At 63.1% G+C, this 46,035-nt stretch carries 43 protein-coding genes, 1 tRNA gene and 2 pseudogenes; 24 read left to right on the top strand and 22 right to left on the bottom strand.

Annotated elements, in window-relative coordinates:
• Positions 1-4,613 (bottom strand): beta strand repeat-containing protein (locus MJ601_RS18770; protein WP_491572933.1); only part of this gene is annotated, 4,613 nt, incomplete at its 3' end.
• Between the two features lie 50 nt (positions 4,614-4,663).
• On the opposite strand from MJ601_RS18770, the gene MJ601_RS18765 reads away from it, so the two are divergent.
• Together MJ601_RS18765 and MJ601_RS18760 are read left to right on the top strand one after the other, a co-directional pair.
• On the top strand, positions 4,664-5,575 hold the full coding sequence (locus MJ601_RS18765; RefSeq protein ID WP_242129244.1) for a TraB/TrbI/VirB10 family type IV secretion system protein: 912 nt from the start codon (positions 4,664-4,666) through the stop codon (positions 5,573-5,575).
• 52 nt (positions 5,576-5,627) lie between these two features.
• Complete coding sequence (locus MJ601_RS18760; protein ID WP_491572932.1) at positions 5,628-5,813, top strand: DUF2274 domain-containing protein; 186 nt, start codon at positions 5,628-5,630, stop codon at positions 5,811-5,813.
• Here MJ601_RS18760 and MJ601_RS18755 read toward each other — a convergent pair.
• Positions 5,759-6,058 carry a hypothetical protein gene (locus MJ601_RS18755; RefSeq protein WP_242129253.1) on the bottom strand — a complete coding sequence of 100 codons (300 nt, stop codon included), beginning with the start codon at positions 6,056-6,058 and terminating at the stop codon, positions 5,759-5,761. The two genes, MJ601_RS18760 and MJ601_RS18755, sit on opposite strands and share 55 nt — an antisense overlap.
• 21 nt (positions 6,059-6,079) lie before the next feature.
• Here MJ601_RS18755 and MJ601_RS18750 point away from each other — a divergent pair, with 21 nt between their 5' ends.
• The 5 genes from MJ601_RS18750 (at position 6,080) to MJ601_RS18730 (ending at position 12,861) form a co-directional block, all read left to right on the top strand.
• A complete protein-coding gene (locus MJ601_RS18750; protein WP_242129243.1) occupies positions 6,080-6,448 on the top strand; it encodes a hypothetical protein in 369 nt (122 codons plus the stop codon).
• A 25-nt stretch (positions 6,449-6,473) separates the two neighbouring features.
• Complete coding sequence (locus tag MJ601_RS18745; RefSeq protein ID WP_242129241.1) at positions 6,474-8,021, top strand: hypothetical protein; 1,548 nt, start codon at positions 6,474-6,476, stop codon at positions 8,019-8,021.
• Positions 8,018-9,493 (top strand): glycosyltransferase family protein, encoded by a 1,476-nt coding sequence (locus MJ601_RS18740; RefSeq protein ID WP_242129239.1) that lies wholly within the window; start codon positions 8,018-8,020, stop codon positions 9,491-9,493. Before MJ601_RS18745 ends, MJ601_RS18740 begins: the two co-directional genes overlap by 4 nt.
• A gap of 74 nt (positions 9,494-9,567) precedes the next feature.
• Positions 9,568-10,695 (top strand): glycosyltransferase, encoded by a 1,128-nt coding sequence (locus MJ601_RS18735; RefSeq protein ID WP_242129238.1) that lies wholly within the window; start codon positions 9,568-9,570, stop codon positions 10,693-10,695.
• Positions 10,696-10,782: 87 nt separating this feature from the next.
• The gene (locus MJ601_RS18730) at positions 10,783-12,861 is read left to right on the top strand and encodes a spermine/spermidine synthase domain-containing protein (protein ID WP_242129235.1); all 2,079 of its coding nucleotides are present in this window, start codon (positions 10,783-10,785) and stop codon (positions 12,859-12,861) included.
• A 68-nt stretch (positions 12,862-12,929) separates the two neighbouring features.
• On the opposite strand, the pseudogene MJ601_RS18725 reads toward MJ601_RS18730, so the two are convergent.
• Together MJ601_RS18725 and MJ601_RS18720 are read right to left on the bottom strand one after the other, a co-directional pair.
• A pseudogene (locus tag MJ601_RS18725) lies at positions 12,930-13,614 on the bottom strand (IS3 family transposase); the annotation flags it as partial.
• A 336-nt stretch (positions 13,615-13,950) separates the two neighbouring features.
• Positions 13,951-14,025: transfer RNA gene (locus tag MJ601_RS18720), tRNA-Val, on the bottom strand.
• A gap of 128 nt (positions 14,026-14,153) precedes the next feature.
• On the opposite strand from MJ601_RS18720, the gene MJ601_RS18715 reads away from it, so the two are divergent.
• Both MJ601_RS18715 and MJ601_RS18710 read left to right on the top strand, forming a co-directional pair.
• Positions 14,154-15,488, top strand: coding sequence for a dicarboxylate/amino acid:cation symporter (locus MJ601_RS18715; RefSeq protein WP_242129234.1), 1,335 nt, complete (start codon positions 14,154-14,156; stop codon positions 15,486-15,488).
• Between the two features lie 90 nt (positions 15,489-15,578).
• Positions 15,579-15,956, top strand: a complete 378-nt coding sequence (locus MJ601_RS18710; protein ID WP_242129251.1) for a MerC domain-containing protein — start codon at positions 15,579-15,581, stop codon at positions 15,954-15,956.
• A 64-nt stretch (positions 15,957-16,020) separates the two neighbouring features.
• Here MJ601_RS18710 and glpX read toward each other — a convergent pair whose 3' ends face one another.
• The 3 genes from glpX to MJ601_RS18695 form a co-directional block, all read right to left on the bottom strand.
• Positions 16,021-17,004: a class II fructose-bisphosphatase gene (glpX, locus tag MJ601_RS18705; protein ID WP_242129248.1), complete on the bottom strand. Its 984-nt coding sequence runs from the start codon at positions 17,002-17,004 to the stop codon at positions 16,021-16,023.
• A gap of 120 nt (positions 17,005-17,124) precedes the next feature.
• On the bottom strand, positions 17,125-18,429 hold the full coding sequence (locus MJ601_RS18700; protein ID WP_242129232.1) for a homoserine dehydrogenase: 1,305 nt from the start codon (positions 18,427-18,429) through the stop codon (positions 17,125-17,127).
• A gap of 77 nt (positions 18,430-18,506) precedes the next feature.
• On the bottom strand, positions 18,507-19,367 hold the full coding sequence (locus tag MJ601_RS18695; protein ID WP_242129230.1) for a hypothetical protein: 861 nt from the start codon (positions 19,365-19,367) through the stop codon (positions 18,507-18,509).
• Between the two features lie 266 nt (positions 19,368-19,633).
• Between MJ601_RS18695 and MJ601_RS18690 the strand changes: the two genes are divergently transcribed.
• From MJ601_RS18690 to MJ601_RS18670, 5 genes are all read left to right on the top strand, one after another.
• Entirely contained in the window at positions 19,634-20,290 is a 657-nt protein-coding gene (locus tag MJ601_RS18690; RefSeq protein WP_242129228.1) for an energy transducer TonB, read from the top strand.
• Positions 20,291-20,373: 83 nt separating this feature from the next.
• Positions 20,374-21,132 (top strand): MotA/TolQ/ExbB proton channel family protein, encoded by a 759-nt coding sequence (locus MJ601_RS18685; RefSeq protein WP_242129226.1) that lies wholly within the window; start codon positions 20,374-20,376, stop codon positions 21,130-21,132.
• 112 nt (positions 21,133-21,244) lie between these two features.
• Positions 21,245-21,733 carry an ExbD/TolR family protein gene (locus MJ601_RS18680; RefSeq protein ID WP_242129224.1) on the top strand — a complete coding sequence of 163 codons (489 nt, stop codon included), beginning with the start codon at positions 21,245-21,247 and terminating at the stop codon, positions 21,731-21,733.
• A gap of 16 nt (positions 21,734-21,749) precedes the next feature.
• Positions 21,750-22,172, top strand: a complete 423-nt coding sequence (locus MJ601_RS18675) for an ExbD/TolR family protein (protein WP_242129223.1) — start codon at positions 21,750-21,752, stop codon at positions 22,170-22,172.
• Positions 22,173-22,540: 368 nt separating this feature from the next.
• Entirely contained in the window at positions 22,541-22,858 is a 318-nt protein-coding gene (locus tag MJ601_RS18670; RefSeq protein ID WP_242129221.1) for a PilZ domain-containing protein, read from the top strand.
• Positions 22,859-22,976: 118 nt separating this feature from the next.
• Here the strand turns inward: MJ601_RS18670 and MJ601_RS18665 are convergent, their stop codons facing one another.
• Entirely contained in the window at positions 22,977-24,764 is a 1,788-nt protein-coding gene (locus tag MJ601_RS18665) for an ABC transporter transmembrane domain-containing protein (protein ID WP_242129219.1), read from the bottom strand.
• Positions 24,765-24,812: 48 nt separating this feature from the next.
• Entirely contained in the window at positions 24,813-26,096 is a 1,284-nt protein-coding gene (locus MJ601_RS18660; protein ID WP_242129217.1) for a class I SAM-dependent methyltransferase, read from the bottom strand.
• Positions 26,097-26,191: 95 nt separating this feature from the next.
• Here MJ601_RS18660 and dgcA point away from each other — a divergent pair, with 95 nt between their 5' ends.
• Positions 26,192-27,166, top strand: a complete 975-nt coding sequence (gene dgcA, locus MJ601_RS18655) for an N-acetyl-D-Glu racemase DgcA (RefSeq protein WP_242129215.1) — start codon at positions 26,192-26,194, stop codon at positions 27,164-27,166.
• A gap of 84 nt (positions 27,167-27,250) precedes the next feature.
• On the opposite strand, the gene MJ601_RS18650 is transcribed toward dgcA, so the two are convergent.
• From MJ601_RS18650 to MJ601_RS21980, 6 genes are all read right to left on the bottom strand, one after another.
• Positions 27,251-27,637, bottom strand: coding sequence for a hypothetical protein (locus tag MJ601_RS18650; protein WP_242129213.1), 387 nt, complete (start codon positions 27,635-27,637; stop codon positions 27,251-27,253).
• A gap of 95 nt (positions 27,638-27,732) precedes the next feature.
• Entirely contained in the window at positions 27,733-28,899 is a 1,167-nt protein-coding gene (locus MJ601_RS18645) for a mechanosensitive ion channel family protein (RefSeq protein WP_242129211.1), read from the bottom strand.
• A 26-nt stretch (positions 28,900-28,925) separates the two neighbouring features.
• On the bottom strand, positions 28,926-29,933 hold the full coding sequence (locus MJ601_RS18640) for a DNA topoisomerase IB (RefSeq protein WP_242129209.1): 1,008 nt from the start codon (positions 29,931-29,933) through the stop codon (positions 28,926-28,928).
• Positions 29,934-29,978: 45 nt separating this feature from the next.
• Entirely contained in the window at positions 29,979-30,689 is a 711-nt protein-coding gene (locus tag MJ601_RS18635) for a hypothetical protein (RefSeq protein ID WP_242129207.1), read from the bottom strand.
• Entirely contained in the window at positions 30,686-32,044 is a 1,359-nt protein-coding gene (locus MJ601_RS18630; RefSeq protein ID WP_242129206.1) for a putative O-glycosylation ligase, exosortase A system-associated, read from the bottom strand. The genes MJ601_RS18635 and MJ601_RS18630 overlap by 4 nt, the downstream gene beginning before the upstream one ends.
• The gene (locus MJ601_RS21980) at positions 32,037-32,165 is read right to left on the bottom strand and encodes a hypothetical protein (RefSeq protein WP_281061367.1); all 129 of its coding nucleotides are present in this window, start codon (positions 32,163-32,165) and stop codon (positions 32,037-32,039) included. The genes MJ601_RS18630 and MJ601_RS21980 overlap by 8 nt, the downstream gene beginning before the upstream one ends.
• A gap of 89 nt (positions 32,166-32,254) precedes the next feature.
• Here MJ601_RS21980 and MJ601_RS18625 point away from each other — a divergent pair, with 89 nt between their 5' ends.
• Positions 32,255-33,496 (top strand): TIGR04063 family PEP-CTERM/XrtA system glycosyltransferase, encoded by a 1,242-nt coding sequence (locus MJ601_RS18625; protein ID WP_242129204.1) that lies wholly within the window; start codon positions 32,255-32,257, stop codon positions 33,494-33,496.
• 5 nt (positions 33,497-33,501) lie between these two features.
• Positions 33,502-34,374, top strand: a complete 873-nt coding sequence (locus tag MJ601_RS18620; protein WP_242129246.1) for a hypothetical protein — start codon at positions 33,502-33,504, stop codon at positions 34,372-34,374.
• A gap of 99 nt (positions 34,375-34,473) precedes the next feature.
• On the opposite strand, the gene MJ601_RS18615 is transcribed toward MJ601_RS18620, so the two are convergent.
• On the bottom strand, positions 34,474-34,833 hold the full coding sequence (locus MJ601_RS18615; protein WP_242129202.1) for a hypothetical protein: 360 nt from the start codon (positions 34,831-34,833) through the stop codon (positions 34,474-34,476).
• Positions 34,830-35,015: a hypothetical protein gene (locus tag MJ601_RS18610; RefSeq protein WP_242129201.1), complete on the bottom strand. Its 186-nt coding sequence runs from the start codon at positions 35,013-35,015 to the stop codon at positions 34,830-34,832. The genes MJ601_RS18615 and MJ601_RS18610 overlap by 4 nt, the downstream gene beginning before the upstream one ends.
• A 115-nt stretch (positions 35,016-35,130) precedes the next feature.
• Here MJ601_RS18610 and MJ601_RS18605 point away from each other — a divergent pair, with 115 nt between their 5' ends.
• Positions 35,131-35,802, top strand: coding sequence for a S24 family peptidase (locus MJ601_RS18605; protein ID WP_242129199.1), 672 nt, complete (start codon positions 35,131-35,133; stop codon positions 35,800-35,802).
• An 81-nt stretch (positions 35,803-35,883) separates the two neighbouring features.
• Positions 35,884-36,801, top strand: coding sequence for an XdhC family protein (locus tag MJ601_RS18600; protein WP_242129197.1), 918 nt, complete (start codon positions 35,884-35,886; stop codon positions 36,799-36,801).
• On the opposite strand, the gene MJ601_RS18595 is transcribed toward MJ601_RS18600, so the two are convergent.
• The 3 genes from MJ601_RS18595 to MJ601_RS18585 all read right to left on the bottom strand — a co-directional run bounded on the left by MJ601_RS18595 (position 36,802) and on the right by MJ601_RS18585 (position 39,537).
• Positions 36,802-36,987, bottom strand: a complete 186-nt coding sequence (locus MJ601_RS18595) for a YbdD/YjiX family protein (RefSeq protein WP_242129194.1) — start codon at positions 36,985-36,987, stop codon at positions 36,802-36,804.
• Positions 36,984-39,032, bottom strand: coding sequence for a carbon starvation CstA family protein (locus tag MJ601_RS18590; protein ID WP_242129193.1), 2,049 nt, complete (start codon positions 39,030-39,032; stop codon positions 36,984-36,986). Before MJ601_RS18590 ends, MJ601_RS18595 begins: the two co-directional genes overlap by 4 nt.
• A gap of 70 nt (positions 39,033-39,102) precedes the next feature.
• Positions 39,103-39,537, bottom strand: coding sequence for a DoxX family protein (locus MJ601_RS18585; protein WP_242129191.1), 435 nt, complete (start codon positions 39,535-39,537; stop codon positions 39,103-39,105).
• Between the two features lie 379 nt (positions 39,538-39,916).
• Here MJ601_RS18585 and tnpA point away from each other — a divergent pair, with 379 nt between their 5' ends.
• The 5 genes and pseudogenes from tnpA (at position 39,917) to MJ601_RS18560 (ending at position 43,604) form a co-directional block, all read left to right on the top strand.
• Complete coding sequence (gene tnpA, locus MJ601_RS18580; protein ID WP_242129189.1) at positions 39,917-40,363, top strand: IS66-like element accessory protein TnpA; 447 nt, start codon at positions 39,917-39,919, stop codon at positions 40,361-40,363.
• Positions 40,360-40,713 (top strand): IS66 family insertion sequence element accessory protein TnpB, encoded by a 354-nt coding sequence (tnpB, locus tag MJ601_RS18575; RefSeq protein WP_242129187.1) that lies wholly within the window; start codon positions 40,360-40,362, stop codon positions 40,711-40,713. The genes tnpA and tnpB overlap by 4 nt, the downstream gene beginning before the upstream one ends.
• A 65-nt stretch (positions 40,714-40,778) precedes the next feature.
• Positions 40,779-42,391: pseudogene (gene tnpC, locus MJ601_RS18570) on the top strand (IS66 family transposase).
• A gap of 47 nt (positions 42,392-42,438) precedes the next feature.
• Entirely contained in the window at positions 42,439-42,999 is a 561-nt protein-coding gene (locus MJ601_RS18565) for a hypothetical protein (RefSeq protein ID WP_242129186.1), read from the top strand.
• Between the two features lie 173 nt (positions 43,000-43,172).
• The gene (locus MJ601_RS18560; protein WP_242129184.1) at positions 43,173-43,604 is read left to right on the top strand and encodes a 2'-5' RNA ligase family protein; all 432 of its coding nucleotides are present in this window, start codon (positions 43,173-43,175) and stop codon (positions 43,602-43,604) included.
• Between the two features lie 27 nt (positions 43,605-43,631).
• Here MJ601_RS18560 and MJ601_RS18555 read toward each other — a convergent pair whose 3' ends face one another.
• Complete coding sequence (locus MJ601_RS18555; RefSeq protein ID WP_242129182.1) at positions 43,632-44,417, bottom strand: DsbA family protein; 786 nt, start codon at positions 44,415-44,417, stop codon at positions 43,632-43,634.
• Positions 44,414-45,766, bottom strand: coding sequence for a M48 family metalloprotease (locus MJ601_RS18550; RefSeq protein ID WP_242129180.1), 1,353 nt, complete (start codon positions 45,764-45,766; stop codon positions 44,414-44,416). The genes MJ601_RS18555 and MJ601_RS18550 overlap by 4 nt, the downstream gene beginning before the upstream one ends.
• Between the last annotated feature and the right edge of the window lie 269 nt (positions 45,767-46,035).

The raw sequence follows: 46,035 nt of genomic DNA, 5'->3' as shown, positions 1-46,035 counted from the left end.
TTGAGTGTCGCGCCCAGGCCATGGGTGAAACGGTCATTGCCTTCGCCCAGAGTCACATTGCCGTTGATGGTGCCGTAATTGGCCATGCTGTCGTCCAGCGCACCCAGGTCGACCGAGCCGGTGATAACACCCGTGGCGAGGTTGGTGACGCTGTCGGCGGAGTTGATCGTCTGGATCGCGCCGGCGAGGAACTGGCCTGCAAAATTCTGGTCGCTGGCGGTCGCATCGACCAGCAGGTTTGCGGGTATGATCCCGCCTTCAAGACCACGGATCGTCCCGGCATTGACCAGCGTGATCAGGTTTGCGCTGCCAACAAAAGCGGTCGAACCGACATTCTCCAGGCCCGCGAGCACAGGATTTTGTACATTGGCGGCATTGCGGGTCGCACCGGTGGCGGAGATGACCCCGCCTGCCTCATTGGTCACGGTGATGCTGGACTGGCCGCCGCTCGAGGCATCGATGCTGAGTGCGGCGGCGAGGGTGAGGCTTTCCGGAAATGAAGGATACCAAGGGTAGGGCGGCGTGGTCGCAGGACGATAACTGGCACCGCCGTCGGCGCTCAGCGTGCCGCTGTTGGTGACGTTGATCGTCGTGGTGGGTTCGCCGACGATCGGGCCCTCGGCCGGGTCAAAGCCGTTCATTTGCTGCTCGGCCGATCGCGCATCGCTCTCGATGGAAACGGCCGAAGCGCCCAGACGGCTGGTGCTGATCTGCCCGCTATTGCTGAAGGCGACGGTCTGGCTGGCCTGGCTGCTGCCTTCGATTCTGAGAGCCGGGTCATCCAGCTGGACAAGGCTGCTGATTGGAGCCTCGATTGTCCCGCTATTGGCGACGACAATGGCGGTCGCGCTCGAATAGAGATAGGCGCTGCCGTTCACCGTGCCACTATTGGCGAAGGACAGGCTTTCCTGATCGATCGCCCCATAGAGGCCTTCCGTTGTGTCGCGGGTCTGGTGCGCCGTCTGGATCAGCGATACGGCCGTGCCGTAAAGGCCCGAACCGATGGTGCCGCTATTGCTGAAATTCAGCGCCCGGGCGGCGATGGCGGCGTCGATACCCTTCGCCAGGCTTCCGCTATTGCTGATGGCTGCGCTATCGGCATTGGTGTCGATAGCGCTATAATAATAGCTCTGACCGAGGGAGAGCGAGACCGAAGAAGCATAGCCGTTGACGCCCTGTTCGATCGTGCCGTCATTGCTGAAGCTGAAGTCCAAGGCCTGAAGCGCGGCCGACAGGCCGCCTTGGATGGTGCCGCTATTGTCGATCTCGACGCCGCTGACGATCTGGCCGTCCGACGCGCCAGAGATGGTGACGCCCGTGGCGCCGTAAACAAAGAAGGCGCCATCGGGCGAGGCGATGGTGCCGCTATTGCGGAAGCTGAAGCCTTCTTCGCTATTGGCAATCAGCGCGACGGCGGTCATGCCGTTGACGCTGCTGCTGATCGTGCCTTCATTGTCGAAGCTGGCGGCATAGCCTCCGACCGCGCCGCTGATCTGGCCCTGATTGACGAAATTCAGGGTCGATCCGGCACCTGATAGATTGAGCGGGTCGATCGAGGAACCGAGCATCAGCACCGGTTCCCATGCATTGGCCGCGCTGAAATCCGCCTGATTGACGATGGTGCCGTCCCCGGTCAGCGTGAGAGGATTGTTGATCGGCCCATCGGATGCAGTCAGCGTAACGGCCGTCTCCTCGGCCAGGGCGCCGACGCCGAACCGCTCGAAACCGATCGGGAGCGAGGGGAGGGCATTGAGGTCAACGGTCCTGCTGACATCATAGGCACGGATGAAGCTATCGACGCCATCACCTGCGTCGATGCTGCCCAGCACACCCAGCCTGTCGCTGGTGGCCACGAAAATGTCGTTGCCGGCACCGAACAACAGGTCGCCGTTCAATGTGCCGCCGCGATCCACATAGGCGCCGCTCGCATAGCTGGAGCCGCCATAAGGTGAATAGCCAAGGTTCACATCACCATTGATTGTCCCGGCGTTGCTGATCGCGCCGCCGCCGGAAAGGGCAATGGCTTCAAGGCCCCCACCACCGGTAATGGCGCCGCCGGTGATGGTTCCGCTGGCCTGGTTGACGATCACCGTGGGCGAATAGCCACCGATGATCGCCTGCGCGCCGGTGCTTTCTATCGTGCCGCTGTTGCGGATCGTCGAGGCGCTATAATCGCTGGCATAAACCGCACTGCCCGATGTTCGGATCGTCCCGCTGTTGGTGAGATTGCGGAAGCTCGATACGCCGACTGCCGCAGCGCCGCCGCTGGCCTCGATTATTGTGCCGCTGTTGGTCACACTGAGCGCGCCTGCAATGGCGCCGCCGCCGTTGAGCAGAATCTCGCCATTGTTGACGACCTCCTTGCCGCCGTTGATCGCGGATGCGCGGACGCCATAGGGGTTGGCGGCCTGGCTCAGGGTGATGCTGCCCTCATTGGTGAACCGGTCGAGCTGATCCAGCTGGACGGCGCTGCCGCCATAATAGCCGGGACTGAAAGTTGCGTTGAGCGAGCCCCGGCTGACGATCATCGTACCGGTCTGGCCATAGCTGTTGTCGCCGGGGAAGTTGAAGCCGTAGCCCGAGGCGTTGATCAGCGTGATATTCTGGCCGGCGATATCGAGCGACAGGTCGACGCTGCCCTTGCCGTAGAGGCTGATCTGCGCGCCGCCAGTGGCGCCGGTCACGCTGATCTGCTTGCCCTCGGCGATATCCAGCCCCACCGTTTCGAAATTGATATAGTTGCCGAGCGTGATTGCTCCGTCATCCCTGATCCGCGCCAGCAGTTGGTCGGTTCCAGCGCCGCCGTCAAGAACCCCCGAAATGCCGGTTAGCAGGCCGTTGGCGCCCACGTTGCGGTCAAACATATAAATGTCATCGCCAGCGCCTAGACGAATGTCGCCCGTTACTGCGCCGCCCTCCTGCATGATGAAGCGGTCGTTGCTGCCGTCTCCGCTGAGATCGACATGGCCGATGATCGAGCCGGCATTGGTGATGCTGGTAGATCTGTAGAAATAGAGGCTGCTGTCGGGCAGCGTGGCGATGGCGGTGGTATCGCTGCGGATGATCCCGCCGGCCTTGTTTTCCAGTGTCGCACTGCTGGCATAGCTGCCGCCGAAGAGGATCGCCGGGCCGCCGATCGCGCTGATGGTTCCGTTGTTGGTAAGGGCGGTGCCATAGCCCGATTTCAACAGGACGCCCGCACCGCCGGTCGCTTCAATGCTGCTGTTGTTGGTAAAGGCCACGCCGTCGATCGAGACGGCGGCATCGGTCGGACTCGACAAGGTCGCCTTGACGATCCCGTCATTTTGCACGTTGAGCGGCGAAGGATAGCCGAAGCCGAAAGCCTCTATAGCCCGACCTTGTGTATCAAGCATACCCTGGTTGATCAGCGAACCCGCCCCGGAAACATAGAGTCTCGACGTCCCGACGAAATTGGCGTCGAGCGTGAACTGCGCCTGGTTGGAGAGGCTCGCGCGCAGCAGGGAGAAGCCGGTTGGCAGAACTGGCGTGCCGGTCAGCGTGGCATTGGTGCCAATGGACAGGGCAATGGCGTTGACGCCCGCGCCGCCGTCGATCTGGCCGGTGATCCCGGTTTTCAACCGGCTATTCTCATCCAGCGCGGCGATGATGATGTCGTCGCCGTCGCCGAGCAGCACGTCACCCTCGATGGTGCCTGCCGTGCTGTCGATCGTGCTGGCGCCACGGGCCACGATATTGCCCTGGATCGTGCCTGAATTGGTCAGATACAGGTTTGATCCGGCATAGATGGACTGGCCGCCATTGCTGTTGCCGATCAGGCCGCTGTTGGTGACGGACAGCGGGTTCTGCTGGCTGATGATCGTAGCACTTGCAGCAGAGGTGATCGTCCCGCTGTTGCTGATGGTGGAGAGGCTATAGCTGGCGAAGAAACCGTCATAGCGCACGCCAAGGTCGATGGCCGCATTGCCGCGCCCGTCGATCAGGCCGGCATTGCTGATCATCCCGACGGGTGCTGCGATGCCGTGGATCGTGCCGCTTTCCTGATTGGTGATCGATGTATAGCTGACGCCGGAAAGGCCGGAGGGGCCACGGATCGCGCTTCCTGACGTCGCTGTGATCAGACCGCTATTGTCGATCGAGGCCGTGGAACCGCCCAGATAGTTGCTGCTCGACCGTTCGATCCAGATGCCGGTATCGCCACTGATGACGCCCTGTTCTCCGACCAGAATCGTGGCCTGGCCGGTGGGATAGAGATAGGGGTAGGAATAGGAATAGGAATAGGAACCGCTCGGCAATCCCGCCCCGGCATAGGGATCATAGGTGAGGATGCGGTCGCCATTCTGGATGGTAAGCCCAGCAGCGCCAGTAGCGCTGACCGTCCCGTTAACGACGAGATTCGCACGCGCGCTGTTCAGGCGGATCGCGGACAGACCGGACCCGATGACGGTCGCGCCCTGCGCAATGATGGTCTGGGCGTCAGAGGTTATGGTGAATGGCTGGTTGTCGCCCGTGCAGGTGACGAGGCCGTTGATCGTGGTGCAGCCCGCCTGCGCGGACGAAGCGGTAGCGAGCGCGGCGATGAGACTGGCGCCAGCAAGCAGCGCCCATTTGGACGCGCTGTTCTTCAGATTCATATTGTACCCCTGTAAACCCCGCCAATGGGTTACACGGAGAATTCGGAAGGTTGCAAGCCGCTAAATCATTCCAATTTGAAGATAAATTCCGTTCCTTGCTCAATGCTCCGACCTTGGTCCCGAACATGGAGATGGCATCCCATCGCAGTTCGACGTCAAAAGATCGGAAAGGCAAAGCTGCCCGGCAATCTTCCTTGCTGGCGATCACCGCGCAAAAGGCTGGAGAAGCAGCCAGCGCGGAACTCGCGGCAACGTCGCAGGTTGTGCCAGCGGTACACGTGCCAGAGAGGTCGGCGCCCGATCAGGATCTCGATCCAAGCGGGCAGGCAAGGAAGCGGCGTTTCATGATGTCGTCTCAGGCGGAGGGCGACATCAATTCGCACAGTCTGGAGCCGCCCAGGTCGCCGAACATAGTGTCAGCCGGTAGCGTGATTGCCGCCAGCCTGATCACAGGCCTGCGATCCGATCTCCCGGGCCTTGTGACCGCTCAGGTCTCGGAACGTGTTTACGGCAGCCCCAGGTGCCGAACCTTGTTCATTCCCCAGGGAGCGCGGCTGATCGGGCGCTATGATAGCGCCATCAGCTATGGACAGAACCGCGCCCTGGTCATCTGGCAGCGCATCATCATGCCCGATGGCAGTGCAATCCGGCTGGACAATGCGCCGGCGACCGACACATCCGGTTATGCGGGGCTGGCGCACAAGGTCGATTATCATAGCCTGCGATTGCTGCAGGGCGTGGCGATATCGACCTTGCTGGGTATTGGCGCCAATCTCTCCATTTCCGGTGAGAGTGATCTGGTGCGAGCCGTTCGCGAGGCGGCGCAGCAGAATGTGTCCCGGGCAGGTGATCAGATCACGTCGCGCAATCTTCAGGTACAGCCGACGATCATCATTCGTCCGGGAACGCCGATACGATTGCTGGTCCACCGTGATCTCGTTCTTCCGCCATGGAAAGAATAGGAGTAGCATATGGCTGATCTGAAACTGCCGCGCATTCCTGATCGAAACGCCGGTGAAATTCACAATTTCGATTCTTCCTGACCTGCATCAGGCAATTGTCGAATATGCAGCGTTGTACAGCCGGACTTACGGGAGAGAGGAGCCCATCACGGAGTTGATACCGGCAATGCTGGAGGCCTTTCTTCAAGGCGATCGAGTGTTTGCAGCCAAGCGCAGGAACGGGCTCAAGTCTGGCTGAAATGCACAATTGTTGCCAATTTTTCTGGTAGGCGGTCCGCAAGCATGTTGGCGAAACTGCCTCGTAATCTGGCACATGATTCGGTCTCTATCTTTCAGTAGAAGGCCATCGGCCTTCTCGATGGCGACCGCATCCGTTGGACCGACAATGATCGCGAGCGCGGACTGCTCAAGGGCGATATTGCCTGCGTGGTGAGCATCGATCGCCACGCCGTTACGATCGTGACAACGGATGGCCATCGGCATGAACTTGGCCGCGATGATTGAATGTTGGAGCGGCTTGGCGTCGCCTGTGCGATCAACGGCCACATCGCGCAGGGCATGAGGGCTGAAAACGGAATAGTGCTGATGAACGAGCGCGAAAAAGCGCTCAACATGGCCCAGTCGTTCCTCGCGGTCGCCACCCGGATTGTAGATCAGACGGCGCTGAAGGTCGACAACGTCAAGGCGCTCGAACGCGACGTCACCCGCAATCCTGGCGGCAAGACACGGGCAATCGAAGCTGCGCCATCGCCGTCAAAAGACAAGCCGGATCTGCCTGTCCCCGAGATTGGACCTCAGTTCCATCTGGAACAGGCTGGATTTCCGGCCCGTATTTTTTTATGCCCTCAAAACGAATACGGTTCTGCTATTTAATTAAGGGGTGCTGTAGCGTCGAGCCATGACGGAATTGGGATCAAGCGATATTCATTCCGTTGCCAACCGGCATTGGTTCCAAGGGCTGCATTATCGGGTTGGGCATACCCATAAGGTGTGGCTCACCGTCCGTTCATTTGACAAATCACATCTTTTAGCTGCGGCGCTCCTTCTGCTTGGAACTATACTCACGAGAGTAACATTAATAGGTGATCCCGCTGTTCATATGGACGAGGAGTTTTACCTGCTCGTCGCCGACCGCATTTGGCATGGTGCCCTGCCTTATGTTGACATATGGGACCGCAAGCCGGTCGGGCTCTTCCTAATTTATGCCTTGTTGCGTCCGTTAAGTCCAACTGGGATAGTTGCCTATCAGATCGGCGCATTTTTCAGCGCCTTCATGACCGCAATCGTCATTCGCCAAATTTGCTTGCGCTTTTGCAACAATGGCTGCGCTATCCTCGGCGGGCTTCTGTATCTTCTTTTTTTGCCGTTGCTTGGAGGCATGGGGGGACAGGCCCCGGTGTTCTACAATCTGCCGATGGCGGTAGCCGCTTTGCTGGTCCTGCAAGCACAAGGATCCGCCTCCAGTCGATCAGTTCATCGTTACCCATACATAGCAATGGCGCTTTGCGGCATTGCCATACAAATCAAATATTCGGTAGTCTTCGAAGGAATGGTTTTCGGATTATCGTTGTTGCAGATCAAATGGCGCGATGGCGCTTCGATCTTTGATCTGATCCGTTTCGGTTCGATCCTTATTATGATCGCGTTGGCCCCGACTGTCGCAGTCGCACTCGCATATGCGCTAGCCGGGCATTTCAACGAATTCTTCGACGCCAACTTCCTGTCGATCATGAGAGTTGTCCCACCGCAACCTGCAAGGAGATTGGATTTCCTGGCGGGCACGGTGTATTCTATTCTGCCCTTGCTGTTCATGTCCATGGCAGCAACCCCGCTGCTCTTGCGACGTCCGTTCCAGGCCAAAAACCTTTTCCTTGTGTCCTGGGCAGCGGCGGCAATCGGAGGATTTTTTGCTCTAGGGAATAATTACCCGCACTATGCACTCCCGGCCGTCGCGCCACTGAGCATTCTGAGCGCGACCCTATTCCCGCGTATGGGCATCGGCTTGGTGGCCGGAGGAGTATGGTACACGATATTGTTTGCAATGCCGGCTTGGGGCGTACCGACCATCCGCAAGCATTATATCAATTCCATGGTCACCGCCCTGCGTCCCTACGCAGCACACGGATGTATTTATGTGAACGATGGCCCACCCATCCTTTATCTGTTAACGTCATCCTGCCTCCCTACGCCTTATATTTTCCCAGAGCATTTGAACAATGCCGGTGAAAGCAGGGCTGTCGATGCGCCCCGTGAAATGAAGCTTCTGCTGCGAACGCTCCCTTCGGCTATCATGGTAGCGGATAAGGTTTTGGATCACCCGCGCAATCGGAACACGGCCGCCATGATCGATTCCGCAATCGCCGCACATTATCACGAGGTTGCCCGCCTGCCCGATGTGTTTGGAGGCCGGCAGCAAATCATATACGCAAGGAATGATTTTCAGTGAGCAACAGAACGCAAATTATCTTGTTGTTGCTCGTTGCATTTCTTGTGAGAATTTTTGCCGTTTTGCCTTTTTCAATACATCATCCGGATGAAATATTCCAATATTTGGAGCCAGCCCATCGCTTAACATTTGGATACGGAACGATACCTTGGGAATATCGATACGGGATGCGTAGCTGGCTTGTTCCTTTGCTTGCTACACCTTTGATGGCATTAGGTTATTTCATCGCACCGTCGACGGTCCTGTACGCCAAACTACCGATCCTCCTATCAATTGCATCCGGCCTTTCTATCACTTGGTCGGCTTGGACCATCGGTCGGCGCATGGGTCCTATCCACGGTCTAATCGCTGGATTTGTAGCGGCGACCTGGTTTGAACAGATATACTTTTCCCTTCATCTGCTGACCGAAACATTGGCCACCGGCTGCCTGTTACCGGCGGCCGCTCTTTTGACGGGCAGGGATGTGTCGCACCGGAAATGGCTGTGGGCTGGCTTCCTGCTCGGGTTGGCGTTCATACTCCGCTTCCAATATGCGCCTGCAATTATGCTTTTGCTTCTCATAAGCAGCGCCCCCAACATCCGTCGCTGTTGGCTTCCCATTCTTGCCGGCGGCCTCGCCGCTCTGATCCTTTCAACGGTGGTAGATTTGGCGATGGGCCAGGTCCCTTTCAGTTGGATCGTTGAAAATTTCAGGCAAAATCTGATCTTGAACCGCTCGGCCAATTATGGCGTTGACAGCCCGGTCGCATACCTCGCTTTGATTTGGCAATATTGGGGTTGGGCAGCAGCACCGCTATTCCTTCTTATCCTTCCAGCGATAGAGAAAAATAGAGCGATATTTTGGGTCGCCATTCTCAATCTCGCGCTTCACATGTCCATAGGACACAAGGAATATCGCTTCATATTCTTGACTGTCACGATCCTTATTATCCTGGCTGCCATAGGATCGGCCGAGTTGGCGGTACGATTTTCTGCTCGGTTCAACGTCAGGGCATCTTACATGATACCCACTCTGCTGCTCCTTTGGCTCGGCAGTTCAACGAGCCTGGCGGTGGCTGAACCGATGCAATCGCGCTGGACTGCCTTTGGCCCCGGCATGCAACTGGCCAGGGAATATGGCGCCACTCCGGGAAGCTGCGGACTCGCACTGCATCATCTGCGGTTCTGGCAAACGGGGGGATACAGTTATCTCCATCAGGACATTCCGACCTATCTCACCGGATGGAGTGACGCTGATCAAATGAACCGTCAGGATTTCCTGAACGCGGCTGCGGGATTCAATGGAATTATAGCACCCCAAGGCTCGATAACCGCCAGTTTGGGTTATCGTCGCGCGGAATGCGCGGGATTTGAAACCGATGCAAACGCGGCCAATGCTCGCCTGTGCCTATATGTCCGACCGGGCGGTTGCAATCAGCGCGCAGCGGAGCATTGGACAGTACAGAATGTCCTGCTCAGACACGACCAGTAACATCGGCACTCTATGCTTTTTCTTTCGTTAATCAGTTCGATATAAAGGCAGTAAAGCGACCTCTGGGGGATTCCATGCAGCAAGCTTTACATCGGACCGAAATCGGCTCTGCCATGCGCCCATTGGAGCTATGCGTGGTTGTGCCTGTACTCAATGAGCGGGCCAATATCGCCGAACTGATCGACCGTGTCGGCAATGTCCTGAGCGAGATTGAATGGGAAATCATGTTCATCGACGACGGCTCTCGTGATGGCACCCCTGAACTGATCAGCCAACTCGCTGCCACAGATCGTCGTATCCGGCTCATCCGGCGCTTCAATCGGCGCGGGCTTTCTTCTGCGGTGATCGAAGGCATGATGGCGTCCACCGCGCCCGTCGTTGCCGTGATCGACGGCGACTTGCAACATGACGAGACACTGCTACCGACACTCTATCAATCCATTGCCGAAGATCGCAACGATGTTGCCGTTGGCACCCGCTACACAGCCGAAGGCTCGATCGGAGAATGGGACCGCAAACGCGCGCGGATCAGTGCATTTGCGACGCGCCTTGCCGAAGCCATCGCACGGACGCCGCTTAGCGATCCCATGAGCGGATTTTTTGCGGTCCGTCGCGAGACAATTGCGGAACTGGCACCACGCCTTTCCGGTATCGGTTATAAAATTCTTCTCGACATCATGGCATCGGCGCCGCGGCCATTGGAGGTGGCGGAATTTCCATACACGTTCCGCACGCGGAAGCATGGAGAAAGCAAGCTCGACAACATAATTGCGCTTCAATATCTGGAAATGCTGGCTGAGAAGCGGATCGGTCATTTGGTGCCGATCAAATTCCTTAAGTTTAGTTGCGTAGGCGCCTTGGGCCTAGGCGTTCACATGATAGTCTTGTTGACTCTCATCTCAGCTCATGCCGCCTTCGGTACGGCCCAGACGGTGGCTGTATTGACTGCGATGACATTCAACTTCCTGTTAAACAACAGCTTCACCTATCGGGATCGGCGATTGAAGGGGCTGCGAATGCTGACAGGCCTCCTCAGCTTCTATGCGATCTGCGGCCTGGGGGCGATTGCCAACGTCGGGGTAGGCGAAATGCTATTCGGTTCCCATTATGATTGGTGGCTGGCGGGCCTGGCAGGCGCGGCGGTGGGATCGGTCTGGAATTACGTGATGGGCAGCTTATTCACGTGGGGAAAGTCCAGCTGACTGCGCAGAGAAGACTTTTGCGCCTGTCGATAAAGTAAGAGGCGTATAAATTTCGCCGGTCTGGGCGGCATTCGGGGAGGGGGCAAGATGGACCAAGCTGAGACGGTTTCTGCTGACTGGCCTGTTTCGATGGGCGATATGGCGGCCCAGGCCCCGATTGACGCTCGAATGCGAGAGAATGGGAGTGTTGCAGCCCGGCTGGTCGTGGCTAGCTCTCTTATGCTGTTCCTAGAATTGGCATTGATCCGTTGGCTCGGAGCCAACGTGGTGCACCTGTCTTATTTCTCCAATTTCGTGCTGCTCGGATCATTTTTAGGGGTCGGTGCCGGTTTTCTTATCAGCCGCAAAAGCTGGTCGATTATACCCGTATCGCTGCCTCTCCTCACCATTCTGGTGATCGGCGTCTTGAAATTTCCAGTCAGCATTGAGCGTAGCGGATCCGATGTAATTTATTTCACGTCGCTGACCATTAGTGGTCCCCCCGCATGGCTCGCGCTACCCGTTGTGTTCGCGCTGGTTGCGGTGATCCTTGCTGGGCCGGCCGAGGTAGTCGGCCGATGCTTCGGTAGGATACCGCCTCTATGGGCCTATCGCTACGATCTCATTGGATCGCTGATCGGAATTGTTGCCTTTTCCGCATTGAGTTTCATGCAGGCGCCCCCAATATGCTGGGGGTTTATTGTTGTCTCCGTTTATCTGTGGCTGACTGATCGGCGGCGACGGATGGTCGCCTGCGCCTGGTCGTTCGCGCTAATCCTGATGCTTGGGGCAGAGACGTTGTCTCCCGGGGTGAGTTGGTCGCCCTATTACAAGATTGCCACTCAGGAGGTTCCCGATATTGGTGCCGCTGAGAAAGGCTTCCTGTTGATTAAGGCTAATGGCGTTCCTCATCAACTGATGGCTCCAGCCCAATGGAAAATCAGGCAGGGCGAGCGGATTTACGAAACGCCTTATCTGCGCCTTCCCGGCAACAGTCTGGAAAGTCTGTTGATTGTCGGCGCTGGTTCAGGTTCCGATGTGGCGATCGCACTCAAGGAAGGCGCGAAGCATGTCGATGCGGTGGATATCGACCCGCGCATTCTACAGATCGGTGCTGAGAAAAACATCGACCGTCCCTACGCAAGTTCAAGAGTGACCAGACACGTCAATGATGGCCGCGCCTTCTTGGAAAGCACGGACAGGAAATACGATCTGATTCTGTTTGCCTTGCCGGATTCCCTGACACTGGTTAGCGGAGCTTCCCAAATTCGTCTGGAATCCTTTCTATTCACGAAAGAGGCGATGGAATCAGTACGTCGTCATCTCAAGCCGAACGGCGCTTTCGCGATGTACAATTATTATCGCGAGAAATGGCTCATTGATCGGTTGGCCGGTACAGCGGCGTCGACCTTCGGTCACGCTCCATGTGTCGACACCTTTGACGACGCGCAGGCAGTGATCGCCGTCGCGATGAGGCAGACGGACCAGCGTTGTAAGCAGGCATGGGGTGTGAGTGCGGACCAGCGCGTCGCTCCGGCCACTGACAATGCTCCGTTCCTTTATTTCAAGGGCGGCTCATTCCCGCCGCTCTACTCCGTTACTTTGTTTGCTATCCTAGGGGCATCGCTCTTGGCAGTGCGGGGTCTGGGCGGACCTATCCGTCAGATGCGACCTTATGCCGACCTGTTTTTCATGGGCGCGGCGTTCCTGCTCCTGGAAACGAAAAATGTCGCGACCTTCGCCCTGCTGTTCGGAACAACGTGGTTCGTTAATGCCCTGGTCTTCGCCGGCGTTCTGGTCGTCGTGCTCGCTGCGGTCGAAACGACACGCAAGCTGCGCACTCCACCGCTTCCGGTGGTGTTTGCCGGGATTGCTGCGTCATTGGCGATCGCCTGGTATGTACGGCCAGAGTGGCTTCTGCCGTTGCCATTCTACCCGCGGCTGATCACCGCGACTGTTTTGGCGTTTCTGCCGATTTTCCTGGCCAATATCGCGTTCGCAAAGAGATTCCAGGAATCCTCCGACTCGCAATCGGCCTTTGCCATCAATTTGCTTGGGACGATTGTCGGTGGCTGTCTGGAATATGCTGCACTTTTCACAGGTTATTCCAATTTGCTGATCATCACTGGGCTAATCTATCTCGTCGCATTCCTGCTGGTCCCTCGTGCTAGCTCGCGGTTTGCTTGAACATGCGCAAATATGAGCTGCACCCCGATCCGGGACCATCTGGCCGGAGCCGATCCAGCGTCGCGACGTCAGGGCGGCCCATGTGCCACCGACGCGGAGAGCAGCGATATCGGCGGTTTGTTGCCGATCGCGCTGTGCGGTCGTACCTCGTTGTAGTCTCGACGCCAATCCTCGCATTTGCGCACCGCGTCATCGGGGCTCATGAACCGGTGGGCGTTCAAGCCTTCCGACCGGAACTTGCCGTTGAAGCTTTCGATGAACGCATTATCGGTCGGCTTCCCCAGGCCGCGAGAAGCCGAGCGTCACACCCTTCATGTAGGCCTATAGATCGAGCTCGCGGGAAATGAACTCGCTGCCCTGGTCAACCCTGTTCGAGGCCGGATAGCAACCTTCGCGCAGACCTTTTCCAGCACCTCGATCATGTCGGGCGTCCGGAAGCGGAACCGCGGCACGCTCGCCGGTGAGAACCGGCTGAAGGTATCGACCACCGTTAGCATACGCAGCTTTGGCCGCGTCGCGAGCTGGTCATGGACGAAGTTCATGGCCCGGACATCGTTGACTCGGGAGGCCGCGCAGCGGCCTTCCCTCAACTTCGCCTTCACCCTTCGTCCGGGCGCTTTCTTACGCAGTTGCAGGCCTAACTCCTTGTAAAGCCGATACCCGTTTGTCGTTGATTGCCCAGCCTTCGCGCCGAAGCAGGACGTGGATACGCTGGTAGCCGTAGCGCACGCGTGTCTCGGCGATCTCCCGGACCGGAGCAGCATGCCCTGAGACAGGAAGGTCCTCCGTAAGGGGGGGCGGGTTCGTGGCAATGCGCGGATGCGTCTGCGGGCAACTGCCGTGATGGGTGAGCAGCGCTTGGACGGCTCCTGCGTGGCCGCGGGATCGACTCTGCTGGCGACTGGCGCACGCGCATCGCCTGTCGTCCGAGATAGCTTCAGCGGCGTGCGAGACTCGGGATTTCGCTCCCATCGCCCGGCATTTGCATGCCCAGAATTTGCCCGGAATCTGGCGGGCACGGGCCGGCTTCACGGCCTTCGCCAAGCAAACAAAAACCCCGCCAACCCATTTGATTGACGGGGTTTTCGATGGTGGGCGTGGCAAGGATTGAACTTGCGACCCCTGCGATGTCAACACAGTGCTCTACCACTGAGCTACACGCCCACTGTGGAGGGGGCCAATAGCTGCGCCTGTCCGGTCGCGCAAGCGGTAAATTTCGACTTTTCGCTATTCTTCTGGACAGGGGGCGTGCAGCCCATATGCTGCGCCGCGAGAAGGGGACGCCACACATCATGCTGCCAGCGACCATGCCGCCGGATCGGACCGTTCAGCGCTCGCCCGTCTACGGTCAGCTTTATGTCCAGGTGCTCGTCGCCATCGCCCTGGGCGTTGCAATAGGGCATTTCTTCCCGGCAACCGGCATCGCGCTTCAGCCTCTGGGGGAGGCGTTCATCAAGCTGGTCAAGATGATCATCGCGCCGGTCATCTTCCTGACCATCGTCACCGGCGTCGCGGGCATGAAGGAGCTGGGCGCGATCGGACGGGTGGCGGCCAAGGCCTTCGCCTATTTCCTGACCTTTTCCACCATGGCGCTGATCGTCGGGTTGATCGTGGCCAATGTCGTGCATCCGGGCGCGGGCCTCAATATCGATCCGGCCACGTTGGACGCGGGCAGGGTCGCCGAATATCAGCAGCAGGCGCATGCCCGCACGCTGACCGGTTTCCTGCTGGACATCATTCCCGGCACGCTGATCTCCGCAGTGGCGGACGGCCATAACATCCTCCAGGTGCTGTTCGTGGCGATCCTGTTCGGCATTGCGCTCACCATGATCGGGGAGAAGGCGCGGCCGCTGATGACCGTGCTGGAATCGGCCAGCCACGCCATTTTCAAGCTGGTGTCCTTCCTGATGAAAGCCGCACCCATCGGGGCCTTTGGCGCCATGGCCTTCACCATCGGCAAATATGGCGTGGGAACGCTCGCCAACCTGGCGGGGCTGGTCGCGACATTCTATCTTACGTCGCTGCTGTTCGTGCTGGTCGTGCTGGGCGCGGTCGCGCGGCTGGCGGGCTTCAACATACTGCACCTGATCCGCTATCTGAAGGCGGAGCTGCTGCTGGTCCTTGGAACCTCCTCGTCCGAGGCCGCGCTGCCCAGCCTGATCGAGAAGATGGAACGCGCGGGTTGCCGCAAGTCGGTGGTCGGGCTGGTCGTGCCGACCGGCTACAGCTTCAATCTCGACGGCACCAACATCTATATGACGCTCGCGGCGCTGTTCATTGCGCAGGCGACCAATGTGCATCTGAGCCTGGAGCAGCAATTGCTGCTGCTGTTCGTCGCCATGCTGTCGAGCAAGGGCGCCGCGGGGGTGACGGGGGCGGGGTTCATCACGCTGGCGGCGACGCTCTCCATCGTGCCGTCGGTGCCGGTCGCGGGCATGACGCTGATCCTGGGCGTCGACCGCTTCATGAGCGAGTGCCGCAGCCTTACCAATTTCGTCGGCAATGCGGTGGCCACCGTGGTCGTGTCGGTCTGGGAGAAGGGACTCGATCGGGAGCGATTTGCCGCCGCCATGGCGGGGCAGCCGCTTCCCCTCCCGTCCGACAGGGGGGAAGTCGCCGCCGCCTAGGGCATTTTCCTGGGGCCAATGCGCTTGGGCGCAAAAATCAGGTTATGATATGTTGTAACTTCGATGGGCTTGGCCTATGTAGCGTCCACCATGCCGATCAGCCTTCGCCAGCATCTGTCAAACGGCCGCATCGATCGCCTCGCGATCGCGTTGTCGGGCATGTGCGTCGCCCATTGTCTGGTGACGGCGGTGCTGCTGGGCATGCTCGCTTCGGCCGGGGGGATTTTCGAAAGCCCGATCTTCCACGAGACGGGACTGGTGCTGGCCATTCTGCTGGGTGCGGTGGCGCTGGGCCATGGCGCGGTGGCGCATGGCTATATGATGCCGGCCGCGATCGGATCGCTGGGGCTGGGGATCATGGCGGGGGCGCTCACCATGGATCATGGCTTGCAGGAAAGCGCCTACACGCTGCTGGGCGTGGCGATCCTGGCGCTGGGACATGATCTCAACCATCGCGCTGGCCGATAGGCATCTTCGTGTGGCATGAAAAAAGGGGCCGTTCAGGCCCCTTTTTCTGATCTGCTGAGCGTGCTCAGACCGGTTTGCGGTCAAGCCGATGCTCGCCCTTCACCCAGCGCACCGTGCCGGTGCTGGCGCGCATCACGACGCTGTCGGTGGTGAGCTTGCTGCCCGGCAGCCGTTTGACCCCGGCCAGCAGCGAGCCGTCGGTCACCCCGGTGGCGGCAAAGATGCAGTCGCCCTTGGCCAGTTCCTTCAGGTCATAGACCTTGTCGAGATCGGTAATGCCCCATTTGCGGGCGCGGGCGCGTTCATCATCATTACGGAACAGCAGCTTGCCCTTGAACTGGCCGCCGACGCAACGCAGCGCGGCGCAGGCCAGGACCCCTTCGGGCGCGCCGCCGGACCCCATATACATGTCGATATTGGTTTCCGGATTGGTGGTGGCGATCACGCCCGCCACGTCGCCGTCCGGGATCAGCATGATGCCGCAGCCGATCGCGCGCAGCTCGGCGATCAGCTTTTCATGGCGCGGGCGGTCGAGCACGCAGACGATGATCTCATGCGCATCGACGCCCTTGGCACGGGCGACCGCCTCCACATTCTCCTTCACCGACCGGTTGAGGTCGATGATGCCGTCGGGCAGGCCGGGACCGACCGCCAGCTTCTCCATATAAACGTCGGGGGCGTTCAGCAGGCCACCTTCTTCCGAGATCGCAAGCACGGCGAGCGCATTGGGACCGGCCTTGGCGGTGATGGTCGTGCCCTCCAGCGGATCGAGCGCGATGTCGATCCGCGGCCCGGTGCCGATCGCACTGCCGACCTTCTCGCCGATATAGAGCATCGGCGCTTCGTCGCGCTCGCCTTCGCCGATGACCACGGTGCCGTCCATATAGAGGTCGTTGAACGCCAGACGCATGGCTTCGACGGCGGCGGCATCGGCGGCCTTTTCATCGCCGCGGCCGATCAGCTTCGATGCGGCGATGGCGGCGGCTTCCGTCACGCGCACCATCTCCAGCACCAGCACACGATCGAGTATCGAGCTTGCCTGCACCATGTTCATTCCTCTTCCGTCGCTATTGGCGAGCGCGATAGGATGTCGGCCGATCCTTGTCGAGGGTCCGCTTGCCATCGGCGCCCGGCTTCCCGCCGGATCGCAGGCGTCGGCCTGTTCCGGTCAGTCCAGTATATGCATGACCATCGGCGTCTGCAGCAGGCTGTCGGACCCGGCCAGCCGTTCCAGCGTATCCAGGACGCAGCGTTCCTCGCCCGCATGGGTGACGATGGCGACCAGCACGCCGTCGGCCTGATTCGCGCCGCGCTGGATCATGCTCTCGATCGAGACGCCCGCATCGCGGGTGGCGGCCGCGATTTCGGCCAGCACGCCGGGACGGTCCTGCACCTTGAAGCGGAGATAGGCGCGGCCGACACGCTTGCCGGCATCGGCGGGCTTCTGCTGGGCGAGGGCGGCGACCGGCATGGCGAGCGCATCGCCATATTCGTCGCGTGCCACGTCGATCAGGTCGGCGACCACGGCCGAGGCGGTCGGCCCGTCGCCCGCGCCGCGTCCCTGGAAGAACAGGCGGCCGACGAAATTGCCCTCCGCCACCACGGCATTGAGCGAGCCGTCGACATGGGCCAGCGGATGGTCGAGCGGCACCAGCATCGGGTGGACGCGCTGGAACAGGCCGTCGGGCCCATTCTCCGCCATGCCGACCAGGCGGATGCGATAACCGAGCGCGGCCGCTTCGGCGATGTCGGCAGCGATGACATGGCGGATGCCGGTCGTCGCCACCGCGTCAAAGTTGAGTTCGGTGCCGAAGGCGAGGCTGGCGAGGATGGTCAGCTTGTGCGCGGCGTCGACGCCGTCGATATCGAAGCTCGGATCAGCCTCGGCATAGCCCAGCTCCTGCGCTTCCTTCAGCACCTCGTCGAAGCCCCGGCCTTCCTTCTCCATGGTGGTCAGGATATAGTTGCAGGTGCCGTTGAGGATGCCGTAGACGCGGCTGATCTCATTCGCGGCGGCGCCTTCGCGCATGCCCTTGATCACCGGGATGCCGCCCGCGACCGCCGCTTCATATTTGAGTGCGACGCCTGCCTTCTCCGCCAGCGCGGCGAGATCGAGGCCATGATGCGCCAGCATCGCCTTGTTCGCGGTGACGAAGGGCTTGCCGACCGACAGGCACTGCCGGGCGAGGGTGAGGGCAGGGCCGTCCGCTCCGCCGATCAGTTCCACCACCACGTCGATATCGTCACGGGCCGCCAGCGTCGTCATGTCGTCCACCCATTCATAGGGGGCGAGATCGACGCCGCGATCCTTATTCCGGTCGCGCGCGGAAATCGCCACGACCTGGATAGGGCAGCCAGCCCGGCGGGCGATCAGGTCGCCATTGGTCTGGAGCAGCCGAATGACCCCGCCGCCCACCGTGCCGAGGCCGACGAGCGCGACGCGCAGCGGGGCATGGCGGTGCAGATTGGTCATGGCTTCTCTTACGTCCTTCCGGCTGATGAAGCGGCGCTGATAGCCGCCTGTGCGCATCTGTCCAAGGAAAAGCGCGCTCAACGCCCCGAGCGCGTCCGTCCGCAAGGCCCCAGGGCGTGCAGCACCACCTGATAATCGGCCCTGGCCGCTTCCGCATCCTGCGGCGACAGAGCGCGTACCGAGCGGGCGGGCAGGGCTTCGGGCAGGCCGCAGGCGAGGCGATACCACAGCAGGCTGCCAGGCGCGGGCGGGCGCGCGGCTTCATCGACAATCTCGCCCAGCGCCACCGCCCAGCGTGGGTCCTGGCCGGGACGCCGCAGGATGGACAGCGAAACCGGGGCGCCATTTTCCGTGCGCAGGAAGACCTGGGTCTCGCCCTCGCCGGCAACCGTCCCGGCGACATGGAAGGCGTCGCCCAGGCCGATGATGCGCGGCGGGGCGTCGGCCGCGACCAGTTCGGAAAGAATCGCCTTCACCCGTTCCAGTTCGGCCGGCGAAGCGGCGATCTGGGCGTCGCGCGCGACGAGCTGGATTTCGCCCGGACGCGCGCCGGGACGGGCGAACAGGATGACCGGCATTTTCTTCAGCCTGGGTATCTTGCCGCGCGCGTCGATCGGCGCGTCATAAAGATAGGTGACCGTCGGGCTGATTCCCCCTTCGCCGCGAATCAGGCTGACGATGTTGGCCTCCACATAGACCCTCTGATGACCCGCGGGGACGCTTCCCGCCTGCTCGGGTTTCAATTTTATGATGTTGCCGATACGCGCCTGTGCCACCAGGGGAGACGCGTCCGAAAGATCGGCGATGTCGGCATAGGACAGACCGGCCGCGTTGGAAGATGATTGCGCTACCACCTTGTTCGGCGCCGTCTGAGCCGCAGAAATCTGCGATTGTGCGGCGAAAATGAGGCAGGGCAGGGCGAGTGCGCGAAAGGGCATGGTGGATTTCTTTTTCATCTTCGTCCTAGTGGTGGCAGTCCGTGACATCTTTGTCACATGCAAGTCTTTCCGGTATATAATGGCGGTCGCAAATGATCATATCGATAAAGCGTTTGCGTGCCACGATGCGCCGCGATAGGAGTTCGCACGGTAGCAAATGGACGGATAGGGGCCAAGATGACCGGGGTGACCCGGCCAGCTCGGCCGTTTTTGGCTTATTTGCCGATAATCAACTGGTAAGCTGAGTTAAGGAGTGTCGTTGCCGAATGGCCTATGCTGACCACTCGCAAGGATCGAGTCGCACGATCTCGATCATTATCGTCGCCCTGATTCACGCTGTTCTGGGTTATGCCTTCGTCACCGGTCTTGGCATGAAATATGTCAAAAAGGCGGCGGAACAGCTGAACGTGATCGACGTCAAGGAGGAACCGCCGCCACCGGATGAGGAGCCGCCGCCGCCCCCGCCGGACAAGCAGATCGAACCGCCGCCGGTCGTGGCGCCGCCGCCGATCGTCCAGACCCCGGCACCTGCGCCGCCGATCCAGACGGTGCGGACCCCGCCGCCGGTCTTCAATCCGGTTCCGGTCGCCGCTCCGCCGCCGCCTGCTCCCCCGCCGCCCGAGGTGCCCGCATCGCGTGCGACTCCGCGCGGCAGCCCCAGCAGCTGGCTGAGCGATGCCGACTATCCGAGCCGCGCGCAGCGTGAAGAACGTTCGGGTACGGCCGGGTTCCGGCTGGAAATCGGTCCGGATGGTCGCGTGACCAACTGCACCATCACCTCTTCGACCGGCCATGCCGACCTCGACGAGGCGACCTGCCGCCTGTTGCCCAAGCGTGCGAGATTCAAGCCCGCTACCGCAGCCGGAGGTGGCCCGATGTCGGACACGTACAACGGTCGTATCACCTGGCGTCTGCCGGAATAATTTGAAGGGCGGGTGGGCGAGCCGGACTTTCCGGCCGCGGCCCTCCCCCTTGTTATTGATCCTTTGAGAGGGAAGTCTTGAACATGTTGATGTCTATCGCAGCGGCCGCCGCTCCCAAGTCGGCCAATCCCTACGGCCTCATGGAGGCGCTCGAGCAGGGCGGCCTCATCGCCCAGACCGTTTTCGGCATTCTCTGCCTCATGTCGGTCGGTACCTTCTATATCCTGTTCACCAAGCTGATCGAACAGCAGAAGGTCATCAACCAGGGCAAGAAGGTCCGCGCAACTTTCTGGCGTTCGGCCAACCTGAAGGAAGCTTCGGCCAAGCTGGAGAAGAACTCGGCCTACAAGCAGATCGTCGACGACGGCATCAAGGCCCAGGACGAGCATGGCAAGCTGACCGATCCGGTCGAGGCGCATGACTGGCTGCACGGCTCGCTGGCCCGCTCGGAAGCCGCGATCAACTCGTCGCTCGGTGGCGGTCTCGCCTTCCTCGCGACCGTCGGTTCGACTTCGCCGTTCATCGGTCTGTTCGGTACGGTTATCGGTATCTACCGCGCGCTCATCAAGATCGGCGCTGCCGGTCAGGCCTCGATCGACGCCGTCGCCGGCCCGGTCGGTGAAGCTCTGATCATGACCGCCCTGGGTCTGGCCGTGGCCGTTCCCGCGGTGCTCGCCTACAACTTCCTGCAGCGCCGCAACAAGTCGATCGCCGAGCAGCTTAACGGCTTCACCGTCGACCTGCTGGCCTATCTGGTGTCGAACGGCGCCGTGAAGCCGTCGGTTGCCGCTGCTCCGGCCGCTGCGACCGCCAAGCCGGCCGCTGCCCCGACCAAGGCCTGATAGGCTGAGATGCCGGTGCGGGACCGGGCGGCGGCTGCGACTGCCCGGCTCCCCGCCGGACGTGGGCCCCGGCAAACGGGGCACCATCGAAAAGCATGTTAGGAAATAATCAATGGCAATGAGTGTTGGCTCTGACGGCGGTGAAGACAAGCCGATGTCCGACATCAACACGACGCCGCTCGTCGACGTCATGCTGGTGTTGCTCATCATCTTCCTCATCGCGGTCCCGGTCGTCGTCCAGACGGTTCAGCTGCAGCTCCCCAAGGTCGCGTTCGAGCCGACGACGACGAAACCGGAAAATGTCTCGCTGTCGGTCACCCGTGCGTCCGACGGCAGCTGCGCAGTCTACTGGAACCTGACCAAGGTGTCCTCCGACGAGCTGCTCGACCGCGCGGTCGCGAAGCTGGAAGCGGACATCAAGAAAGCGGGCGGCGTTGAAAATCTGACGCCCGAGGATCTGCCCGAAGTGCATATCCGCGGCGACATCAACGTTCCCTACCGGTGCATCGGCGGCACCATCTATACGATGCAGCGCGCCGGTTTCCCGAAGGTCGGCTTCATCTCCGAGCCCGAACCGGGCACGCAGACGCAGCGGCTCTAAGTTTAGGAGTATCGCCATGGCAATGAGTGCCGGAAGAGACGATGGCGAACCGATGGTGGAAATGAACACGACGCCGTTGATCGACGTCATGCTCGTTCTCCTCATCATGTTCATCATCACCATCCCGATCCAAACCCACGCGGTGAAGATCGATCTGCCGCAGAACGCGCCGCCGACCGACAGCGTCATCGACCCTGTCAAGAACAAGGTGGCGATCGATCCCAGCGGCGTCATCACCTGGAACGGTGCGGCCATCGACCTGCTGACCCTGCGTCAGTATCTGCAGCAGTCGCTGCGGTTGCCGGTCGAACCCGAACTGCAGTTCCAGCCCGATGCCGAAACCCGCTATGTCGTCGTCGACGAGGTGCTGGCGGAAATCAAGCGTGCGGGCGTGACGAAGCTGGGCTTCGTCGGCAATGAACAATATGGCAAGTTCTAGAGCATTTTCGCAGCAGGTGGCATCACCCGCTGGCTCGGAGCTGCTCTAAGATAATGGGGAGGCGGCCTGGGCTCGCCCGAAGGGCTGGCTCCCCACTGCGAATGTAATGGACAGGGAGTGTGGCGCCAGCTTTTCCCAAGCAGGTGCCAAGGCTCCCGCAGCCGGATACGCCGCCGCCGTCTGGCCGGGAATGTTTGACTTCCCGTTTCCGGGCGCGGGCAGGGGTGACGCAAACGGCCTTGCGATCCAATACGGACTTGAGAAGGGGCTGCTTCGGCGGCCCCTTATTTTATGTACGCTGGCGGCCGCCTTAACGGTTCCTTCACCCTGAAGGCGGATGATGGGCACGGTCAAACGGGCATTGGATCATGGGCGCCACACTTCTGCCAGAACCCTATCGCAGCTCAGCGCGCCTGGGCGAACGCTGGCCGGTGCTGATCAATGTTCGGATAAGGCGACCGGGCGAAACCTGGTTCAAGAGCCAGATCACCGATGTCACCACCGCCGGTTTCCGCCTCAAAAGCTTCATGAAACTAGCCGCTGAAGACGATCTGTGGATCATGCTCCCCGGCTTTGAAGGACGCCGTGCCCGCGTATTGTGGAGCCGCGCGCACGAATCGGGCTGCGTGTTCGAGCGCCCGCTGCATCCCGCCATTCTCGATCATATCATCAAGAGGGCGCTATAAGCCCTCGCGGCGGAACTGCGCGATGATGGCTGGCCCGGCTTTTCCGTAACCTGTGGCCGGGCACGCGATTTGCTTCCCGGATTTTTTCGAAGCCTGAGGGCCGATGCCATCATGGCGCTCAGCCCACGGCAACGTCCTGAAACTGGAGATTGGCCAACCGGGCATATAGCCCTTTCTGCGCCATCAGCTCGGCATGGTCCCCCTGTTCGACCAGCCGTCCGTCATCGAGCACGATGATCCGGTCCGCCGCCCGCACCGTCGCCAGCCGATGAGCGATCACGATCGTCGTGCGCCCCTCCATCAGGCGGCCGAGGGCATCCTGCACCAGCCTCTCGGACTCGGCGTCCAGCGCGGAAGTGGCCTCGTCCAGCAGAAGGATCGGCGCATCGCGAAGCAGCGCGCGGGCGATCGAGAGGCGCTGCCGCTGGCCGCCCGAAAGCCGTGCCCCGCCTTCGCCCAAGAAGCTGTCCAGTCCTTCGGGAAGCGCGCGCAAGAAGCCTTCCGCGTTGGCGGCGCGGGCCGCCGCCCATATCTCTTCGTCGCTCGCATTCCATTTGCCGTAGCGCAGATTGTCGCGGGCTGAGGCGGCGAAGATGACGCTGTCCTGCGGCACCATCGCCATCATCGCCCGCACCGCCGCCGGATCGGCCTGATCCAGCGGAACGCCGTTCAGGCGGATTTCCCCCTTGTCCGGATCGTAGAAACGCAGCGCCAACTGGATCAGCGTGGATTTCCCGGCACCCGACGGGCCGACGATGGCCACCGTTTCGCCCGGCAATATGTCGAGCGAAATACCGTGAAGCGCCGCCTGATCGGGGCGCGTGGGGTAACGGAAATGCACATCCTCGAACTGAAGATGCGCACCATGGTCCGTTTGGGGAATCGGCACCGGGCCGACCGGCGCCATGATGTGCGGCTCTGCACGCATCAGTTCATGCAGCCGTCCGGCGGCACCCGCACCGCGCAGCAGATCGCCCCAGGTTTCGGACAGCGCGCCAAAGGCCCCCGCGACCAGGCCGCCCGTCAGCACGAAGGCCGCTATGCTGCCGCCCGACAAGCGCCCGGCGGCCACGTCCAGCGCGCCCTGCCACATGACCGCGGTGATCGATCCGAACACCAGGCCGATGACGATGGCGGTCATCGCCGCGCGCAGGGCGATGCGGCGACGGGCGGTGGCGAAGCCCGTCTCGACCGTTGCATCGAAACGCGCGGCTTCCCGGCCCTCCTGCCCGAACGCCTGGACGATCTTCATGGCGCCCAGCGTTTCCGACGTGACGCTGCCGACCTCCGCCAGCCGGTCCTGGCTGGCCCGCGACAATTGCCTGACCCGGCGGCCCAGCCCGATGATCGCGACCAATATGACCGGAATGCCGAGCAGCAGCAGACCCGCCAGCTTGGGCGCGAGGGCGAAGAGATAGATGAGGCCGCCAATGCCGGTCACCAGATTGCGCAGGGCGATGGATACGGTGGAACCGACGACCTGATCGATGATCGCGGTGTCGGCGGTCATGCGGGACGCGATTTCGGAGGGGCGGTTTTCCTCGAAGAAGCGGGGTTCCTGCCGCAGCAGATTGGCCTGGGTGGCCGACCGGATATCGGCGACGACGCGCTCCCCCAGCCAGGACACGAAATAGAAGCGCGCTGCCGTGGCCACCGCCAGGACCGCGACGATCAGGAAGAGATATTCGAACCAGCGGCTGATATCGCCGCCGCCCATGAACCCGCGATCGATGACCAGGCGGAAGCCGCTCGGGATCGCCAGGGTGGCGGCCGACGAGACCAGCAAGGCGATCAGCGCGCCCGCGATCCGGCCAGGATAGCGGGCGGCGAACCGCCAGATCATGGCCAGGCTGCCAAGGGCGGGGCGCGCCTTACCGCGCGGCGATGATTGAGCCAGATCCTCCATGCCGCCGCGCTCTAGCAGTCCGCCGTCCAGCCCTCAACGGGCATTGCGTCAGCGCGCTGGCGCCATGTCCGAGGCGAGCGCCATGATGCGCCGGGCGCTGGCCCGCCCGGTCAGCGCATAGGCCATGTCGCCCGCTTCCCAATAGGCGATGACATCCTCCGCGCGCCGGGCCAGCAGGGGGCGCGCTTCGGCGGGCGTTTCGGCGCGGTCGGCGAAGAAGGAGAGCTGTTCGCCCCGGGGCGTGATGATGGAGATGGCGACGGCCGGGCTGTCGGCCGTGGGGTAGAGCTGGACATCGCTGATCCGCCAGGCGGCCGGGAAGGGGGGCAGGACGATCCCGGTCGAACGCCGGATCTCGCTTGGGTTGAGCGTCGCGCTCTCCACCTGCGATGCCATGGCCTGACGGATGAGGCCGGTGCGATGGGAGGCTGCCGCCTCGTCGAGGAAGGTGCTGGCTTCGGCTGCCTGCGGAAATTCGCCGAGTTGCCCGCGTGCGATCCAGCCGGTGGCGACAAGGCCGGCGATCCCGGCGGCGCGCGCCAGATGACGCCAGCTTCGGCCCGCATCATTGTCGTTGGCGACGGGGATGGATGTGTCGCGGCGGCGGCCGACCAGCGTGCCCTTGGTCCCGTCGTGCCTCAGGCGGAAGTCGATATGCGGCCAGCGTTTGCGCCAGCGCCGGGCGACGATGCGCTCGCCGGGGCGGGCGGCATCGTCCAGCAGCACCACGGCGTTGGGAGAGAGGCGCGAGAACAGCACATCTGCCGCACCGCGCACCAGCGGATGCACTGCCCAGGGCGGGCCGTCGATGATCAGCAGGTCGATGCTGTCGGGCAGGCTGTCGATATCATACCAGCGGCCCGGCCAGTCCCGGCTCTCGGCGGTGAGCGGGGCGTGGCGCAGATCGGCATGGAGGCCATGATCGGCCAGCCAGTTGCGGGTGGCGTCGACGAAACCGTCATGCTGGTCGAAGCTGGTGAGCCGGCCGCCGCCATGCAGGGCCAGGGCGCGGGCGGCGATCAGGGTCGAGGCGCCCGCGCCCAGTTCGACCACATGGGCAGGGCGCAGCCGTGCGATTTCGCGGATGATATGGCGCAGGAAGCCGACATCGGCCTTCCAGCTTCCCAGATGCGGCAGGGCATCGTGCGGCAGGCCGAGTTCATCGAGCAGGGCGCGCTTGTCCGCCTTGCGCCCGCCCGACAGGCTGGCGAGCAGCCAGGGCCAGCCGATCGCGCCGAAGCCGATACGCCACAACAGGTCCGACAGGCGGCGCTGGGTGTCCGAACCCGCGTCGCTCAGCGGCAGGAAGCCGGTCAATTCTCTGGATGTCACGGGTACGCCTATCCTTTATGTGCTGGCCTGAAGAGGTTATGCGGCGGGATAGCCTGTTCGCGCAGGCCCGACCATTGTCAGCACAGGGAACGCCGATGACCCGCATCATATCCGCGACTGTTGAACGCTGGCCGGTCGCGGGGGCCTTCATCATCAGCCGGGGGGCGAAGACGGTCGTGGACGTGGTCGTCTGCACCGTGGGCGACGGGGAGCATGTGGGCCGGGGCGAGGGGACGGCGATCTATTATGAGGGCGAGACGGCGGAAGGCTGCGCGGCGGCGATCAACGCCTATGCCGGGCCGCTGGATCGCCAGGTGCTGCGGGAGGCGATGCCGCGGGGAGCGGCGCGCAATGCGCTGGACTGCGCGCTCTGGGATCTGGAAGCGAAGCGCGCCGCAGTGCCGGTGTGGAAGCTGGCCGGGCTGGGGGAGCCGATGCCTTTGCCGACCGCTTTCACCATCAGCCTGGGCGATCCGGAGAAGATGGAGGCGGATGCGCGGGCGGCGGCGGGGCGCGGCTTCGGGCTGCTCAAATGCAAGCTGACGGGTGAGGGTGACCGGGCGCGGATTGCGGCCGTGCGGGCGGGCGCGCCGAACGTACGGCTGATCGTCGACGCCAATGAGAGCTGGCACGATCTGGACATAGTGGCGGAGGCGCGGGCGCTCGCCGATCTGGGCGTGGAGATGGTCGAGCAACCGGTGGTGCATGGCCGGGAGGAACGGCTGGCCGAGATCAGGGCGCCGCTGCCGCTCTGCGCCGACGAGAGCTGTCATATACGGGCCGATCTCGACCGGCTGGGGGATTTCGACGCGGTCAATATCAAGCTCGACAAGGCGGGCGGGCTGACCGAAGCACTGGCGCTCTCCCGCGAGGCGAAGGCGCGGGGGTTTCGCGTGATGGTGGGCTGCATGCTGGGAACGTCGCTCGGCATCGCGCCGGCGGCGCTGGTGGCGCAGGGGGCGGACTGGATCGACCTGGATGGCGCCCTGCTGCTCGCCAGGGACCGGGAGGGGGGCCTTCTTCTGCGGGACGGGTTGCTTTATCCTGGCGGCTTGTGGGGGTTGGGTTGAGTTGCGGAGCTTCGGGTTGGCATGAACAGCCACATTTCCGTTCCCTTCGGCAAGGGAGAATGTCCGCCTTCCCCAACCAGGCAATCAATAGCCCAGCGTCAGTCCCACAGTATAATATTTGGGACCGACATTGGCCTTGGCGCGCAGCTTGGGGATCAGCGGCATGGCGACCGTGGCATAGGGCCGCATATTGTCGCCGCTGAAACGCGCGCCTGCGCCGATGGTGGCGAAGGCAGGCAGGCTGTAGGTCGCCTCTACCCGGCCATAGAGTTTGGTATCGCCGTCGCGCAGATAGACGCCGCCGCCCGGGGTCAGGCTGAAGCCGCCGATGTCCATGGCATAGCCCGCGCCGATTTCCGTACCCCAATGGCCGTCGGCCCGGCCGTAATTGAGTTCGGCGCCGATCCCTTCGGCATGGGCGGCGGGGGCGATGGCGAGCGCGGCGGCGGCCAGCAGATAGGCTGATTTCATGGAACTCTCGATTTACCTGTCGTCGGTCGGAGGGGACTGACTCCCGCCGCCGCTTCACGCAAGCGGCGGCGGGACGGCCCGAGTCGGATCTGCGGTCAGGCGAGTCGATCAGTCCCGCCGCGCGCGTCCGTCCGCGTTTCTGGATAGGGCATGACCGCCCGGCCGTCCGGGGCGGCGGTAAAGCTCGTCTGCGTGGGATAGGCGAACTCGATCCCCTCCGCGTTGAAGCGCTTCCAGATGGCCAGCCCGACCCTGTGCCGCGACTGGAAATAGTCGTGCGTGTCGGGATCGGGCACGTCGAAATTGAGCTGATAGTCGAGTGAACTGGCACCGAAGCTCACCAGCCCCGCATTGACGAAGATATGCCCCTGCGCCTCGACGATCTCCTTGAGCATTTCGGGTATCGCCGCCGCCTTTTCCTCGGGCGTCTGGTAGATGATGCCGATCGCGAAAGTGACGCGCCGCTGGGCCAGCATCTGGAGGCTGGTGATCTCCTTCTGCAGCAGATTGGCGTTGGAGATCACCTTCTTCTCGCCGCTCATCGCGCGCAGATGCGTGCTTTTGAGGCCGATATGCTCGACCCGCGCGGTGGTCTGGTCATAGGTGATGACCTCGCCCTGGCGGAACGGCTTGTCGAAGATGATGGAGAGCGCGGCGAACAGGTCGGAGAAGATGCCCTGCGCCGCCAGGCCGATGGCGATGCCGCCGATGCCGAGGCCCGCGACCAGACCGGTGACGTTGACGCCCAGATTGTCGAGCACCACGATCAGCGCGATGGCGAACAGGGCGAAGGTCACCAGCACCCGGATCAGCCCCATGGCATTGGCCAGCGTCTGGCTGTCGTCGGCTGCGGTGCGCCTTTCGACCAGCCCCAGGATGATCTCCCGCGCCCAGATCGCGCATTGGAACACGGCGGCAATGGTGAAGAGGAAGGAGACCGTCTTCAGCACCATCTGCGGCGGATCGGCATAGCTGACCACCAGCCGCGCGGCGACCATCACCATGAAGAAATGGGTGGTGCGCGCAAAGGCGCGGCCCGCGACATTGGCAAAGCCCAGCATGTCGCCCGGCGTGCCCTTCAACCTCCCGCCGACGCCGCGCAACGCCGTCAGCAAGCTGTAAATGACGGCCGCCGCGCCGACAGCGATCAGGATTTGCAGATAATGGATCGAGAACCAGTGGACGGTCGAATGCCACATTTGCAGCAGGTCGGGCGGACGCACGTCGATGTCGGGAAGGGGCGGATCTTTCTTGGCGGCCATGGATGTCCTTGCGGTTATGGGTGCGGTCAGGCCGCCAGCAGGAGAGCGTCTCTGCCGCTCATCTCCTCCAGAAAGGCGATCAGTCCGCGTTCGTAACGGGAAAGATAGCGGGTTGCACGCGGCAGGCGAAGCCCTTTGCGCCATTCATCCTGCCCGTTGCGGCAAACTTCTATCAGCGCGGGATGAATATAGCTTTTCCGGCTGATCGCCGGGGTGTTGCCCAGTGCCTCCGCCACCGGGGCGATCATCTGCTTCAACGAAACGCTCCCGCCTGCCAGCGTCTCGAAAGCGATGGTGGAGGCGCCCCAGGTGCGGAAATGCTTGGCGGTGAAATCGCCACCCATGGCCTCGGCGATATAGGCGTTGACGTCGCTGGAGGTGATCGGCCGGGCATTCCCCTCCTCGTCCAGATATTGGAAGAGATGCTGGCCCGGCAGGTCCTGCACCGCGCGCACGAAACGGATGAGGCGGCGGTCGGTGATGGTCAGATCATGCTCCCGCCCCGACTTGGCGCGGTAACGCAGCCGCAGCGCCTGGCCGCGCACATCGACATGGCGGCGGCGCAGCGTGGTCGCGCCGAAGCTCTTGTTGGCGGCGGCATATTGCTCATTGCCGACGCGGACCTTGGCCAGATCGAGCAGGCGGACGACGGCGGCAAGGGTCTTTTCCTTGCGCAGGCCGCGCCTGGACAAATCCGCCTCGATCCGGGCGCGCAGCCGGGGCAGCGCCTCTCCGAAGGCGATGCAGCCGGCATATTTCTCCGCCTCCCGCGCGGCGCGGAAATCGGCATGATAGCGATATTGCTTGCGCCCCCGGTCGTCATAGCCCGTCGCCTGGATATGGCCGTTGCCCTGGGGACAGAACCAGCAGTCGCGATAGGCGGGCGGCATGGCGATGGCATTGAGCCGGTCGATCTCGTCCCGATCGGTGATGCGTCGGCCGTCGGCATCGAAATAGGCCCAACCCCGCTTCAGGGCGCGGCGCGTGATTCCCGGCAGGCTGTCATTGGCGTGGATGATCCGGCTTTGGGGCATGGGGTCCTTCTCATCCCCCAAACCCGTCGCCGGGCGCTTCGTTCCTTATCGAAGACCGGCGGTCCGCCGCATGAAGCGGTGCGCGCCGTCCACCGGGCGCCAGTGCAGCGGACGGCGGCGCATCACCGACAGATGGGCAAGCACCAGCGTCAGGCACAGCATCGCAGCGGGGATCGCGACGTCCCGCGCCGCCGGCAGCAGCAGCGCGCCCAGCATCGCGGCCATGGCGCCGCCGAGCGCGATCAGGGTCGCACCGGTTTCGCCGTCCGGCCCGCGCAGCCAGAAGACGCAGCCGCTGACCCCCAGCGCAAAGGCCATGGCGAAGCGCGCCGCTTGTCCCGGCTCTGCCAGCCCGCACGCGATGAGCAGCAGCAGGATGACGCCCGCCAGCCCCTGGCGCGGCAGGCGGCCGAGCAGATTGGCGATCACGGGATAGACCAGCAATTCCCCCAGCGCGATCGCGACCAGGATGGCGGCGGCGAGCCGGGCCTGCTGCGGCCCCGCGATCACCGCGACCACTGCCGTTCCCGCCCAGGGCACCAGTCGCAGCGGCGCCATGCGGATATGGCTGATCCAGCCGCGCAGCCCGGCGCGCATGTCCCAGCGCCGGTCGGCGAGCCGCAACTGGAAGGCGGCGACGATGAACAGCGCCTCGACGCCCCAGGGCAAGAGCGACGGGGCGACCAGCGGGGAGCCCAGCACCAGCCCCAGCAACAGCCCATGGGCCACGCCCAGAATCTTCAATTCGCCCTTCATGCGGCACTCCCCTGCGCGGCCATCGGGGGGAAGAACGGCTGGCGCGCGGCGAACTTGCGCCTGCGGGTCAAATAGGTGTCGAGGCCGATCTGGAGCGACAGCATCATGAAAATGAAGGGCTGGTAGGCGATGCCCACGAACAGGGATCCGATCATGTAGATGACATGCCCCTGTTGCAGCGCCAGCGCGAAGGGCGCGACCCAGGCTTCGTCGCCCTCCCGTCCTCGATAGAGGCGGCGGATCGCTTCGGTGCGGATGAAGCAGGTCAGGTGCAGCAGCGCCCAGAGGAAGAAGCCGAAATAGCCCTGTTCGCCCAGCATCTCGAAATAGGCGCTGTGATAGGCGCGGCCATGATCGGTGACGATGCGCTTTTCCATGCGCGATCCGGCGGCGTCGGTGACGCGCTCCTGCATCGCATAGGTGAAGCTGTTCTGGAGATAATTGTCGAAGCCGCCGCCGCCCGGATGCTCCCTCACATAGTCCAGCGTCCATTTCCACACGGCGACGCGGGTGGAGGCGCTCTCGTCCTGCTGGTGATTCTCGATGGTCGCCATGCGTTGGGTGAAGCTGGCGGGCAGGAAAGGGATGGCCGCCAGCGCCGCCAGCGCCATCAGCGGGCCATACAGGAAGCGCCGCTTCGAGCGCATCAGCATCAGCCCCGCGAGGACGGCGATGCACACCAGCCCCGTCCGTGCCTCCGTGCCGATCGGCATCAGCAGGCAGGCGAAGCAGAGCGCCCAGGCAAAGCCCTTCACCCGCCAGTCGGGCGGGAAGATGGTGCCGTGGTGGGCAAGCCACAGGATCAGCGGGATCAGCGAGATCGCCACGGTCGAAATGATGCTGCCTTCATACAGCCCGCTATTGTTGTCGACCATCAGGTTCAGCACGCCATAGCCGCCGCCCGACAGCGCCGTCTTCATGCCGCCATTGATGATGATGGTGCTGGCGCACAGGACCATGAATAGCGCCAGCGCCTCGATCCGCAGGCGCGTGCGCAGGGTGACCGGCAGGAACAGGGCAAAGACCATCGCCTTCCACACCCAGGCCCATTTGGTCGCGGCGTTGACCGGGAAATCCGCCGTCGCCGTCGTATAGCCGCACCAGGCGAGCAGCAGCAGCAGGATCAACTGCCGCAGGGAAAGACGGCAATCCTTCTTGTCGTCGACCAGCAGCCACGCCCCCACCGCCATGATGAAGGCGATGAAGGAAATGGGGATGCTGTTCAGCAGGAAATAGGAAAGCCGCTGCGGCGAGACGATGTCGATATAGGCATAGACCGCGATCAGCAGGAACGGCCGGCGCAATCCCAACAGGAAGAAGGCGCCCAGGAAGGCGACGAAGAACAGGTCACGCATCGCCGCTCTCCGTTTCAAGGCCGGAGGGGGGATCGCGATCGAGATCGGGGCGCGACAGGAGGCGCCAGGCCGCCAGCATGATGACGCCATGGCTGATGAGAAGGGAGAGGGCGTCGATCATCGCGAGAGAGGGGAGTCCGTAAGCACGGCATTCTCTCTATCCCATCAGAGTTGACGGGCCGTTAAACCTTTTCCGTCAGACTCACCGCCATGACACGGATTCTTCATGTGCTGGACCACAGCCTGCCGATGCATAGCGGATATACGTTCCGCACTCGCGCGATCCTGCGGGCGCAAATGGCGAAGGGCTGGGAGGTGCGCGGCATCACCGGGCACAGGCATAGGGTTTCGGGCCACACGATTCCGGGCCGGCTGGAAGAGACGGTCGATGGCCTCCATTTCCATCGCACCCCCGGCGATCCTGCGGCGGGCAATCCGCTGCTGCGCGAGTGGCGGGACATTTCCGCCCATGCCGACGCGATCGAGGCGCTGGTGCGGCAATGGCGGCCCGACATCATCCACGCCCATTCGCCGGTGCTGAACGCCATCGCCGCGCAGAAGGTGGCGAAGCGGCACAATATCCCCTTGATCTACGAGATCCGCGCCTTCTGGGAGGATGCGGCGGTCGGCAACGGCACCGGCACGGAGGGCAGCCCACGCTACTGGCTGACCCGCCAGCTTGAAACCCATGCGGTGCGCGCCGCCGATGCGGTCGCGGTGATCTGCGAAGGGCTGCGCGGTGATCTTGTCGCGCGCGGCATCGATGCGGCCAAGATCATCGTCTCGCCCAATGGGGTCGACATGGACCAGTTCGGAACGCCCGTCCCGCGCGATCCTGCGCTGACCGCAAAGCTTGGCCTGGAAGGCGCCGACGTGGTCGGTTTCATCGGCAGCTTCTACGATTATGAGGGGCTGGACGATCTGATCGCCGCCCTGCCGAAACTGGTCCGCGCCCGCCCCAGGGCGAAACTGCTGCTGGTCGGCGGCGGCCCGCGCGAACAGGCGCTGCGCGATCAGGCCATGGCCTCGCCCTTTGCCGACCATATCGTCTTCGTCGGCCGCGTGCCGCACGACCAGGTCGAGCATTATTATGCGCAGGTCGACATCCTCGCCTATCCGCGCAAGGCGATGCGTCTGACCGATCTGGTGACGCCGCTGAAGCCGCTGGAGGCGATGGCGCAAGGCCGTCTGGTCGCCGCATCGAGCGTCGGCGGCCATCGCGAACTGATCGAACATGGCGTCACCGGCAGCCTGTTCGCGCCCGACGATCCCCCTGCCATCGCCGCCGCGCTGGCAGAGATGTTCGCGGATCGCGGCTTCTGGGATGACAGGCGGGCGCTGGCCCGCGCCTTTGTCGAGCGCGAGCGTAACTGGTCGTCAAACATTCTGCGCTACGATCCCGTCTACCGGCAAATGCTGGCCCGGTCGCAGCGGGTGCGGGCGGCGGCCTGACGATGATGCGGGGCCATCCGGCCATGGCGCTGCTGGCTGCGCTGGGCATGGCCATGTTGCTATTGTCGCTGCCGGTCGGGCTGATCGAGACCGTGGTGGCATCCAGCGGCCTTAGCGAAGCGCTGCCCGCTGCCGCGCCGCCGCTGGGCATGAAGGCCAGGCTGCTGCTGGCGGGATTTGGAGCGGTGATGACCTGGGGCCTGATCGTGGCCCGCAAGGAAGGAAGAGGCGTCCATCTGCTGACGCATATAAGGGAAGGGCGAGAGAACAGCGCCCCAGGAGTGAGCAAAATGGGTTTTGCATTGCCGAAGCTGAACTGGCTGGGCCGGAACCGCGCCGGGACGCGTCACGAGGGACCGGCACTGCGCCGGGCCGACGCCCATCCCGATGCGCCCGCGCGCGCGCCGATCTTCGCCAGCCGCGACTTTGGCGGGCTGGACATCTTCGCCCGGACCGTCGAGGAGCGCGAGGAGGCAGAGCCGGAAAAGACACAGGAAACGGCAGAGGAGGAGGCCGCGTCCATCGCTGCCCTGTCGATCCCCGGCCAGCCTGAGGCAAGGGTGGAAGAGGTGATGTTCGCCCGCTTGCATCGCGCCTTCGGGCAGGAGCCGGTCGACGCCGACTATGAAGAGGTGGCCGAACCCGCGCCGCAGGCCGCCCCGGCCGTCGCGCCGATCGGCCATCTCTCGCTCGCGGAACTGACCGAAAGGCTGGAACAGGGTCTTGCCCAGCGCAAGCGGATGGGGCGGCCCGTTTCGGTGATCGCCGACATGCCGGTCGAACGGCCGGTGCCGGTGCGCGACCATGTCGAGGAAGATGTGGATCAGGCCCTGCGCGCCGCGCTGGGAACCTTGCGCAACATGGCGGGGGGCCGCTGAGAGGCTGTTTGACTGTTTGGAAATGCGCCCTTGTGCGCATCCCAAACAGTCTTTGAAGCCGGGCAGAGCGCCGGGGCGGCCTGCCGTTTCCGGCCATGCTCACCAATCCTCTATGGTCAGCGCGGAAAGCTCGATCATTTCTTCCCGATAGCCGGAACGGCACGCGTCGACGCTGATGTCGGCGACGAAATGGCCGTTGAGGCTCCATTCCGCTTCTTCGATGCCCTCGACGAAGCGGGCGCGCCGTCCGGCCGCGTCCGGCCCGGCAAGGGTCAGCGCAATGACATGGCGGCGGCCCTGGAACAGGGCGCTCGCCCATGGCCGGCTGGTGGCGCGCTCCACTGTCGCGGGGGCGCCTGCCCGTTCCATCAACTGCGCGAGAAGCCGGGGCAGGGGGTCGCGTCCCTGCAGGATCATTCCACCGTTTCGGACAATTTTGCCGGTGTCGATACTTGTCATTGACCGATGCTCCTGCGATATGTGTTCATGAAATGTTCTACTCGTCTCCTCATTCGGTCCCCGGGTTCGCGGCCCCTTCGCAGGTCGAAGACCAGCCGTGGGTCGCGCACGCTTTCGCGGCCGAAACGCGTGGCCGGGATGCTGTATTCTCGCAAAAATTTTTCAACGGCGCGCAGCAACATGCCCCTGTCTCTCCTTGTCCGTCCGGAATCGCCCGACGCGAATCCCTAAGCGATTTCCTATCTGTTGACCTATTTCCTACTTGTCTAGGAAAATTCCTATCATTATGGATGAAACATGGTCGGTAATGGAGAAGATCCGCGAATCGTGCTGGAGCGGCTGATTGCCGAGCGGGGGGAAAATTATGCCGATCTTTCGCGGCTGCTGAACCGCAACCCGGCCTATATCCAGCAATTCATCAAGCGCGGCACGCCCCGCAAGCTGGATGAGGAGGACCGGCGGGTGCTGGCCCGCTATTTCGGCGTGGCGGAGGAGATGCTGGGGGGCGCGCCGCAGCGGGATGCGCCGCCGGCGAAGGTCCGTTCGCTGCCCGCCGTCATCACCGTGCCGCGTCTGTCGCTGGGCGCTTCGGCGGGGCCGGGCACGCTGGACGAGGATGAGCGCGCCACCGGCGTCATGGCCTTCGACGCCAACTGGCTGCGCCATCTGGGTGTGCGGCCGCAGCGCGTGTCGATCATCCGCGTCGATGGCGAATCCATGGCGCCCACGCTCAATGACGGCGACGAGATCATGGTCGATCATGACGATGATGCGGAGCGGCTGCGCGACGGCGTCTATGTGCTGCGGCTGGACGGCGTGCTGATGGTCAAGCGGCTGGCGATGGGGCCGCGCCGGGGGCTGTTTTCCGTCCTCAGTGACAATCCGCATTATCCCGACTGGGTTGACATCGATCCCGCGCTGGTGGTGATCGTGGGACGGGTGGTTTGGACCGGACGAAGGCTCATATAGCTTTCCGGGCGGTCAGAACGAATTTCGGCCCGCGTCCGTTGGTCTGCACATGGAACTCCGGGCGCGATCAGGAGGACCGGTTTGAAAGACAATGAAGCCGTGATCCGCAAGGCGATCGAATGGCGCGGCGCCCGGCTTGCGCTCGCCACGGTGGTATCGACCTGGGGTTCGGCGCCGCGGCCGCGCGGCAGCCATATGATCGTGCATGAGGACGGCCGGTTCGAAGGCAGCATTTCGGGCGGCTGCGTCGAAACCGACGTGCTGCAGCGCGCGGTCGAGGTGCTTGCCGGGCGCCCCGCCCATCTCGAACGCTATGGCGTGGCGGACGGGGATGCGTGGGCCGTGGGCCTGCCCTGTGGCGGGGAGATCGACGTGCTTGTCCAGCCTGTCGGCGATGGGGGATTTCCTGCCGCCCTGTTCGACCGCATCGCCGCCGAAAGCGGGCAGGGGAGGGCGCTCACCCTGTCCACCGATCTGGCGAGTGGGATCACGCGGGAAGGCGCGATCGAGGGGCAGTTCCTCAACCGCTACGACCCGCCGCGCCGGGTGCTGATCGTCGGGGCGGTGCAGATCGCGCAGTCATTGAGCGCGCTGGCCCAGGCCATCGGGGTCACTCCCGTCATCATCGATCCGCGCGGCCGATTTCTGACGGAGGAGCGGTTTCCCGGCGTCGTGCTGGACGACCGCTGGCCCGACGAAGCCATTGCCGCGCATCGGTCCGGTGAATCGACCGCGGTGGTCACGCTCAGTCATGACATCAAGATCGACGATCCGGCGCTGGCCGCGGCCTTGCGGGCACCGACCGGCTATATCGCTGCGCTGGGATCGCGCAAAAGCCATGCGGCACGGCTGGAGCGGCTGGCGGCCATGGGCTTTACGCCCGGCGAACTGGCGCGGATCGACGGGCCGGCCGGGCTGGACATCGGCGCGGTCGGCGCGGCCGAAATCGCCCTGTCCATCGCTGCCGGGATGATCGCGGGTTTCAACGCCCGGCGCTGATCAACAGCATTTTCCGCCGTTTTTCCCGCCATAGCGTGCCTCCTGCCGCTCGCGGAAGAAGGCGGTGCGATCCATGGGCGCATCGTCGGGATGATGATCGCGCATGTGGAGCAGATAGGCGTCATAGTCCGGAACCCCGACCATCATGCGCGCCATCTGCCGCAGCCGGTGAAGGAACAGGCTCATTCGGCGGGAACCAGCAAGGCGGGGATTTCCCGCGCGGTGGGGGCCGCGACCCTGCGTGCGGCCAGGCAGGTGCGGATGGTAAAGCCCAGAATCGCCAGCACCACGAGCAGGAACAGCGCGACCAGCGCGGCATCGACCCGGTCGTTGAAGATGATCGCTTCCATTTCCGCCATCGATTTGGCGGGGGCCAGCACCTCGCCCCTGGCCGCAGCCGCGCCGAACCTGGCGGCATGGGCCAGGAAACCGACCTTTGCATCCGCCGAGAACAGCTTGAGGAAGCCTGCGGAAAGAGTGCAGATCAGCAGCCAGGCGGCCGGGATCATCGTCACCCAGGCAAATCTGTCCCGCTTCATCCGGAACAGCACGGCCGTCCCCAGCATCAGCGCGATCGCCGCCAGCATCTGGTTGGAAATGCCGAACACCGGCCAGAGCGTGTTCACCCCGCCCAGCGGATCGGTGACGCCCTGATAGAGGAAGAAGCCCCAGGCGGCGACCGTCAGCGCCGTGGCGACAATGCCGGGCGCCATGCTCCTGCCGTCCTTGAACCCCGGCGCCGCCAGCGCGATCAGGTCCTGCAGCATGAAGCGCCCGGCTCGGGTGCCCGCATCCACGGCGGTCAGGATGAACAGCGCCTCGAACAATATGGCGAAATGATACCAGAATGCCTTCATCGCCGGGCCGCCGGCGACATGGGAGAATATCTCCGCCATTGCCACCGCCAGCGTCGGCGCGCCACCCGCGCGGGAGATGATGCTATGTTCGCCCACATCCTTCGCGGTCTGGAGGATGAGGTCGGGCGAGATGGGGAAACCCATGGCCGTCACCGCCGCGGCCGCGCTGGCCGCATCCTTGCCGATCACGGCCGCCGGGCTGTTCATCGTGAAATAGATGCCGGGATCGAGGATCGATGCCCCCACCAACGCCATGATCGCGACGAACGCCTCCATCAGCATCGCGCCATAGCCGATCATCGGCGCATGGGCCTCGCTGGCGATCAGCTTGGGCGTGGTGCCGCTGGCGATCAGCGCATGGAAGCCCGATACCGCGCCGCAGGCGATGGTGATGAACAGGAAGGGGAACAGCCCGCCCGACCAGACCGGGCCATTGCCGTTCACGAACTGGGTGACGGCATGCATCTTAAGCGGCGGCGCCATGATGACGATGCCGATCGCCAGCGCCGCGATCGCGCCGATCTTGAGGAAGGTCGACAGATAGTCGCGCGGCGCCAGCAGCAGCCACACCGGCAGCACGGACGCCACCGCGCCATAGCCGATCAATATCCAGCAAAGCTGCACCGGCGTGAAGGTGAAGACCGGTCCCCAGACCGGCGATTGCGCGACGCTCTGCCCATAGACGATCGCCGCCAGCAGCCCCACCAGCCCCAGCAGCGACACTTCCCCGATCCGCCCCGGCCGCAACCAGCGGGAATAGGCGCCCATGACCATCGCCAGCGGCACCGTCGCGGCGACGGTGAACATGCCCCAGGGGCTTTCCGCCAGCGCCTTGACCACGATCAGCGCCAGCACGGCCAGGATGATGACCATGATCATGAAGGCGCCGAACAGCGCGATCGTGCCCGCGACCTGCCCCATTTCCATGCGGATGAGCTCGCCCAGCGACTTGCCGTCGCGGCGCATGGAGATGAAGAGGACCATGAAGTCCTGCACCGCTCCCGCCAGCACGACGCCCGCGATGATCCACAGCGTTCCGGGCAGATAGCCCATCTGCGCCGCCAGCACCGGTCCCACCAGCGGCCCCGCGCCCGCGATCGCCGCGAAATGATGGCCGAACAGCACCACCCGGTCGGTCGCGACATAGTCCAGCCCATCGGCCCGCCGGATCGCTGGCGTGGGCCGCGCCGGATCGAGCCGCATCACATGGCGGGCGATATAGAGCGCATAAGTGCGATAGACGACGAGGAAGCTGCTGACCGCCGCCACCACGATCCACAACGCATTCACCGCCTCGCCACGGGAAAGCGCGACGACCGACAGGGCGGCCGCGCCGGTGATGGCGATCAGGATCCAGGGAATATGACGGGTCACGCGGCTCTCGCTATCCTGTTATGATGGCGCGCACCCTAAGCCCCTGTCCGGGAAAGACAACCGATCGCCTTCAGCGCCGGTCGGCGGGCACGGACCTGAAGGGCCAGTCCGTCACCCCGCCCGCCCAGAGCGCCCACCAGATGACGACCGGTTGCAGGGCCAGGCGTGGCCCATGATACCACCAACTCAGGCGCACGCCGTTCAGGGGGATATCGCTCATCGCATGGTGGAAATTGGCGGGCCACACGCAGAGCGCATAAAGCGCCAGGCCCATGCCGGCGGCCTTGCGCAATGGCGGCAGCATCAGTCCGGCCGCGCCCGCAATCTCCGCCATCCCGGTGAGCGCCACCACCATTTCCGGCGCGGGCACCCAATCGGGCGTTATCGCAACAAAGCCGCCCGGCCGGGTCAGATGTGCCACGCCCGCAATGGCATAGATCACAGCCATAGCGATCCGCGCGATCCGCCTTCCCTGGCCTTCGGGCGTTGAACGGTCCAGATTCATCGACGCTCCAGTGCAGCTTCATTCTCGCGATCCGGCCTCATCATGGCAAGTCGGCGGCGGCCGATCCATCCTCGAACCGGCACCGATATCGAAGACCGGCACGGCCGCAGGAAATCGCGGCAGGCCGCCGAAGGGATTCGCCCTCAGCCTGAAAAGAACATATCATGAACATGTAACCGATTCGCACCGAGACTTCGCATCGAGACAGAGCCATGGAAAATCGTTCCGCCCAGGCCCTCTTCCGCCTGTTCTTCGCACTGAAGCCGACCCCGCTGGTCGCGCGTAAGCGTCCGGTCTCCGACGCGTTGCGCCTTCCGCCCCCTTTGACGAGGGAGAGCTGATGGGAGTCTCCTTCTGGACTCCATAAGGAGATCAGGAGATGGGCCGGATCGAGGTCATCACCCGTACGGAGCGCCGCCGTAAATATTCGCCTGCCGAGCGGCATGCCATCATGCAGGAGGCAGATGCGCCGGATGTCACTGTGCGGGAGGTAGCGAAGCGGCACGATATAGCCGAGAGCCTGATCTATAGCTGGCGGACAGCACGACGGCAGGCGGAGAAGATCGCCAGCGAGCCGCTGACCTTCATCTCATATGGAGCGGTGCCCGATGGTGCAGTCACTACGGTTCCTCATGCACAGCCGCCGCTATGTCCTGATTCTGCCCCGACAATGCCGGTGATGGAAGAGTTGACCCGCCCGCATCCCGGTGCGCGTCCCGGCGAGATCGGCATCGACCTGCCCAGCGGCGTTCGCCTGTCGGTGGACAGCTATGTGAACGAGAAGGCGCTTGCCCGCGTGCTGCGGGCCTTGCGGGATATTTCATGATCTCACTGGCACCGGGCACGAAGGTCTATCTCGCAAGCAAGCCGGTCAGCATGCGTCTGGGTTTCGATGGTCTGGCGGCGCTGGTGCGTCCGCTGTTCGCGGTCGAGCCTTATTGCGGCCATGTCTTCCTGTTCCGCAGCCGGAGCGGCAACTATCTCAAGGCGCTGCATTGGGATGGCTCTGGCATGTGCCTGTTCGCCAAGCGCCTGGAGCGGCATCGCTTCGTATGGCCGCCGCTGGTCGAGGGCGGCGTGGTGCTGACCCCGGCACAGTTTGCGCTGCTGATCGAGGCGATGGACTGGCGGCGTACCGTCGTTCCCGAAGCGCCCCGCATCCCGGTGCAGATGTAGGCATAAAGTGGCGTAAAATCGGGCATTTCCCTTGGTCTGCACAGGCCATTTTGCTATGGGGGGCCGTGTCCGCCGACGAGATCAACCTCCCTGCCGATCCCGATGCATTGCGCGCGCTTTTCGCCGATATGCAGGCGCGTATTACGGCTTCGGAACAGGCGCTGGAAGCCGAGCGGACGGCGCACGAGACGACCCGCAACGCGGTCAAGCTGACCACGCTCCAGATCGAGAAGCTCAAGGTTCAGCTATCCCGGCTGCGCCGGATGAAGTTCGGTCAGTCGTCCGAGCGGATCGCCGAGATGGCCGATCAACTGGAACTGACGCTGGAAGATCTCGAAGCTGAACATGCCCATGCCGCATGTGCCATCGGTGAACCGGCACCTGCGGAAGAACGCCCATCGACGGCCCGCAAGCCCAAGCGGCTGCCACTGCCCGAGCATCTGCCGCGTGAGGACACGGTGCATGTCGCCCCCGATGCCGATGGCTGTTCCACCTGTGGCGGGACTATGGGCAAGCTGGGCGAGGATGTGACTGAGGTGCTGGAGTATGTGCCGGGCCGCTTCCACGTCGTGCGCCATGTCCGCCCCAAGCTGGCCTGCGGGCGTTGCGACGCGATCAGCCAGGCACCGGCGCCATCCTTACCGATCCGCGTGGTCGGGCTGGTCCCAACCTGCTGGCGCATGTGGTCGTATCCAAGTTCGCCGATCATCTGCCACTCTATCGGCAGTCGCGCATCTATGCTCGCGAGGGCATCGATCTTAGCCGCTCCACCCTGGCGGACTGGATGGGGCAGGTCAGTTGGCTGTTGCAGCCTCTGGTCGACCGCATCGCCGATCATGTCATGGCCAGCCCCAAGCTCCATGCCGACGACACGCCTGTGCCGGTTCTGGCACCGGGCACCGGCAAGACCGCCACAGGGCGATTATGGGTTTATCTGCGCGACAACCGACGATGGCGACCGAGCGACAGACCGGCGGCGCTATTTCGCTACAGCCCGGATCGCAAGGGCGAGCGACCACGCGAACATCTCAGGACATTTGTGGGTTTCCTGCAAGCGGACGCCTATGCCGGGTTCGAGCGACTCTATGTGACCGACCGTCAGCCGGGGCTGATAACGCCTGTCGCCTGCTGGGCGCATGCGCGCCGCAAGCTGCATGATGTCTACAAGGCCGACCCGCATTCCGTCGCCGCCGAAGGGCTGAAGCTCATCCGCGAACTTTATGATGTCGAGCGCGGCATCGCCTGTGATCCTGCCGATGACAGGCGCAACGCGCGCAAGCTGTCCCGTCTTCGAGCACTGGATTTCTTCGCATGGGCCGATGGTGTGCTGGCGCAGATTTCCGCGCGGTCGCCGCTGGCCGAGGCGCTACGCTATGCCGTGAAGCTCAAGGCCCAGTTGCTCGCCTATACTGAGGACGGGCGGCTTGAGATTGACAACAACCTAGCAGAGAATGCCCTGCGCGGCATAGCCGTGGGCAGGAAGAACTGGCTTTTCGCGGGCGCTGACTGCGGTGGTGAGCGGGCCGCTGCCATCTACTCCCTGCTGGAGACGGCCAAGCTCAACAATGTGAACCCGCAAGCCTGGCTCGCAGATGTGCTCGACCGCATCGGCAACGGGCATCCCATCAACCGGATTGATGAACTGCTCCCGTGGAACTGGTCTTCAGTGGCAGGCTGACGAGATTTTGGTGACATGCGGATCGCATCACGGATAGTCATCGTCAGATGACTGGACCCCACAACAAGATCATTGCTTCCGCAGCTAAAGCCGAACTGGCCCCTCTCGGCTTCAGGCGACAGGGGCAATCGCGGCTCTGGATCAAAGATCACGGTTTCTGGCTCAACGTAGTTGGATTTAAGCCAAGTCGGTGGTCTGTAACGGTCGAGCTGGATAATGCGGCTCACTGGATCTGGGGCGGGGCCGGGTTCATGAGCTTGAACTACATTATGTCGGGCGGCCCTTATACAGAGTATAGGGATGAAGATCAGTTTGGTGCCGCAGTCACCGATATAGCGCGTTCAGCCGCTGCCAAAGCCCAAGAGATCGACGATAAATTCCGATCTTTCGAGACCATCGCCCAGTATGTGATTGCGGAAGCCAATGAATCTGAACGCATGCGACCAAGTTGGTTCGGCTATTATGCCGGAGTCGCTTGCGGCATATCGGGCGACCTCCAGAAAGCAGAGCGTTTCCTTCGACATATAACAGACGAACGGGTGATCCCCCCGGGCGGAACGCTTTCTCTCAGCGATGGATACACCCGGCACGTTCCGAGAAAAGGCTAACGATATCGTCATCGAGCAGCGCGTCGCCTTGAAGCTACCACCGCTCGCGCAAAAGCCATTCTGAAGATCACCGGTCCACACCCAGAAACGACGCCTATGGCCGGACGCTTACGGTCGCGCGGCAGACCGATCATTATGCCGAAACCATCGCGGACGGCGCCCGGCGCATTGCCGTGGATCATCAGCATATGACGCTGGCGATCACCTGCGACTATGCCGATTATCCCTATGCCGTCATCAAGGCGCTGCTGCGCGCGGGGACGGGGGTGATGGCGGAACCCTTCGACCTGCGGCTGGACCGGCTGACCGTCGGCCACCGTTCCGCCGCGCTGCGTCCGTCGCATGCCGTCCCCTTGCTGAACGCGCTGCAAAAGCGGATCGCGGCGGGCATGAACGCTGCGGGCATCGCCCTTCGTCCCGGCTGGAGCTTCAGCCCCCATCAGACGCTTTTCTACCGGGATGGCAGGCCGGAACAGCGCCCGGTCGAGGGTTTCGGCTGGCATGTCGATCGGTTCATGCTGGTGTGCAGCCATGTCGGGCGTACCCATCATGAAACGCTGGCGACATGGCAGCTCAAGGGCAGCGGACAATATAGCCTGTTTTAAGGAGGCTCCGCCGCCCGTGAAGCTCGCCTATTTCCCGCGCGCCGATGCCACCGCGGTCTTCAGCGCGTCATAGCCCACCGCGCCATTCAGCACCTGATCGCCGATCACGAAAGTGGGGGTTCCGCTCGCCTGCAGCTTCTGCGCCAGGGCGATGTTGGACTGGATTTCGGCATTATAGCCGTTGTTCGCCATCGCCGCCTGGGCTGCCTTCGCATCGATCCCGACCTTGGCGGCGGCCGCCAGGATCGTCTCGCGCGTCACCTTGCCCGCGGCATAGAGCGCGCGGTGATAGGGCATATACTGGTTCTTTTCCGCCGCCAGCAGCGACACTTTCGCCGCGTCGATGCTGGCGTCGGACAGGATGGGCAGCTCGCGATAGACGATCTTCAGCTTCCTGTCCTCACCCACCAGCCGGGCCAGATCGGGCAGCGACGCCCGGCAATAACCGCAGGCATAATCGAAAAACTCGACCACCGTCACATCGCCGTCGGCCGCGCCCTCCCAGGCCCCGGCATAGGGCGTTTCGATGGTCTTGCGGTTCGCGTCGATGGTGCCCGACATGCGCTTTGCCTGCAATTTCTCGACCGCCTGGGGGATGATCTCCGGATGTTCCAATATATAGTCGTGGACGATCTGTTCGATCGCCGCCCGGTCTTTCGAACCAAGGTCACTGGCATCGAGGCGGCCCGTGGTCTGGGTGCCCAGGGCGGCACCGGTCGCGGTGGCGGCGAGGAAGGCGAGAACGCCGAGAGTCATCTGCATGGTCCTGTTGGAAAGGGCCGCGCGAAAGCCGGGCCGAGGGGTTTCGGTCATTTCTTCTTCCGCTTCTGTTCGACGGCCGCACGGGAAACCATCGCGATATCCTGCGCGCGCAGATAGTCAACCGTGCCTGGCTTCAGTCCCTGCATCGCCGCGTCGGCGCTGCGCAGCGCCATCTGGTCGTCGCCCATCATCGAATAGCGTTCCGCCGTCGCCAGCGCCGCGCGGGGAATGTCGCCGCGATGCTCGTAGACGACGCCCAGCTGATACCAGGCGAAGGGATTTTCCCGGTCCCGCGCAATGGCGTTGCGCAGCACCTTTTCCGCCTCGGCAAAATTCCTGTCGTCCTCCGTCGCGATCAGCGCATGGCCCAGCAGGGTCGCGATCAGCGGCTGGTTGGTGATCTGCACCGCCTCGCGCAGCGGCGGGATGGCGTCGGCGGGCTTGCCGCTTTCCAGCAGCACCTGCCCCTTCAGCTCCAGAAAATAGGGATCATGCGGCACGGCGGTCAGCAGCGCGTTGACCTCGTCCAGCGCCTTCTCCGGATAGGCGCTCTTGTGCCAGGCATAGGCGCGGGCATAATGGGCCGGGATCGACTGGTCGCTTTCCGGATATTTCTGCAGCGTCTGCGGGGGTTCCGACACGAAGCCGATCAGCTTCGCCTTGATCCGCTCGAACCGCGCTTCCAGTCCGGGGTCCATCGGCCTGTCCCAGGCGGGATCGACCGTATAGACCTCGCGCAGCACCTGGATGCGCTCGCCCGAAAGCGGGTGGGTGCGGCCATAGCTGTCGTCCTGCGGGATGGCGAGCCGATATTCCTGGTTCTGCAGCTTCTTGAAGAACTCCAGCGACCCCTTACCCGAAATCCCCGCCTTGCTGAGATAACGGGCGCCCGCCAGGTCGGCCGAGCTTTCCTGCGCGCGGGAAAAGGCGAGGAACTTGCCCATCGCCGCCTGCTGGCCCATGCCCAATATGCCCATGCCCGCTTCGGCGCCGCCCGCCGCGATCGCCGCCGCGCCCAGCACCAGGCTGAGCAGGGTGATCCCCGTCGCCTCCTTGATCCCTTCGCCATAGCGGATGACATGGCCCCCCTCGATATGGCCGAGTTCATGCGCGACGACGCCCTGCACCTGGTTCACATTGTCGGCCGCGGCGATCAGGCCGCTATGCACCCAGACATATTGGCCGCCCGCGACAAAGGCGTTGATTTGCGGATCGTTGATGACGAGGACCTGGACATTGCGCGGCTCCATGCCCGCCGCCTTGACCAGGGGCGCGGACATGTCGGCCATGAAGGCCTCCGTTTCCGCATCGCGCAAAATCTGCTGCGCCGCCGCCGGGCGGGCGAGCAGGGCAAGAGACGCCACCGCAATGGCGGCCATGCGAAGCCATCGGGCTTTCATGCGGTCATGGGGCATGCAAGGGGCTAGGAGGGGACTGCATCGCTGACTGTCAATGCCTTCAACGGGATGAACGATAACTGAAAAGCCTGTGTAGCCGATTAACCGGCAGGACCGATAGCGGCTTTGGGAAGAAGGGGGGCGTCAATCCCCAACGCGTCATCCCCGCGCGGGCGGGGGATCCATCTCCCTGCCGTCGCGCTTGGGGTGACGCCAGGAGATCGATTGGCTGCGCCGAACGATGTTTCCACCTTCGCGGGAACGACGGTCGG

The sequence above is a fragment of the Sphingobium trunci genome (assembly GCF_022664535.1).
In the GTDB taxonomy this organism is placed as follows: domain Bacteria; phylum Pseudomonadota; class Alphaproteobacteria; order Sphingomonadales; family Sphingomonadaceae; genus Sphingobium.
The sequence above is the reverse complement of the archived record's forward strand: the minus strand, read 5'-3'. Positions and strand labels throughout refer to the sequence as shown.

Excerpts from the sequence above, each read along its gene's own strand:
- MJ601_RS18755 (WP_242129253.1), bottom strand. The coding sequence starts at position 6,058 with ATGCCGATGGCCATCCGTTGTCACGATCGTAACGGCGTGGCGATCGAT.
- MJ601_RS18750 (WP_242129243.1), top strand. The coding sequence starts at position 6,080 with ATGTTGGAGCGGCTTGGCGTCGCCTGTGCGATCAACGGCCACATCGCG.
- MJ601_RS18745 (WP_242129241.1), top strand. The coding sequence starts at position 6,474 with ATGACGGAATTGGGATCAAGCGATATTCATTCCGTTGCCAACCGGCAT.
- MJ601_RS18735 (WP_242129238.1), top strand. The coding sequence starts at position 9,568 with ATGCAGCAAGCTTTACATCGGACCGAAATCGGCTCTGCCATGCGCCCA.
- MJ601_RS18730 (WP_242129235.1), top strand. The coding sequence starts at position 10,783 with ATGGACCAAGCTGAGACGGTTTCTGCTGACTGGCCTGTTTCGATGGGC.
- MJ601_RS18715 (WP_242129234.1), top strand. The coding sequence starts at position 14,154 with ATGCTGCCAGCGACCATGCCGCCGGATCGGACCGTTCAGCGCTCGCCC.
- MJ601_RS18710 (WP_242129251.1), top strand. The coding sequence starts at position 15,579 with ATGCCGATCAGCCTTCGCCAGCATCTGTCAAACGGCCGCATCGATCGC.
- glpX (WP_242129248.1), bottom strand. The coding sequence starts at position 17,004 with ATGGTGCAGGCAAGCTCGATACTCGATCGTGTGCTGGTGCTGGAGATG.
- MJ601_RS18700 (WP_242129232.1), bottom strand. The coding sequence starts at position 18,429 with ATGACCAATCTGCACCGCCATGCCCCGCTGCGCGTCGCGCTCGTCGGC.
- MJ601_RS18695 (WP_242129230.1), bottom strand. The coding sequence starts at position 19,367 with ATGCCCTTTCGCGCACTCGCCCTGCCCTGCCTCATTTTCGCCGCACAA.
- MJ601_RS18690 (WP_242129228.1), top strand. The coding sequence starts at position 19,634 with ATGGCCTATGCTGACCACTCGCAAGGATCGAGTCGCACGATCTCGATC.
- MJ601_RS18685 (WP_242129226.1), top strand. The coding sequence starts at position 20,374 with ATGTTGATGTCTATCGCAGCGGCCGCCGCTCCCAAGTCGGCCAATCCC.
- MJ601_RS18680 (WP_242129224.1), top strand. The coding sequence starts at position 21,245 with ATGGCAATGAGTGTTGGCTCTGACGGCGGTGAAGACAAGCCGATGTCC.
- MJ601_RS18675 (WP_242129223.1), top strand. The coding sequence starts at position 21,750 with ATGGCAATGAGTGCCGGAAGAGACGATGGCGAACCGATGGTGGAAATG.
- MJ601_RS18670 (WP_242129221.1), top strand. The coding sequence starts at position 22,541 with ATGGGCGCCACACTTCTGCCAGAACCCTATCGCAGCTCAGCGCGCCTG.
- MJ601_RS18665 (WP_242129219.1), bottom strand. The coding sequence starts at position 24,764 with ATGGAGGATCTGGCTCAATCATCGCCGCGCGGTAAGGCGCGCCCCGCC.
- dgcA (WP_242129215.1), top strand. The coding sequence starts at position 26,192 with ATGACCCGCATCATATCCGCGACTGTTGAACGCTGGCCGGTCGCGGGG.
- MJ601_RS18650 (WP_242129213.1), bottom strand. The coding sequence starts at position 27,637 with ATGAAATCAGCCTATCTGCTGGCCGCCGCCGCGCTCGCCATCGCCCCC.
- MJ601_RS18645 (WP_242129211.1), bottom strand. The coding sequence starts at position 28,899 with ATGGCCGCCAAGAAAGATCCGCCCCTTCCCGACATCGACGTGCGTCCG.
- MJ601_RS18640 (WP_242129209.1), bottom strand. The coding sequence starts at position 29,933 with ATGCCCCAAAGCCGGATCATCCACGCCAATGACAGCCTGCCGGGAATC.
- MJ601_RS18635 (WP_242129207.1), bottom strand. The coding sequence starts at position 30,689 with ATGAAGGGCGAATTGAAGATTCTGGGCGTGGCCCATGGGCTGTTGCTG.
- MJ601_RS18630 (WP_242129206.1), bottom strand. The coding sequence starts at position 32,044 with ATGCGTGACCTGTTCTTCGTCGCCTTCCTGGGCGCCTTCTTCCTGTTG.
- MJ601_RS21980 (WP_281061367.1), bottom strand. The coding sequence starts at position 32,165 with ATGATCGACGCCCTCTCCCTTCTCATCAGCCATGGCGTCATCATGCTG.
- MJ601_RS18625 (WP_242129204.1), top strand. The coding sequence starts at position 32,255 with ATGACACGGATTCTTCATGTGCTGGACCACAGCCTGCCGATGCATAGC.
- MJ601_RS18620 (WP_242129246.1), top strand. The coding sequence starts at position 33,502 with ATGCGGGGCCATCCGGCCATGGCGCTGCTGGCTGCGCTGGGCATGGCC.
- MJ601_RS18615 (WP_242129202.1), bottom strand. The coding sequence starts at position 34,833 with ATGACAAGTATCGACACCGGCAAAATTGTCCGAAACGGTGGAATGATC.
- MJ601_RS18610 (WP_242129201.1), bottom strand. The coding sequence starts at position 35,015 with ATGTTGCTGCGCGCCGTTGAAAAATTTTTGCGAGAATACAGCATCCCG.
- MJ601_RS18605 (WP_242129199.1), top strand. The coding sequence starts at position 35,131 with ATGGTCGGTAATGGAGAAGATCCGCGAATCGTGCTGGAGCGGCTGATT.
- MJ601_RS18595 (WP_242129194.1), bottom strand. The coding sequence starts at position 36,987 with ATGAGCCTGTTCCTTCACCGGCTGCGGCAGATGGCGCGCATGATGGTC.
- MJ601_RS18585 (WP_242129191.1), bottom strand. The coding sequence starts at position 39,537 with ATGAATCTGGACCGTTCAACGCCCGAAGGCCAGGGAAGGCGGATCGCG.
- tnpA (WP_242129189.1), top strand. The coding sequence starts at position 39,917 with ATGGGCCGGATCGAGGTCATCACCCGTACGGAGCGCCGCCGTAAATAT.
- tnpB (WP_242129187.1), top strand. The coding sequence starts at position 40,360 with ATGATCTCACTGGCACCGGGCACGAAGGTCTATCTCGCAAGCAAGCCG.
- MJ601_RS18565 (WP_242129186.1), top strand. The coding sequence starts at position 42,439 with ATGACTGGACCCCACAACAAGATCATTGCTTCCGCAGCTAAAGCCGAA.
- MJ601_RS18555 (WP_242129182.1), bottom strand. The coding sequence starts at position 44,417 with ATGACCGAAACCCCTCGGCCCGGCTTTCGCGCGGCCCTTTCCAACAGG.
- MJ601_RS18550 (WP_242129180.1), bottom strand. The coding sequence starts at position 45,766 with ATGAAAGCCCGATGGCTTCGCATGGCCGCCATTGCGGTGGCGTCTCTT.